This is a genomic window from Shinella sp. (genome assembly GCF_049651085.1).
In the GTDB taxonomy this organism is placed as follows: domain Bacteria; phylum Pseudomonadota; class Alphaproteobacteria; order Rhizobiales; family Rhizobiaceae; genus Shinella.
Genome location: NZ_JBASBL010000021.1, coordinates 284,295 through 339,274, shown reverse-complemented (window position 1 = coordinate 339,274; position 54,980 = coordinate 284,295). Strand labels below are relative to the sequence as shown.

General features: G+C 64.0%; 56 protein-coding genes (2 of these 56 cut by a window edge). 29 read left to right on the top strand and 27 right to left on the bottom strand.

What is annotated here, in order from left to right; translation table 11 throughout:
• From WA950_RS14155 to mgrA, 4 genes are all read left to right on the top strand, one after another.
• A protein-coding gene (locus tag WA950_RS14155) for a beta-mannosidase (RefSeq protein WP_424552332.1) crosses the window boundary here: on the top strand, positions 1-523 show its end. It extends 1,937 nt beyond the left edge of the window; 523 of the gene's 2,460 nt are visible here — the last part of the coding sequence; the start codon falls outside the window, past its left edge; its stop codon occupies positions 521-523.
• 15 nt (positions 524-538) lie between these two features.
• A complete protein-coding gene (locus WA950_RS14150; RefSeq protein WP_424552331.1) occupies positions 539-1,300 on the top strand; it encodes a sugar phosphate isomerase/epimerase family protein in 762 nt (253 codons plus the stop codon).
• A gap of 12 nt (positions 1,301-1,312) precedes the next feature.
• On the top strand, positions 1,313-2,446 hold the full coding sequence (locus WA950_RS14145) for a Gfo/Idh/MocA family protein (RefSeq protein WP_424552330.1): 1,134 nt from the start codon (positions 1,313-1,315) through the stop codon (positions 2,444-2,446).
• A gap of 81 nt (positions 2,447-2,527) precedes the next feature.
• On the top strand, positions 2,528-3,559 hold the full coding sequence (mgrA, locus tag WA950_RS14140; RefSeq protein WP_424552329.1) for an L-glyceraldehyde 3-phosphate reductase: 1,032 nt from the start codon (positions 2,528-2,530) through the stop codon (positions 3,557-3,559).
• 4 nt (positions 3,560-3,563) lie between these two features.
• On the opposite strand, the gene WA950_RS14135 is transcribed toward mgrA, so the two are convergent.
• The gene (locus tag WA950_RS14135; RefSeq protein WP_424552328.1) at positions 3,564-4,769 is read right to left on the bottom strand and encodes a GTP-binding protein; all 1,206 of its coding nucleotides are present in this window, start codon (positions 4,767-4,769) and stop codon (positions 3,564-3,566) included.
• Positions 4,770-4,859: 90 nt separating this feature from the next.
• Positions 4,860-5,897: a zinc ABC transporter substrate-binding protein ZnuA gene (znuA, locus tag WA950_RS14130; protein WP_424552327.1), complete on the bottom strand. Its 1,038-nt coding sequence runs from the start codon at positions 5,895-5,897 to the stop codon at positions 4,860-4,862.
• 102 nt (positions 5,898-5,999) lie between these two features.
• Between znuA and WA950_RS14125 the strand changes: the two genes are divergently transcribed.
• The 3 genes from WA950_RS14125 to WA950_RS14115 are packed head-to-tail and all read left to right on the top strand — an operon-like array spanning position 6,000 to position 8,171.
• Positions 6,000-6,941, top strand: a complete 942-nt coding sequence (locus WA950_RS14125; protein ID WP_424552326.1) for an ATP-binding cassette domain-containing protein — start codon at positions 6,000-6,002, stop codon at positions 6,939-6,941.
• Positions 6,934-7,764: a zinc ABC transporter permease subunit ZnuB gene (gene znuB / locus WA950_RS14120; protein ID WP_424552325.1), complete on the top strand. Its 831-nt coding sequence runs from the start codon at positions 6,934-6,936 to the stop codon at positions 7,762-7,764. Before WA950_RS14125 ends, znuB begins: the two co-directional genes overlap by 8 nt.
• On the top strand, positions 7,761-8,171 hold the full coding sequence (locus tag WA950_RS14115; RefSeq protein WP_424552324.1) for a Fur family transcriptional regulator: 411 nt from the start codon (positions 7,761-7,763) through the stop codon (positions 8,169-8,171). Before znuB ends, WA950_RS14115 begins: the two co-directional genes overlap by 4 nt.
• Positions 8,172-8,174: 3 nt before the next feature.
• On the opposite strand, the gene WA950_RS14110 is transcribed toward WA950_RS14115, so the two are convergent.
• Positions 8,175-8,705 (bottom strand): gamma carbonic anhydrase family protein, encoded by a 531-nt coding sequence (locus tag WA950_RS14110; RefSeq protein WP_424552323.1) that lies wholly within the window; start codon positions 8,703-8,705, stop codon positions 8,175-8,177.
• A gap of 110 nt (positions 8,706-8,815) precedes the next feature.
• On the opposite strand from WA950_RS14110, the gene dusA reads away from it, so the two are divergent.
• Both dusA and WA950_RS14100 read left to right on the top strand, forming a co-directional pair.
• Positions 8,816-9,889, top strand: a complete 1,074-nt coding sequence (gene dusA / locus WA950_RS14105; RefSeq protein ID WP_424552322.1) for a tRNA dihydrouridine(20/20a) synthase DusA — start codon at positions 8,816-8,818, stop codon at positions 9,887-9,889.
• Between the two features lie 223 nt (positions 9,890-10,112).
• The gene (locus WA950_RS14100) at positions 10,113-10,700 is read left to right on the top strand and encodes a J domain-containing protein (protein WP_424552412.1); all 588 of its coding nucleotides are present in this window, start codon (positions 10,113-10,115) and stop codon (positions 10,698-10,700) included.
• A gap of 109 nt (positions 10,701-10,809) precedes the next feature.
• Here WA950_RS14100 and uvrB read toward each other — a convergent pair whose 3' ends face one another.
• Entirely contained in the window at positions 10,810-13,683 is a 2,874-nt protein-coding gene (gene uvrB, locus WA950_RS14095) for an excinuclease ABC subunit UvrB (protein ID WP_424552321.1), read from the bottom strand.
• 82 nt (positions 13,684-13,765) lie between these two features.
• Positions 13,766-14,686 (bottom strand): LysR family transcriptional regulator, encoded by a 921-nt coding sequence (locus WA950_RS14090; RefSeq protein WP_424552320.1) that lies wholly within the window; start codon positions 14,684-14,686, stop codon positions 13,766-13,768.
• Between the two features lie 88 nt (positions 14,687-14,774).
• On the opposite strand from WA950_RS14090, the gene WA950_RS14085 reads away from it, so the two are divergent.
• A complete protein-coding gene (locus WA950_RS14085) occupies positions 14,775-15,362 on the top strand; it encodes an NAD(P)H-dependent oxidoreductase (RefSeq protein ID WP_424552319.1) in 588 nt (195 codons plus the stop codon).
• 151 nt (positions 15,363-15,513) lie between these two features.
• On the top strand, positions 15,514-15,867 hold the full coding sequence (locus tag WA950_RS14080) for a DMT family protein (RefSeq protein ID WP_424552318.1): 354 nt from the start codon (positions 15,514-15,516) through the stop codon (positions 15,865-15,867).
• 79 nt (positions 15,868-15,946) lie between these two features.
• Here the strand turns inward: WA950_RS14080 and WA950_RS14075 are convergent, their stop codons facing one another.
• Complete coding sequence (locus WA950_RS14075; protein ID WP_424552317.1) at positions 15,947-16,333, bottom strand: acyl-CoA thioesterase; 387 nt, start codon at positions 16,331-16,333, stop codon at positions 15,947-15,949.
• A gap of 353 nt (positions 16,334-16,686) precedes the next feature.
• Here WA950_RS14075 and WA950_RS14070 point away from each other — a divergent pair, with 353 nt between their 5' ends.
• From WA950_RS14070 to WA950_RS14055, 4 genes are all read left to right on the top strand, one after another.
• On the top strand, positions 16,687-17,895 hold the full coding sequence (locus WA950_RS14070; protein WP_424552411.1) for an extensin family protein: 1,209 nt from the start codon (positions 16,687-16,689) through the stop codon (positions 17,893-17,895).
• A 445-nt stretch (positions 17,896-18,340) separates the two neighbouring features.
• Complete coding sequence (locus tag WA950_RS14065; protein WP_424552316.1) at positions 18,341-19,267, top strand: ABC transporter ATP-binding protein; 927 nt, start codon at positions 18,341-18,343, stop codon at positions 19,265-19,267.
• Entirely contained in the window at positions 19,264-20,025 is a 762-nt protein-coding gene (locus WA950_RS14060; RefSeq protein WP_424552315.1) for an ABC transporter permease, read from the top strand. Before WA950_RS14065 ends, WA950_RS14060 begins: the two co-directional genes overlap by 4 nt.
• 140 nt (positions 20,026-20,165) lie before the next feature.
• Positions 20,166-20,543 (top strand): VOC family protein, encoded by a 378-nt coding sequence (locus tag WA950_RS14055; RefSeq protein WP_424552314.1) that lies wholly within the window; start codon positions 20,166-20,168, stop codon positions 20,541-20,543.
• Between the two features lie 114 nt (positions 20,544-20,657).
• On the opposite strand, the gene WA950_RS14050 is transcribed toward WA950_RS14055, so the two are convergent.
• The 4 genes from WA950_RS14050 to WA950_RS14035 all read right to left on the bottom strand — a co-directional run bounded on the left by WA950_RS14050 (position 20,658) and on the right by WA950_RS14035 (position 23,020).
• Positions 20,658-21,137, bottom strand: a complete 480-nt coding sequence (locus WA950_RS14050) for an SRPBCC family protein (RefSeq protein WP_424552313.1) — start codon at positions 21,135-21,137, stop codon at positions 20,658-20,660.
• A gap of 94 nt (positions 21,138-21,231) precedes the next feature.
• Entirely contained in the window at positions 21,232-21,930 is a 699-nt protein-coding gene (locus tag WA950_RS14045; RefSeq protein ID WP_424552312.1) for a retropepsin-like aspartic protease family protein, read from the bottom strand.
• Positions 21,927-22,148 (bottom strand): DUF1289 domain-containing protein, encoded by a 222-nt coding sequence (locus WA950_RS14040; protein ID WP_424552311.1) that lies wholly within the window; start codon positions 22,146-22,148, stop codon positions 21,927-21,929. The genes WA950_RS14045 and WA950_RS14040 overlap by 4 nt, the downstream gene beginning before the upstream one ends.
• Before the next feature lie 89 nt (positions 22,149-22,237).
• Positions 22,238-23,020 (bottom strand): adenosylcobinamide-GDP ribazoletransferase, encoded by a 783-nt coding sequence (locus WA950_RS14035; protein WP_424552310.1) that lies wholly within the window; start codon positions 23,018-23,020, stop codon positions 22,238-22,240.
• Positions 23,021-23,211: 191 nt separating this feature from the next.
• Between WA950_RS14035 and cobT the strand changes: the two genes are divergently transcribed.
• The gene (cobT, locus tag WA950_RS14030) at positions 23,212-24,228 is read left to right on the top strand and encodes a nicotinate-nucleotide--dimethylbenzimidazole phosphoribosyltransferase (RefSeq protein ID WP_424552309.1); all 1,017 of its coding nucleotides are present in this window, start codon (positions 23,212-23,214) and stop codon (positions 24,226-24,228) included.
• Between the two features lie 102 nt (positions 24,229-24,330).
• Positions 24,331-24,708, top strand: a complete 378-nt coding sequence (locus WA950_RS14025; protein WP_424552308.1) for a diacylglycerol kinase — start codon at positions 24,331-24,333, stop codon at positions 24,706-24,708.
• Between the two features lie 6 nt (positions 24,709-24,714).
• Here WA950_RS14025 and WA950_RS14020 read toward each other — a convergent pair whose 3' ends face one another.
• Complete coding sequence (locus tag WA950_RS14020) at positions 24,715-26,250, bottom strand: ATP-binding protein (protein WP_424552410.1); 1,536 nt, start codon at positions 26,248-26,250, stop codon at positions 24,715-24,717.
• A 169-nt stretch (positions 26,251-26,419) separates the two neighbouring features.
• Between WA950_RS14020 and WA950_RS14015 the strand changes: the two genes are divergently transcribed.
• The 3 genes from WA950_RS14015 (at position 26,420) to WA950_RS14005 (ending at position 28,191) form a co-directional block, all read left to right on the top strand.
• Complete coding sequence (locus WA950_RS14015; protein ID WP_424552307.1) at positions 26,420-26,986, top strand: thermonuclease family protein; 567 nt, start codon at positions 26,420-26,422, stop codon at positions 26,984-26,986.
• A gap of 11 nt (positions 26,987-26,997) precedes the next feature.
• Positions 26,998-27,636: a uracil-DNA glycosylase family protein gene (locus WA950_RS14010; protein ID WP_424552306.1), complete on the top strand. Its 639-nt coding sequence runs from the start codon at positions 26,998-27,000 to the stop codon at positions 27,634-27,636.
• 66 nt (positions 27,637-27,702) lie between these two features.
• Positions 27,703-28,191 carry an Lrp/AsnC family transcriptional regulator gene (locus WA950_RS14005; RefSeq protein ID WP_424552305.1) on the top strand — a complete coding sequence of 163 codons (489 nt, stop codon included), beginning with the start codon at positions 27,703-27,705 and terminating at the stop codon, positions 28,189-28,191.
• A 4-nt stretch (positions 28,192-28,195) separates the two neighbouring features.
• On the opposite strand, the gene WA950_RS14000 is transcribed toward WA950_RS14005, so the two are convergent.
• The 3 genes from WA950_RS14000 to WA950_RS13990 form a co-directional block, all read right to left on the bottom strand.
• Positions 28,196-28,570 (bottom strand): hypothetical protein, encoded by a 375-nt coding sequence (locus tag WA950_RS14000; RefSeq protein ID WP_424552304.1) that lies wholly within the window; start codon positions 28,568-28,570, stop codon positions 28,196-28,198.
• Between the two features lies 1 nt (position 28,571).
• Positions 28,572-29,444, bottom strand: coding sequence for an NAD(P)-dependent oxidoreductase (locus tag WA950_RS13995; RefSeq protein ID WP_424552303.1), 873 nt, complete (start codon positions 29,442-29,444; stop codon positions 28,572-28,574).
• A 67-nt stretch (positions 29,445-29,511) separates the two neighbouring features.
• Complete coding sequence (locus WA950_RS13990; RefSeq protein ID WP_424552302.1) at positions 29,512-30,327, bottom strand: methyltransferase domain-containing protein; 816 nt, start codon at positions 30,325-30,327, stop codon at positions 29,512-29,514.
• A gap of 126 nt (positions 30,328-30,453) precedes the next feature.
• Here WA950_RS13990 and WA950_RS13985 point away from each other — a divergent pair, with 126 nt between their 5' ends.
• Complete coding sequence (locus WA950_RS13985) at positions 30,454-31,182, top strand: DUF2270 domain-containing protein (protein WP_424552301.1); 729 nt, start codon at positions 30,454-30,456, stop codon at positions 31,180-31,182.
• A gap of 12 nt (positions 31,183-31,194) precedes the next feature.
• On the opposite strand, the gene WA950_RS13980 is transcribed toward WA950_RS13985, so the two are convergent.
• The 4 genes from WA950_RS13980 to WA950_RS13965 form a co-directional block, all read right to left on the bottom strand.
• Positions 31,195-31,461: an usg protein gene (locus tag WA950_RS13980; protein ID WP_424552300.1), complete on the bottom strand. Its 267-nt coding sequence runs from the start codon at positions 31,459-31,461 to the stop codon at positions 31,195-31,197.
• Between the two features lie 145 nt (positions 31,462-31,606).
• Complete coding sequence (locus WA950_RS13975) at positions 31,607-32,437, bottom strand: ABC transporter permease (RefSeq protein WP_424552299.1); 831 nt, start codon at positions 32,435-32,437, stop codon at positions 31,607-31,609.
• Entirely contained in the window at positions 32,434-33,237 is an 804-nt protein-coding gene (locus tag WA950_RS13970; RefSeq protein WP_424552298.1) for an ABC transporter permease, read from the bottom strand. The genes WA950_RS13975 and WA950_RS13970 overlap by 4 nt, the downstream gene beginning before the upstream one ends.
• 169 nt (positions 33,238-33,406) lie before the next feature.
• Entirely contained in the window at positions 33,407-34,189 is a 783-nt protein-coding gene (locus tag WA950_RS13965; RefSeq protein WP_424552297.1) for an ABC transporter substrate-binding protein, read from the bottom strand.
• Between the two features lie 340 nt (positions 34,190-34,529).
• Between WA950_RS13965 and WA950_RS13960 the strand changes: the two genes are divergently transcribed.
• Positions 34,530-36,713 (top strand): OmpA family protein, encoded by a 2,184-nt coding sequence (locus WA950_RS13960; RefSeq protein WP_424552296.1) that lies wholly within the window; start codon positions 34,530-34,532, stop codon positions 36,711-36,713.
• 71 nt (positions 36,714-36,784) lie between these two features.
• Here the strand turns inward: WA950_RS13960 and mobB are convergent, their stop codons facing one another.
• From mobB to WA950_RS13945, 3 genes are all read right to left on the bottom strand, one after another.
• Positions 36,785-37,303: a molybdopterin-guanine dinucleotide biosynthesis protein B gene (mobB, locus tag WA950_RS13955; protein ID WP_424552295.1), complete on the bottom strand. Its 519-nt coding sequence runs from the start codon at positions 37,301-37,303 to the stop codon at positions 36,785-36,787.
• On the bottom strand, positions 37,300-37,935 hold the full coding sequence (mobA, locus tag WA950_RS13950; RefSeq protein ID WP_424552294.1) for a molybdenum cofactor guanylyltransferase MobA: 636 nt from the start codon (positions 37,933-37,935) through the stop codon (positions 37,300-37,302). The genes mobB and mobA overlap by 4 nt, the downstream gene beginning before the upstream one ends.
• Positions 37,936-38,006: 71 nt before the next feature.
• Complete coding sequence (locus tag WA950_RS13945) at positions 38,007-38,912, bottom strand: DMT family transporter (RefSeq protein ID WP_424552293.1); 906 nt, start codon at positions 38,910-38,912, stop codon at positions 38,007-38,009.
• Positions 38,913-39,299: 387 nt separating this feature from the next.
• Between WA950_RS13945 and WA950_RS13940 the strand changes: the two genes are divergently transcribed.
• Entirely contained in the window at positions 39,300-41,843 is a 2,544-nt protein-coding gene (locus WA950_RS13940; protein WP_424552292.1) for a methyl-accepting chemotaxis protein, read from the top strand.
• Positions 41,844-41,907: 64 nt separating this feature from the next.
• Here the strand turns inward: WA950_RS13940 and WA950_RS13935 are convergent, their stop codons facing one another.
• Positions 41,908-42,855 (bottom strand): hypothetical protein, encoded by a 948-nt coding sequence (locus WA950_RS13935; RefSeq protein WP_424552291.1) that lies wholly within the window; start codon positions 42,853-42,855, stop codon positions 41,908-41,910.
• Positions 42,856-43,027: 172 nt separating this feature from the next.
• On the bottom strand, positions 43,028-44,014 hold the full coding sequence (moaA, locus tag WA950_RS13930; RefSeq protein WP_424552409.1) for a GTP 3',8-cyclase MoaA: 987 nt from the start codon (positions 44,012-44,014) through the stop codon (positions 43,028-43,030).
• Between the two features lie 201 nt (positions 44,015-44,215).
• Between moaA and WA950_RS13925 the strand changes: the two genes are divergently transcribed.
• Both WA950_RS13925 and WA950_RS13920 read left to right on the top strand, forming a co-directional pair.
• A complete protein-coding gene (locus WA950_RS13925; RefSeq protein ID WP_424552290.1) occupies positions 44,216-44,590 on the top strand; it encodes a gamma-butyrobetaine hydroxylase-like domain-containing protein in 375 nt (124 codons plus the stop codon).
• Between the two features lie 49 nt (positions 44,591-44,639).
• Complete coding sequence (locus WA950_RS13920) at positions 44,640-46,466, top strand: monovalent cation:proton antiporter-2 (CPA2) family protein (protein ID WP_424552289.1); 1,827 nt, start codon at positions 44,640-44,642, stop codon at positions 46,464-46,466.
• A 75-nt stretch (positions 46,467-46,541) separates the two neighbouring features.
• Here the strand turns inward: WA950_RS13920 and WA950_RS13915 are convergent, their stop codons facing one another.
• Positions 46,542-47,021, bottom strand: a complete 480-nt coding sequence (locus WA950_RS13915) for a MarR family winged helix-turn-helix transcriptional regulator (RefSeq protein ID WP_424552288.1) — start codon at positions 47,019-47,021, stop codon at positions 46,542-46,544.
• A gap of 48 nt (positions 47,022-47,069) precedes the next feature.
• On the opposite strand from WA950_RS13915, the gene WA950_RS13910 reads away from it, so the two are divergent.
• From WA950_RS13910 to WA950_RS13900, 3 genes are all read left to right on the top strand, one after another.
• Positions 47,070-47,978 carry an alpha/beta hydrolase gene (locus tag WA950_RS13910; protein WP_424552287.1) on the top strand — a complete coding sequence of 303 codons (909 nt, stop codon included), beginning with the start codon at positions 47,070-47,072 and terminating at the stop codon, positions 47,976-47,978.
• A gap of 182 nt (positions 47,979-48,160) precedes the next feature.
• Complete coding sequence (locus tag WA950_RS13905) at positions 48,161-48,547, top strand: hypothetical protein (RefSeq protein ID WP_424552286.1); 387 nt, start codon at positions 48,161-48,163, stop codon at positions 48,545-48,547.
• A gap of 13 nt (positions 48,548-48,560) precedes the next feature.
• Complete coding sequence (locus tag WA950_RS13900) at positions 48,561-49,331, top strand: M15 family metallopeptidase (protein WP_424552285.1); 771 nt, start codon at positions 48,561-48,563, stop codon at positions 49,329-49,331.
• A 260-nt stretch (positions 49,332-49,591) separates the two neighbouring features.
• Here WA950_RS13900 and WA950_RS13895 read toward each other — a convergent pair whose 3' ends face one another.
• Together WA950_RS13895 and fumC are read right to left on the bottom strand one after the other, a co-directional pair.
• The gene (locus WA950_RS13895) at positions 49,592-50,662 is read right to left on the bottom strand and encodes a GGDEF domain-containing protein (RefSeq protein WP_424552284.1); all 1,071 of its coding nucleotides are present in this window, start codon (positions 50,660-50,662) and stop codon (positions 49,592-49,594) included.
• 160 nt (positions 50,663-50,822) lie between these two features.
• Entirely contained in the window at positions 50,823-52,271 is a 1,449-nt protein-coding gene (fumC, locus tag WA950_RS13890) for a class II fumarate hydratase (RefSeq protein ID WP_424552283.1), read from the bottom strand.
• Positions 52,272-52,743: 472 nt separating this feature from the next.
• Between fumC and WA950_RS13885 the strand changes: the two genes are divergently transcribed.
• Complete coding sequence (locus WA950_RS13885) at positions 52,744-54,624, top strand: L,D-transpeptidase family protein (protein WP_424552282.1); 1,881 nt, start codon at positions 52,744-52,746, stop codon at positions 54,622-54,624.
• Between the two features lie 4 nt (positions 54,625-54,628).
• Here the strand turns inward: WA950_RS13885 and WA950_RS13880 are convergent, their stop codons facing one another.
• Positions 54,629-54,980: the final stretch of an APH(3'') family aminoglycoside O-phosphotransferase gene (locus WA950_RS13880; protein WP_424552408.1), read on the bottom strand. 452 nt of this gene lie beyond the right edge of the window; only the last 352 of its 804 coding nucleotides appear in the window; the start codon falls outside the window, past its right edge; its stop codon occupies positions 54,629-54,631.

Here is a 54,980-nt window from a genome sequence, read left to right as displayed (position 1 = left end):
CTCGAAGGACGGCGAGACCATCGGTTTTTCCGTGGTCAACGACACGGCGGAAGCCGTGACGGTGACGCTCGATACCTGGCTCGTCTCGCTCTCCGGCGAGCGCCGGCCCTATCGCAGCGCCGAAGGCGCGTGCGGGCCGGACAAGGCGGAGATGCTGTTCTCCGTCTTTGCCGCCGATCTGCCGGAAGACATGCTGCTCTTCTGGTCTTTCGCGGCCTCGAACGGCATGCGCGGTGAGGGGCACCACGTCTCGGTCAACTACAAGGCGCTCGATCTGGAAGCCTCCGGCCTGACGCTCGACGTCGCGCCGCGCGACGACGGCGCCTTCGCCGTGACGGCCTCCGTCACCAGCCTTGCGCTGCATGTCATGCTCGAGGCCGACGTTGCGGGCCGCTGGTCGGACAATGCCTTCGACCTGACGGCCGGCGAGCGCAGGACCGTCATCTTCACCCCGGCCACAAGTGGCGCGGTTCCCGAATTCCGCTGGCTCGACCTTCATTCGTGCCAGACGCAACCCGACTAGAACGAGGAGACATTCATGCAGACAGTCAGCTTCCAGCTCTACAGCGCCCGCAACTTCCAACCGTTTACCAAAGTGTTCCGTGTCCTTTCGGAAGCGGGATACAAGGAGGTTGAGGGGTATAGCGCGCTCTATGCCTCGCTCGACGATGCGGCCATCCGGCAGGTGAAGGCCGATCTCGACAGGAACGGCCTTTCCATGCCGACCGCCCATTTCGGCATCGACATGCTGGAGGCTGAGCCCGGCCGCGTGCTGGAGATTTGCCGCACGCTCGGCATCGAGGCGGTCTATTGCCCCTACCTGCTGCCGGAAGAGCGGCCGACGGATGCGGCCGGCTGGCATGCCCTCGGCGTGCGCCTGCAGAAGGCCGGCGAGCCGATACGCGCGGCGGGCCTGACCTTCGGCTGGCACAACCACGACTTCGAGTTCTTCACCCTGCCTGATGGCACGGTGCCGCAGGACCATATCTTCGCCGGCGGGCCGGATTTGGCCTGGGAGGCGGATATCGCCTGGATCGTTCGCGGCGGGGCCGACCCCTTCGCCTGGATCCAGAAATACGGCAGCCGCATCACCGCCGTGCACGTCAAGGACATTGCGCCGAAGGGCGAGAATGCCGACGAGGACGGCTGGGCCGATGTCGGCCACGGCACCGTTCCGTGGGCGGATCTCGCCAAGGCGCTCGCCGGAACGCCGGCCAGGCATTTCATCGTCGAGCATGACAATCCGAAGGACATCACCCGGCTTGCCACCCGCTCGATCGCCACCATCAAGGCATTTTGAGGACTGACCGTCATGAGCAAGGAATACGGAGTCGGCATCATCGGCTGCGGCAACATTTCGGGGGCCTATTTCAAGCTGATCCCGACCTTCAGGAACCTGAAGCTCGTCGCCTGCGCCGACATCAACCCCGCCGCCTCGACGGCGCGTTCGGAAGAGTTCGGCGTGCCCGCGCAGGAGATTGGCGCGCTGCTGGCCAATCCCGATGTGGATGTGGTCGTGAACCTGACGGTGCCGGAAGCGCACTATCCGGTCTCCAGGCAGGCGCTGGAGGCGGGCAAGCACGTCTATTCGGAAAAGCCCTTCGTGCTGTCGCTCGAGCAGGGCGAGGATCTGCGCCGCATCGCCGACGCAAAGGGGCTGAAGGTCGGCTCGGCGCCGGATACGTATCTTGGCGGCTCACACCAGTTCGTGCGTCATCTCATCGACAGCGGCAAGGTCGGCAAGATCATGTCGGGCACGGCGCATGTGCTCGGGCCGGGCATGGAAAGCTGGCACCCGAACCCGGACTTCTTCTTCGCGCCGGGCGGCGGGCCCATCCTCGACATGGGCCCGTACTACGTCAACAACCTCGTCAACCTCGTCGGCCCGGTAAAACGCGTCGTGGCGCTTGCCAACAGGGCGCGCGAGGAGCGCATCATCGGCAACGGCCCGCGCCTCGGCGAAACGGTGCCGGTAGTCGTTGCGACCAACATCCATGCGATCCTTGAATTCGTCAGCGGCGCGCAGGTGGCGCTGATGGCGAGCTGGGACGTATGGGCGCATCGCCACCAGAACATGGAACTCTATGGCACCGACGGCGCTGTCTTCGTGCCCGACCCGAATTTCTTCGGCGGCACGGTGGAAGTCGCGGGCAACGACCGCGAGCCGAAGGAAGTGGAGGTCTGGGACCATCCCCTGACCGCGCAAAACTATCAGTTCGACTGGGGCCGCCAGGCGAACTATCGCGGCATCGGCCTTGCCGACATGATGGAAGCGGTGACGACCGGCCGCGACTACCGCTGCTCGCTCGACCGCTCGCTGCACACGATCGACGTGCTGACGGCGGTCCTGCGCTCGGCCGAAGAGGGCAGGGCGATCGACATCGTGACCACCTGCACCCAGCCGGAAGCGCTCGGCATCGAGGAGGCGCGGGCGCTGCTGCGGTAGGCGTCAGCGCAAAGCCCCTTGTGGGGGCGGGCGAGACAGCGCTATGCAGTCTCGCCCATATATCGACAAAGGAATGTGATCATGGCCTGGCAACCGGCGGAAAACCGTTACGAGACGATGACCTACAACCGCGTGGGACGCTCCGGCCTGAAGCTGCCGGCGATCTCTCTCGGGCTCTGGCACAATTTCGGCGACGACACGCCGCATGACCGCAAGGTCGACATGTGCCGCACGGCCTTCGATCTCGGCATCACGCATTTCGACCTCGCCAACAATTACGGCCCGCCGGCAGGAACTGCGGAGACGGCCTTCGGCGAAATCCTGCGCACCGATTTCAAGCACCTGCGCGACGAGCTGATCATCTCCTCCAAGGCAGGCTATGACATGTGGCCGGGTCCCTATGGGGAATGGGGCAGCCGCAAGTACCTGATCGCCTCCTGTGACCAGAGCCTCAAGCGCATGGGGCTCGACTATGTTGACATCTTCTATTCCCACCGCTTCGATCCGGACACGCCGCTGGAGGAGACCTGCGGCGCGCTCGACCATATCGTGCGCTCCGGCCGCGCGCTCTATGTCGGCATTTCCTCCTACAATTCGCAGCGCACCCGCGAGGCCGCCGCGATCCTCAAGGAACTCGGCACGCCCTGCCTCATCCACCAGCCGAGCTACTCCATGCTCAACCGCTGGATCGAGGAGGACGGCCTCGTCGATACGCTGGAAGACCTCGGCATCGGCTCCATCGTCTTCTCGCCGCTGGCGCAGGGCATGCTGACGGCGAAATATCTCGGCGGCATTCCGGGTGACAGCCGCGCGGCGCTGAACCACTTCCTCAAGAAGGACTTCATCCGTCCGGAAATCCTCGACAATATCCGCAAGCTGAACGAGATCGCCGAGCGGCGCGGCCAGACGCTGGCGCAGATGGCGCTCGCCTGGGTTCTGCGCGGCGGGCGCATCACCTCCGCGCTGATCGGCGCGAGCCGCTCCGCGCAGGTCGTCGATTGCGTCAAGGCGCTGGAAAATCCGGATTTTTCCGCAGCCGAGCTGGCGGAGATCGACCGCTACAGCACGGGTGCGGACATCAATCTCTGGAAAAAGTCCGCCGAACTAGACTAGCGTCTCAGCCTGCCTGCCGGACCCACAGCGGGAACGGATCCGGCAGGTTCGCCCAGCGTGCCGGCTCGAAGCAGTCAGTTTCCAGCAGGCACGCATCAAGCCTCTGCCGGATGGCCGCTTCATCCATCGGGTCCGCGCCGATGAAGACCAGTTCCTGCCGCCGGTCGCCCCAGACGGGATCGGAGGCGCGGGCGATGGCGTCGAGCGCCGCCTCGTCCTGCGGCCAGTGCTGGCGCGGCACGGCGGCCCACCAGAGGCCGAGCCGGCCACTTCTGACCAGTGCGCCCGCCTGACTCATCTCGCCGACATGGTGGGGCCGGGTCGCCAGCCAGAAAAAGCCCTTGGCGCGGATCACGCCCGGCCAGCTCTCGTCGAGGAAAGCCTTGAAGCGGGCCGGGTGGAACGGCCTTTTCGCGCGATAGACGAAGGATCGGATGCCATATTCCTCCGTCTCCGGCACGTGATCCTTGAAGCCGTGCAACTCCTTGAACCAAAGCGGATGCTCGCTCGCCCTGCCAAAATCGAAGCGGCCGGTGCCGAGGATGTCGGAAAGTTCGACGCGGCAGAAATCGGTCTCTATGACGCGAGCCGACGAATTAAGCCCGCCGACGATCTGGCGGGCGGCGCGCAGGTCGTCGGGGCTTGCCGCGCCCGTCTTGTTGAGCACGACCACGTCGGCGAACTCGATCTGCTCGACCAGTAGTTCCACCAGCGTGCGCGCGTCGCCTTCGCCGGTGGTCTCGCCGCGTTCAGCCAGGAAATCCCGCGAGCCGTAATCCTTCAGCAGGTTTGCGGCATCGACCACCGTGACCATCGTGTCGAGCCGGGCGAGATCCGACAGGCTCCAGCCGTTCTCATCACGAAAATCGAAGGTCGTGGCGACGGGTAGCGGCTCGGAAATGCCGCTCGATTCGATCAGCAGGTAGTCGAAGCGGTTCAGCTCCGCGAGGCGGCGCACTTCCGCGAGCAGGTCGTCGCGCAGCGTGCAGCAGATGCAGCCGTTGGTCATCTCGACGAGTTGCTCGCCCGTGCGCGACAGATCGGCTCCGCCCTCGCGGATGAGGGCGGCGTCGATGTTGACCTCGCTCATGTCGTTGACGATGACGGCGACCCGCAGGCCGTTACGGTTGTTCAGTGTGTGGTTCAGTAGCGTCGTCTTGCCGGCGCCTAGGAAGCCGGACAGCACGGTGACGGGAAGGCGATTGTCCATGGATTTTGCCTATTATGTTATATCATTACATACAAGTGGCTGAAAAAGGCGGGTGATCCCGCCTTTTCGCTGGTTCGGTGGCGGCGTTTTTCAGCCCGCCCGTCCAAGGCAATCGCGAAGCGAGGTGGCGATGCTCTTCATCAGCGTGAAATAGAGGTCCGGGCCGGGCTCCAGCGTCGCGGCTTCCGGGTCGAGCGTGCCGGACGTCGCCGGCGTGCCCTCGATCACGACATTGACCAGCTTCGGCTCGAACTGCGGTTCGGCGAAGACGCAAGTCGCGCCAAGCGTCTTCACCTTGTCGCGGATCTGCGTCAGGCGCTCTGCGCCGGGCAGGGTTTCCGGGCTGACGGTGATGGAACCGGCGGTGTGCACGCCGTAATGGTGCTCGAAATACTGGTAGGCGTCGTGGAAGACGACAAAGGGCTTGTCCTTCACGGGTGCGACGGTCTCGGCAATCTCCTTGTCGAGTGCGGCGAGCTTTTCCGTCAGCGTGGCAAGGTTCCTGTTATAGGCCTCGGCATTGGCGGGGTCGTTTTCGGCCAGGACTCTTGCGGTTTCCACCGCGATGGCGCGAGCATTGTCCGGGCTGAGCCAGAGATGCATGTCGAAATCGCCGTGGTCGTGGTCCTCGTGGCCTGTTTCCTCGCCATGGGCATGGCCTTCGTCTTCTGCCTTGGCATGGTCGTGACCATCCTTGTCATGGGAATGGCCTTCATGGGCGTGGTCATGTCCATCCTCACCCTCGTGTTCATGCGCCTCGAAGGGACCGCCCTCGCGGAAGCGCAGCTTCTCAAGGCCCGGCGCGTCCTCCAGTTCAACCACTGTCGCCTTGCCACTGAGTGCCTCCAGCGGCTTTTCCAGGAAGGCTTCCAGCCCGTGGCCGACCCAGAAGACGACGTCCGCATCCTGCAGGGCTGCCGCATTGGAGGGTTTCAGCGAATAGGTGTGCGGCGAGGCGCCGCCCTCCACGATCAGGCCCGGCTCTCCGACGCCCTGCATGATGGCGGAAACAAGCGAGTGGATCGGCTTGATCGAGACGACCACGCTCGGCGTTTCGGCCCGCGCGGCAATGGTGCCGGCGGCAAGAAGCGCTGTGGAGAGGAGAAGAGTGCGAACGGCCTTTTGCATGGGGATCTCCGGCTTGAATATGAATGTAATGTTATTACATCAATTGTGTTATGCTATAACGTGTGCCATAGCTGGTGACAACAGGCCTTCGGAAAAATATCGATGCTGCAAACCAATATCAGGACCGACAACCCGCTCGTCGCGCTTTCGGGGGTCGGGGTGCGCCGTCAGGGCCGTTGGCTCGTGCGCGGCGTGGAATTTTCCATCGCGCCGGGTGAGATCGTCACGCTGATCGGACCCAACGGCTCGGGCAAGTCGACAACCGCCAAGACCGCGATCGGCGTGCTGAAGGCCGACGAGGGCAGGGTGGAGCGCAAGGCCGGCCTGAAGGTCGGCTATGTGCCGCAGAAGCTGGCCATCGACTGGACCATGCCGCTCACCGTCGAGCGGCTGATGACGCTGACGTCCTCGCTGAAGGGCGCGGAAATCGACGCGGCGCTGGAGGCAACCGGCATCCGCCACCTCGCCCGCGCCGAGGTGCAGCACCTTTCCGGCGGCGAATTCCAGCGCGCGCTGCTGGCCCGCGCCATTGCCCGCAAGCCCGACCTTCTCGTGCTCGACGAGCCGGTGCAGGGCGTCGACTTTTCCGGCGAGATCGCGCTCTACGATCTCATCAAGACGATCCGCAACACCACCGGCTGCGGCATATTGCTGATCTCGCACGACCTGCATGTCGTCATGGCGGAAACGGATACCGTCATCTGCCTCAACGGTCATGTCTGCTGCCGCGGCACGCCGGAAATCGTCAGCCAGAGCCCGGAATACCTGCGCCTGTTCGGCGCGCGTGCCAGCCAGACGCTGGCCTTCTACAACCACAATCACGACCACACGCACCTGCCGGATGGCCGCGTGCAGCATGCGGACGGCTCGATCACCGACGATTGCCGGCCGGATGACGGTCACCACGTCGAAATGCTGCCGACCGGCGGCCGGGCGGGCCCGATGCGCATCGTGCACACGCATGGGCCGGACTGTGGTTGCGGTCATGACCACGGCCCGGCGCCTGACGCGGGCAACGTCAACGGGGAGCGCCGCGATGCTTGACGATTTCTTCATGCGCGCGCTCGTCGCCGGGGTGGGGCTCGCCGTCACCGCCGGCCCGCTTGGCTGTTTCGTCGTGTGGCGGCGCATGGCCTATTTCGGCGATACGATGGCCCATTCGGCGCTGCTCGGCGTCGCGCTGTCGCTTCTTCTGGATTTCAATCTGCTGATTAGTGTCTTCATCGTCGCGGCGACCGTATCGCTGCTGCTGCTGCTGCTGCAAAAGCGCGGCACGCTTTCCACCGATGCGCTGCTTGGCATTCTCTCGCATGCGACGCTGGCCATCGGCCTCGTCATGGTCTCCTTCATGACCTGGGTGCGCATCGACCTCGTCGGCTTCCTGTTCGGCGATATCCTCGCCGTGACGCGTGCCGACGTGGATCTTGTCTGGGGCGGCGGCATCCTCGTCCTCTTCGCCCTCGTGTGGATGTGGCGGCCGCTGATCGCCTCGACGGTCAACCCGGACATCGCCGAGGCAGAAGGCATGCAGCCGGAAAAGACGCGCCTTGCCTTCATGCTGCTGATGGCGCTCGTCATCGCCATCGCCATGAAGATCGTCGGCATCCTGCTGATCACCTCGCTGCTGATCATCCCCGCTGCCACCGCGCGGCGCTTTTCGACCAGCCCGGAGATCATGGCGGTTCTGGCCTCGCTCATCGGGGCGCTCGCTGTCATCGGCGGGCTCTTCGGCTCCCTGAAATTCGACACGCCGTCCGGTCCCTCGATCGTGGTTGCAGCACTTGGCCTGTTCATTCTAAGCCTGCTGACAAAGCCGAGGACGACCGGAACGGATCATTCGGCGGCAAGCCAGAGAGGCCCGGCATGACGGAAAATCCCGCGACCACGCAGCAACTGACCCGCAACCAGGGCCTGGTTTTCGATGTGCTCTCGCATTCGGAAAACCCGCTCAGCGCCTATACGATCCTCGACAAGCTGCGCGACAGCGGCTTTCGCGCGCCCTTGCAGGTCTATCGGGCGCTCGACAAGCTGCTGGAATTCGGCCTCGTGCACCGGCTGGAAAGCATCAACGCCTTCGTCGCATGCGCCCATCCCGATGAGGGCTGTCACGCGCACGGCATTACGGCGTTCACGATCTGCGAGACCTGCGGCAAGGTCACCGAGTTCCACGATCATGTGATCGAGGACCGGCTGAAGGGCTTTGCCAGGGACCGCAACTTCAAGACCGGCAGGACGACGATCGAGATTCGCGGCACCTGTGCCGGCTGCGCCTGAGCGTCAGCCGACCGGCTTCAATCCCATCCTGAAGCGCTGCCAGTTGCGCACATAGCTCTCGGCGGACAGCTTCAGGCCCTCGATCGCCGCGTCGTCCAGTTCGCGAAGGGCCTTGGCGGGCGATCCGACGATCAGCGAATTGTCCGGATAGACCTTGCCTTCCGTGACCAGCGCATTGGCGCCGACGAGGCAATTCTTGCCGATGACCGCGCCGTTCAGCACCGTCGCGCCCATGCCGATCAGCGAATTGTCGCCGATTGTGCAGCCGTGAATGATCGCGCCGTGGCCGATCGTGCAGCCTTCGCCGATAGTGACCGGCTTGCCGGGATCGGTATGGACGACCACGCCCTCCTGGATATTGGAGCGGGCACCGACGATGATCGCTTCGTTGTCGCCGCGCAGCGTCGCGCCGAACCAGATGCCGACATCCTCGCCGAGAGTGACCTTGCCGATGACGTTGGCGTCCGGCGCCACCCAGTAGCGATCCCCGGCGGGAAGCGTGGGCGTCCGGTCGTCAAGGGCGTAGAGCGGCATGGTATCCTCCGGCGGTTCTGATTCCTTGCCGGCACTCTAGCACCGGCCGGGCGGGGCGGGGAAAGAGCCGAGGGTGGTTTTTCCGCCGCCGATGGAGTATGAGCCCGGCCATGACGAATGCAGGCACATTTTACCAGCGGGCCGTAGAGACGGGGACGAAGATTTTCGCCACCGCGCCGATGATCGACTGGTCCGACCGGGCGTATCGCGTGTTCGCGCGGCAGCTGACGAAGAACGCGCTGCTGTTTACCGAGATGATCGTTGCCGATGCGGTCCTGCGCGGCAATCGCGACCGGCTGCTCGGCTTCGATGCGGTGGAGCAGCCCGTGGCGCTCCAGCTTGGCGGCAACAATCCGCAGAAGCTGGCGGAGGCGGCGCGGATCGGCGAAGGCTTCGGCTATGCCGAGATCAATCTCAATGTCGGCTGTCCTTCCGACCGGGTGCAATCCGGCACCTTCGGCGCCTGCCTGATGCGTGAGCCCGATCTGGTGGCCGATTGCGTGGCGGCGATGAAGGCGGCGGTTTCCATCCCCGTCACCGTGAAATGCCGCATCGGGGTCGACGACCAGGACCCGGAAGTGGCGCTGCGCGATCTTGTCTCCCGCATTGCGGCCGCCGGCACGGACGCCGTCTGGGTCCATGCGCGAAAGGCCTGGCTGCAGGGTCTGTCGCCGAAGGAGAACCGCGACATCCCGCCGCTCGACTACGGCCTCGTGCGCCGGCTGAAGGCAGAAAACCGGAATCTTTTCATCGGCCTCAATGGCGGGCTTCACACATTGGGTCAGGCGGTCGAGGAGATGGAAGGCCTCGATGGCGTGATGCTCGGACGCGCTGCCTATCAGGATAGCGGCGTTCTGACGGGCGTGGATGGGCTTTTTGCGCATCCGCTTCATCCGGCAGGCGTACCGTCTGGCGTCCTCACCAGCCCGCATGACCTTGCCGTCGATGATTGGGAGGCGGTGCGCGACGCCATGATGGCCTATGCGGCCGAGGTGATGGCGCGCGGCGGACGGGTGGCGCATGTGACGCGGCATATGGTCGGGCTGTTCCAGGGCTTTCCCGGCGTGCGGCGCTACCGGCAGATCCTGTCGACGGACGCGACGAAGCCGGGAGCGGGGCCGGAGGTCATCGCGGCGGCTTTCGCGGCGGTGCTGTCGGCCCGCCTGCAGGCGGCGGCGGAGTAGCGCTTTCTGTGCATCGCCGCGCCGCGACCACAATTTCGTCCCCTCGGGGTTGGAGACTTTGCTAAGCAATTCCAGCAGAAGTGCGTAGCGGTTCTGCGTCCGGAATTGCGTGAAGAGAAATAGATTGAGTGTTTTCGCGATTCGGAGAAAAGCGGAAATGCGCTAGACCAGACGGTGCAATGCAGGAAACGCTACAGGTGGCTGCGTGATCGATCCCTACGCCATGCTCGGAATAGAGCGCGATGCCGACGACAACGCGGTGAAGACCGCCTACCGCAAGACCGCCAAGGGCATGCATCCCGATTCAGGCGGCGATGCGGAGCAGTTCGCGCGCCTGCAGACCTGCTACGACCTGCTGCGCGATCCCGTGCGCCGCAAGGTCTTCGACGATACCGGCTTCGACCCGCAGCTTGCCGACCCGCGCGATCTCAAGGGCCTGATCCTGCTCGAGCCGCTGGTCAACGACGTCATCCTCGACGAGCGCGAGCCCGGCAGCTTCGATCCGCTCGCCGCCATGCGCCGCAAGCTCTCCGACGACATCGTCAAGAGTCGCTTCCACATCCTTGAACTGGAACGCCACCGCAATCGCGTGCGCCAGCATATCGACCGCCTCGGCCGCAAGGCCGGCACCGACTTTCTCGGCTCCATGCTGCGCGCCCGCTCGCAGTCGATCGCAGAAGCGATCCGCAATGCGGAGGGCCAGATCGTCGCCATCGAGCAGGCCTATGCCATGCTGGAAGGCTATTCCTACGAACTGGCCACCGCGCTGGAACCCGCCGCCCTTGCGGTCAAGGGTGAGGCGGCGGAGTAGGGCGGATCGCCCGTTTCACTATTGGGTAGCGGTTTGATGTGCGACCGTGGAGGCCTCGACGCGTGCTGCACAGGTGCGCCCGGCGCGCGGGACATGAGGCGTATGGTTTTTACTGTCCCGGCCGCCCCGTTTTTCCTTTCGTGCGCCCCTTGCGCTTGGCCTCATCCGGGTCCTCATAGCTCCCCACACCGATCTTGCCCCGATTGACCGGCTTGGCGTCGTCCGCGCCGGTCGCGCGGTCCGGCTGGCCCTCGGCCAACGGTGACGTGCGCTTCTTGCTGGAGAGGGTTTCTTCGGGGCGTTGGGGGAGGTCGCCGGTAACCGGTTTTTCGGTGCGGCCGACGGTCATTTCGTCGAGGCTGTTCTTGCGGAACAGGGATTTGCCCGCCGGGGTGGCGACGGTGCTGCCCATTTTCCCCGGTTCCGGCTTCGCCGAGCTTTTGCCCTTTCCGCCACCTTCCTGCGATCTCGCTTCCTCCCGCGCCATCGGGTCGTCCATGACGGCGAGTTCGGCGGCCTTGAGGCGCTTGATCTCGTCGCGGATGCGGGCGGCCTTCTCGAAGTCGAGATCGGCGGCGGCGTCGCGCATGGCTTTTTCCAGCGCGTTGAGATGGGCCTGGAGGTTGTTGCCGACGAGGTTGCCGCCATCCGCAAAGCCCTTGCCGGAGACGCCGGAAATGTCGGCGCGAACATGGTCGCGCTCGTAGACCGAGTCGAGGATGTCGGAAATCTTCGCCTTCACCGATTCCGGGGTGATGCCGTGCGCCTCGTTATAGGCGACCTGCTTTTCGCGGCGGCGGGTCGTCTCGTCCATGGCGCGCTGCATGGAGCCGGTGATCTGGTCGGCATAGAGGATGACCTTGCCGTCGACGTTTCGCGCCGCGCGGCCGATGGTCTGCACCAGCGACGTCTCCGAGCGGAGAAAACCTTCCTTGTCGGCGTCGAGAATGGCGACGAAGCCGCATTCGGGAATGTCGAGGCCTTCGCGCAGCAGGTTGATCCCGACCAGTACGTCGAAAGCGCCGAGGCGCAGGTCGCGGATGATCTCGATGCGCTCCAGCGTGTCGATGTCCGAGTGCATGTAGCGCACGCGAACCCCCTGTTCGTGCAGGTATTCGGTGAGGTCCTCGGCCATGCGCTTGGTGAGCACGGTGACGAGCGTGCGGTAGCCGGCCTGCGCGGTCTCGCGGATCTCGCCCAGGACGTCGTCCACCTGGCTTTTCGCCGGGCGCACCTCGACCGGCGGGTCGATGAGGCCGGTCGGGCGGATGACCTGCTCGGCGAAGACGCCGCCGGACTGCTCCATCTCCCAGCCGCCGGGCGTCGCCGAGACGGCAATCGTGTCCGGGCGCATGGCGTCCCATTCCTCGAATCGCAGCGGGCGGTTGTCCATGCAGGAGGGCAGGCGGAAGCCGTATTCGGCCAGCGTCGCCTTGCGGCGAAAGTCGCCCCGGTACATCGCGCCGATCTGCGGGATCGTGACGTGGCTTTCGTCGATGAAGATCAGCGCATTGTCCGGCACATATTCGAAGAGCGTCGGCGGGGGCTCGCCGGGCTTGCGGCCCGTCAGGTAGCGTGAATAGTTCTCGATGCCGGCGCAGGAGCCGGTGGCCTCCAGCATCTCGACATCGTAGCGCGTGCGCTGCTCGAGGCGCTGGGCCTCCAGCAGGCGGCCGGCCTTTTCCAGCTCGACGAGGCGGTGCTTCAGCTCCTCCTTGATCGCCTTGATGGCACCGTTCAGCGTCGGGCGCGGCGTGACGTAGTGGCTGTTGGCGTAGATCTTGACTGATTTCAGGTCGCCGGTCTTCTGGCCGGTCAAGGGGTCGAATTCGGTGATCGCGTCGATCTCGTCGCCGAACATGGAGATGCGCCAGGCGGCATCCTCAAGGTGGGCGGGGAAGATTTCGATCGTGTCGCCGCGCACGCGGAAGGAGCCGCGCTGAAAATCCATCTCACGGCGCTTGTATTGCTGGGCGACGAGGTCGGCCAGCAGCTGGCGCTGGTCGAGCCGTTCGCCGACCTGCATCTGGAAGGTCATGGCCGTATAGGTCTCGACCGAGCCGATACCGTAGATGCAGGAGACCGAGGCGACGATGATGCAATCGTCACGCTCGATCAGCGAGCGGGTGGCCGAGTGGCGCATGCGGTCGATCTGCTCGTTGATCGAGGATTCCTTCTCGATGAACGTATCGGAGCGCGGCACATAGGCTTCCGGCTGGTAATAATCGTAGTAGGAGACGAAATATTCGACCGCGTTCTCCGGGAAGAAGTTCTTGAATTCCGAATAGAGCTGCGCGGCGAGCGTCTTGTTCGGCGCGAGGATGACGGCGGGGCGCTGTGTCTCCTCGATCACCTTGGCCATGGTGAAGGTCTTGCCCGAGCCGGTGACGCCGAGCAGCACCTGGCTGCGCTCGCCGGAGGAAAGGCCCTCGACGAGGTCCTTGATGGCGGTGGGCTGGTCGCCGGCAGGCTGGTACTCGCTGATCATGCGGATGGGGATGCCGCCCTCCGACTTTTCCGGCCGGGCCGGGCGGTGCGGCGTCCACAGCTTGCCGTCCTTGAACAGCGGATTGCCGCTCTCGATGAGGGCCGAGAGCGCCTCCACCGTCGCCGTGACGGCCGTGCCGGCATTGAGCGAGACGGCGTCCTCCAGCGAGGTATCCATGCCGGAGACCGGGTTGAGGCCGGCGGCGGCGCGGGTCTTCGGATCGGACGAGCCGCCGATCGACACGCCGCGCGAGGTCTTGGAGGCCGTCACCTGCTCGGTATGGCGACGCGCGGCGTTTTCCACGGTCTTGCGGTGCTTGCCCGCCTTGGAGGCGACCTCGCGGCGGCTTTCGACACTCGCGGCCTCCGCCTCTGCCTCGAGCTGCTTCACCCAGTCGGAGACGCTGCCGCTGAGCGGTGCGCCTTCGAAGTCGGACTGCGGGGCTTCCTCGAAACCGGGCTTCGAGGACGAGGGGTTTTTCGGTGATCTGGCCATGCGGGGAATATGGCGAGAGTCATCCGGAAAGAAAAGGGCCTATGAGTACAAAAGGGAAACGAATTTGCCGCAGTCCACGCCGTCAGGCGTACGGTGCGCCGGGACCGGCGAAGACGGCGCGCAGGCGGTTCGCCACATGCTGCACCGCGCGGTCCCTGTCGCGGCGGCGGTGCCAGGCGAGGTGGAGCGGGAAGCCGGGCACGGGGATTGGCGGCGGAACGATGTGGAAGCGTCCGGCCGCATCCGGCGGCAGGGTATGGGCCGGCATCATGGCGATGAGGTCGCTGTCTTCCAGCAGCGGCGGCACCATCAGGAAGCTCGGCACGACGATGCCGACACGGCGGGATTTACCGAGGGCCGAGAGCTGATCGTCGAAGCCGCTGCGCGTATCGCCGCGGCCGGAGACGAGGATATGCGGAAAATCGAGCCAGCGATCCAGGCTGAAGCCGGCGAGGGCGGCGGGATGGTCCTGCCGCATGGCGACGACATATTGCTCCTCCAGCAGCGTCTCGCAGTGTAAGGCGGCTTCATCGATGCTCGGGAATACGGAGACGGCGATGTCGCTGGCGCCGCGGGCGAGCGAATCGAGCGCGGCCGGCGCGCCGTGCCACGGCTGGATGACGAGATCGATGCCGGGGGCGGAGCGGGCAAGGGCGTGGTGCAGCGGGCCGGCGATGACGATGCCGGGGTGGTCGGCGGTGGTGATGCGCACCGTCTGGCGGATTTCGGACAGCGGCTCTTCCGGCGCATCCACCACGGCAGCGATGCCGACAAGCAGGTTCTTCAGCGGCTCGCGCAGGGCTTCCGCCTTCGGGGTCAGCCGCATGCCGCCCTTGCCGCGCTCCAGCAGCGGATCGCCGAACAGGTGGCGGCAGCGGTCGAGCGCGCTGGAGGTGGCGGGCTGGGAGAGGTTCAGCCGGGCGGCGGCGCGCGAGACATGCGCCTCGTCGAGCAGTGCGTCGAGGACGACGAGGAGGTTGAGGTCGATCGATCTTAAATTCATGAAATGGATAACATCATATATAAATCATCCATTGGAGTGATTTTAGAGGTTGCGGCACTCTCAGGGCGTCAACACAGGAGACGATGCCATGAGCAAGACCTTGATCCTTCTCTTCCATCCCGACCTCGGCCGCTCGCGGGCCAATGCGGCCCTTGCCGCCGCCGCCGCCCGCCTGCCGGGCGTGGAGGTCATCGATATCTATGCGCTCTATCCGGACGGCAGGATCGATGCCGATCGGGAGGTGGCCCGGCTGCTTTCGGCGGATCGCATCGTGCTGCAGTTCCCGATCCAGTGGTATTCCACGCCACCGCTGCTGAAAGCCTGGCAGGACGCGGTGCTGACCCGCATGTACTACATCACCTACAAGACCGAAGGCTGCCTGCTGGAAGGCAGGCCGTTGCTGGTGGCCGCCACGGCGGGCAATGTGCCGGAAGCCTATGCGCATGACGGGGCCAACAAGTTCACAATGGCCGAGCTGCTGCGTCCGCTGGAGGCTACCGCGCACCGTTGCGTCCTGCCGTGGCAGACGCCGTTCCTCCTCTATCGGGCGGACAAGCTCGACGACCTGTCGCTGCACGGCGCGGCGAGGGACTATGCGGCGATTCTGGGGGAGTGGCGCGACGCCACAGCGCCGCATGAGGATACCAGCCGCTATCTTGTGGAAGCATGGGGGTAGGCGCGACAGGTTCATGCGGCGAGGGCGACGCCTTCAGCCGGTCGGGCCGGCCGGAGCGCCGCATCATGGCGCGCGAACCCGCGAGACGCAGGCTTGACGGCGGCAGCCTGTCGGCTATGCCGATGGTCAATTCTCTTTTCAGGATTCGCCTATGCCCTTCAGCCTCACCCCCGCGGCCGTCTGGCCGATCGTGCTGCTTTGCCTGTCCAACGTCTTCATGACTTTTGCCTGGTATGGGCATCTCAAGTTCAAGTCCGCGCCGCTCTTCGTGGCGATCCTGGCGAGCTGGGGCATCGCCTTCTTCGAGTATTGCCTGGCGGTGCCGGCCAATCGCATCGGCCATGGGGTCTATTCGGCGGCGCAGCTGAAGACCATCCAGGAAGTCATCACCCTTCTGGTCTTTGCCGGCTTCTCGGTGTTCTGGTTGAAGGAAAGCCTCACCTGGAACCATGCCGTCGGCTTCCTTCTGATTGCGGCCGGCGCGGCCTTCGTCTTCAAGGGCTGAAGCGTTTCCCGTCGGAGCGGCAAACAAAACCATGGAGCAATTGCAGCGATCCGGTTTTCACCGGAATTGCTCCAGGTTGCTATTCGACGGGCACGGGAGTGGGGTGGCCGTTCTGGTCGAGCGCGACCATGACGAAGGTGCCGGCGGTCACCTTTTCCAGCGTGGTCGTCAGGTAGCGCTGCGCCCAGGCCTCGACGATGAGCGTGATCGAAGTGCGGCCGACGCGGGCGATATCGGTGTAGATGCTGAGCGTATCGCCGATCTTGACCGGCAGCTGGAAGGCCATTTCCTTGACCGCCGCCGTGACGACGCGGCCGTGGGCGCGCTCGGCGGCACGGATGCCCGAGGCAAGGTCCATCTGCGCCATGACCCAGCCGCCGAAAATATCGCCTGCGGCATTGGCATCGCCCGGCATGGCGAGCGTGCGAAGGGTGAGTTGGCCGTTCGGCATTGTGGTCTCGGTCATGCGGGTCCTCTCCATCGTTCCTTCCGGTCTAGCCGAATGCGAGGGATGGAGAAAGAGGGGGCGTCGATCCCCGCGATGGCATTTCTGAGCCTCCGACATTCCGGGCAATCTTGCCTGGTTGCCGCGGGTTCCGGGGCTTTTCATTTTTCCGGTGAGGCGGCTGGGAACGTTTCCTTTACCCTGTTGCGACAAAATATTCTGGAATTGCAGGCATGTCGGCCTGCGCTCCGGGATTTGAGGCAGGGCCGTCCGATTGAGGACAAATGCGGCCTGCACCATCGACGGACAGGAATGCGCGCAAACGGGACTTCGCATCGGGCGGAGGCGGGCGCCAGACGGAAATGACAATGGGTATCGCGTTTGTATCTTGTCTGCGCCGGTCGCTCGGGCTGCTTCTGATCCCGGCGATGCTGGCTGCCTGCTCCGGCGGCATGATCCCGCCCGACGACATAGACGGCGCCGGCGTCAGCGCCATCCGGCCGGCTGCCGACATGGGCGACACGGGCGGCGACCTTACCACCTATACCGCCGATGAGCCCATCGGCCGGGTCGGTGCGGCAGATACGGCGATGGCCGTGCCAGCCGCTGAAAACAAGCGCCTGCCGAAGATCGACAGCGACGAGGCGATGGGCATCGACCAGCCTGTGCAGACCTCGTCCGGCGTGCTCACCGTGCCGGAGGGCGGCGTCAACATGGATGAGGGCCTTGGCGTCGGCCGCGTCGAGGGCCTTGCGGAAACGCAGTCCAACGAGATTGCCGAAGGCAACGCCTCGCAGGTCGTGGTCGCCGGCATCGGCACCGATACGCCGCGCGAGATCGGCGAGCGCGATGTCGTCCCGATGTCCGGAGCGGACATGGAGCTCGGCACGCCGGCGGAAAGCGACGGATATCTGCGCGTGCCTGACAAGGCGACGACCCGCCGCCGGCAGGCGGTGGAGGGAGAACAGGTCGCCTTCCTGCCGCGCCTCACCAATCCGATGCAGACGCCCGAAACCATGGGCGGCATGCCGGCCGCGGAAAAGGCCTGCCGCCAGCGGCTGCAGAAGCTCGGCGTGAAATTCCGCGATGTGCCGCGGGTCTCCCGCGGCCGCTCCTGCGGCATCGAATGGCCGGTCGAGCTTTCCGGTCTTTCCGGCGGCATCCAGATCAAGCCGGCGGCGCAGGTGAACTGCCAGATCACCGAGGCCTTCGCGCGCTGGGTGAAGCAGGAACTCGTGCCCTCCAGCCGCATGCGCTACCTCTCCGGCGTTTCGGCGATCCACCAGATGTCGTCCTATTCCTGCCGCACCATGAATTCGCGGAAGGGCGCGGCCATGTCGGAACATGCAAGGGGCAATGCCATCGACGTCGGAAAGATCGTGCTGAAGAACGGCAAGGCCATCTCCATCGAGAAGAAGGGTTTCTTCTCCTTCCGCGAAAAGGGCCTGCTCAAGGCGGTGCGCGGCGATAGCTGCAAATATTTCTCCACCGTGCTCGGCCCCGGCAGCGACCGTTATCACAAGGACCATTTCCACTTCGACCTGCGCGCGCGCAAATCCGGCTATCGCCATTGCAGTCTGTGAGAAACTGAACTGCGGACAAAAAAAGACCGGCGGGGGGCCGGTCGAAAGGGGCGGCAGCTCGCGTGCGAGAGGCTGCCTGAATGTCACATTCCGTCACCCGCGCCGGGGCGTCCGGCGAAGATGCATGCAGGCTTCCACTGGGGAAGCAGGCGGATGGGGCCGCCGATGGCTCCCTCAGGGTCGGGAGCAAGGCCGTTGCCAGAAGGCACAGGACGCAAACCGTTCCAGTCGACCTCGCTGAGAGGATGGTTGAAATCGGTCACGGTTTGATGACAGTTGGTCACCAGTTCGCGTTAAATTTTCGCGCGCCATCCGACGATCCGCCGTCTTCCTGTCCTCGTGGCGCTGCTGCGCGATTTTTTTCTGCAACCCGGGTGAAAATTGACAAGGGACACGCCATATAGGGTGTCCTTCCGCATGATTTTCCCTCTCTCTGGAGCCCTGCATGGCGCCCATAGTTTCCATTCGCAATCTCACCAAGAGTTACGCGTCGGGTTTCCAGGCGCTGAAAGGTGTCGATCTCGACATCGAGGAGGGCGAGATTCTCGCGTTGCTCGGGCCGAACGGCGCGGGCAAGACGACGATGATCTCGATCATCTGCGGCATCGTCACGCCGAGCGGCGGAACCGTCACCGTCGGCGGTCACGACATCCAGCGTGACTTCCGCCAGACCCGCTCCATCATCGGCCTCGTGCCGCAGGAGCTGACGCTGGACGCCTTCGAGACGGTGTGGAACACGGTCGCCTTCTCGCGCGGCCTGCATGGCTGCAAGTCGGACCCGGCGCTGATCGAGCGCATCCTCAAGGAGCTTTCGCTCTACGACAAGAAGGACACGATGCTGCGCCAGCTTTCGGGCGGCATGCGCCGGCGCGTGCTGATCGCCAAGGCGCTCTCCTATGAGCCGAAGGTGCTGTTCCTCGACGAGCCGACGGCTGGCGTTGACGTCAGCCTGCGCAAGGACATGTGGCAGCTCGTCGAGCGCCTGCGCGCGGCCGGCGTCACGATCATCCTGACGACGCATTACATCGAGGAGGCGGAGGAAATCGCCGACCGCATCGGCGTGATCAACAACGGGCAGATCCTGCTGGTGGAGGAAAAGAAGGCGCTGATGGCCAAGCTCGGCCGCAAGGAAATGACCGTCGAGCTGGCGGAGCCCATCGGCACGATCCCCGACACGCTGTCGCCTTTCGGGCTGACGCTGGGAGAAGCCGGCACGCGGCTTACCTATGAATTCAATTCGTCCGGCGAGCGCACCGGTATTTCATCGCTGCTCTCCGCGCTGTCGCAAGCGGGCCTTCGGGTCAAGGACATCTCCACCGAGCAGAGTTCGCTGGAAGACATTTTCGTGGAGCTGGTGGGGGCAGGCAAATGAATTTCGAGGCGATCAAGTCCATCTATGCGTTCGAAATGGCGCGCACGCGCCGCACGCTGCTCCAGAGCATCGTTTCGCCCGTCATCACCACGTCGCTCTATTTCATCGTGTTCGGCGCGGCTATCGGCTCGCGCATACAGGAAGTGCAGGGCGTGCCCTACGGCGCCTTCATCGCGCCCGGCCTCATCATGCTGACGCTCCTCAACCAGTGCATCGGCAACGGGTCCTTCGGCATCTATTTCCCGAAATTCACCGGCACGATCTATGAAATTCTGTCTTCGCCCATTTCGATGATCGAGATCGTCATCGGCTATGTCGGGGCAGCGGCGACCAAGGGACTGATCGTCGGCACCATCATTCTCCTCACCGCCTCGCTCTTCGTCGACATATCGATCAAGCATCCGCTGGTGATGATCCTGTTCTTCGTGCTGACCGCCGTCAGCTTCAGCCTGTTCGGCTTCATGATCGGCATCTGGGCGAAGGATTTCGAGCAGCTCAACCTCTTCCCGATGCTCGTCGTGCCACCGCTCGTCTTTCTCGGCGGCAGCTTCTATTCCATCGAGATGCTGCCGCCCTTCTGGCAGACTGTCAGCCACTTCAACCCGGTACTCTACCTCGTTTCCGGTTTCCGATGGAGTTTCTACGAGATCGCCGACGTGAACCCCGTCGTCAGCCTGCTGACCGTGCTGGGCTTCCTTCTGGTGTGCCTGTCGATCACTGCGTGGATCTTCAAGACCGGCTACAAGCTGAAGAACTGAGGAGCCCGGTTTCCTTGCGATGCCAACCGCGCTAGGCTCTACCTCGTAGGCACCGTCCTGCTGATCTGAACAACGACGGGCTCACTTTCGGCCGGCACCGCCCGGCGTTGTGCTGCACCGTTGCAAACGGAGGTTCTGCGATGAACGTCATCGCCGATCACGGTGTCCGATTCGGACGAATTGCGGCCATGCTGCCGGTCAGGGACATGGCCAGAGCCCATGACTTCTACACGCGCGTCTTCGGCTTTTCGAAAGTCTTCGAGAATGGAAGTCCCGTCGGCTTCATGATCCTGAAGCGCGACGAGGGGGAGCTGCACCTCACGCTGCAGCCGTCGCACGAGGCTGCGAACTTCAACGTCGCCCATCTCATGGTGGACGATGCCGGTGCGCTGTATGCGGCATGCCAGCGTCATGGCGTGAGGATCATCAAGCGCCTTCAGGACAAGGATTACGGCCTCAGGGCGTTCGTGTTCGAGGATCCGGACGGCAACCGCATCGATGTGGGGCAGCGGATCTAAGGCGAGCCGATGGAACGGGGTGGCGTCGTCTGCCTCGTTCTCCTCTGCCGCGAAATGTCAGTCCCTCAGCCGCAGTTCGTCGCGTTGCCTCGTGACCGCGACACATCCGGGCGGTCACGCGCCGTCCAGGTAGTACGCTTTCTGCGACGGGTAATAATCCGCGAATGACGGCAGCGTCTTGCCTTCGCGTGTGGCGACCAGCATGTCGAGGTAATATTCCCAGCCCGGTCCGACATCGCCCGCAAGCTGTCGGTCGCTCAGGCGCTGCACGAAGCGCAGCTCGGTCGTGTCGTCCGTCTGCGTCAACGTCAGCTCGATGCGCCAGTCGCCGTATTCGTCCTTCATCGTGATGACCAGGCGGCGCGGCGCTTCGCATTCTTCGATCATCACATTCGACCACGGCTGGTCCTTCTCGTGGGTGAGTTGCAGCCGCACGATCTTGCCAGGTCCGGCGTCCCCCTCCCAACGGCCGAACCAGAGCGCGGTGCGATCGGATTTCGTCACGCTCATCCAGACATCGTCGATGGGCGCTCGGAACGTGCGCGTGAGGATGAGGTCATTGCCAAGAACGTGGCCGGTTGGCTTCGGGCTCATGCCGTCTCCTTTTCCGTGTCGTCCGCGTGCCGTCGTGACTCGGGTATATGCTAACGCCTTCTGCGAAGCGCCCGCAACCGGCAGGGGCGAGGGCTCAGTCCTTCAGCCGTAGCTCGTCGCGCGTGATCTCGATGGAGCCGAGGGTTTCCAGGAAACTCATGCCGAGAAGGCTCTGGTCGAGCCGACCCTGTTCGGTGACCATGCCGCGGATGGTACCGCGCAGGATGGGGCCGATGGCGACCTCGCGCAGCGTGACGGGTGCGGCGCGCGCCCGGCCGTTGGCGGTGGAGACGTCGATCGAGAAGACGAGGTTGTCCGGGTCTATGCCGAGCCGCATGGCATCCTCGTAGGACAGCACGACGGAACTGGCGCCGGTATCGACCAGCATGCGTAGCGTCGTGCCGTCGATCGTCACATTGGTTTCGAAGTGACCGGAGACGCCCTTGTGGATGACGAGGATCTGCTCGCCGCCCGCGCCGGTCGTCACGACGGCGTGGCCGGGAATGAGCCCGGCGGTCAGGCGGTTGCCGACCTGCTGCAGGTCGAAGCGGTAGAGATAGACGGTGGCAAGCGCCAGGATGAGCAGCAGCCATATGGCGGCCTGGCGCAGGCTTTCGCCCCATTGGCGGCGGCTGGCCAGCATGCCGGCGGCGATCATCGCGCCGATGGCGGACAGCGACACGAGCTGGCCGAAATCGTCATTGGCGATGCCGAGCGTGCGGCCCCCGTCATGATTGATGATAAGAAGCACCAGGCCGGCGGCAAGAATGCCAAGAAGGATATAGAGCTTCATGCCTCGCCGCGCTCCCGCGCCATGCGCGTGCGGCGGGTCTCGCGCCGCGGCTTGCGCTCGACGGTCGCAAGGCGCGCCGGAAGCTCCGCCATGATCGTGCGGCGTTCGTCCGAGCTGTAGAGCGTCCAGGCGCCGATTTCGTCGCGCGTGCGGCCGCAACCGAAACAGTAGCCGGTCACCATGTCGATCGAACAGACGAGAATGCAGGGCGATTCCATTGGGTCTCCGGGCGATGCCTCTTTGGTCTTCCGCGATCCCGGCTGGAAACCGCGACGGGCTTTGCCGGGACCTCACTTATATCGGCGGCTCAGAGCGCCAAGGCAAGGGCGAAGAGCACTGACATTTCCGCAAGCTGCTGCGTTGCGCCGATCGTGTCGCCGGTATGGCCGCCGATCTTGCGCAGCGCCATTCGGTTGAAGGCGAGCACGGCGATGACCGCTGCCGCAAGGGCGAGGACGAGGGCGATCATCGTGCCGTGCGGCAGAATCAGCAGCGTGGCCATGAGGATGCCGCTCGTCAGCGCGAAGACGGTCGCCCCGCGTTCCGGCTCGCCGACCGAGGCGGCGACGCCGTCGCGTCGGGCGGGTGGCAGCAGCGACCAGTGCCAGACCATGGCGGTGCGGCTCGCCGCGGCGACGGCGAGCAGGGCCATGCCCAGGCCGGAGGGGGGCAGCGCGGTCGCAAGCGCCGCGATCGCGGTGGCGCGCAGGCCGAAGGAAAGGATGAGCGCAACGACGCCGTAGGAGCCGACCCGGCTGTCCTTCATGATGGCGAGTGCTCTTTCCCGGTCCCGCCCGCCGCCGATGCCGTCGGCGCTGTCGGAAAGCCCGTCCTCATGCAGCGCGCCCGTGAGCAGCACCTGGAGGCCGAGCGTTGCGAAGGCGAGCAGGAGAGGCGGGGCGTGCAGGGCGGAGAGGATGGCGGCGAGCGCTGCGGGAGGCAGCAGGACCAGCACGCCGGCCAGCGGAAAGGCCCTGACGGCGCGCGACAACCGTCCATCGTGACCGGCAAAGTGCCGCTGCGGCACCGGCACGCGCGAGAGGAAGGCGATCGAACGCGCGGTGTCGTCGATGAAATCCCTGATATCCACGTCGAAGAGCCCCTCCCGGCGACAGGGCGACGCATGCCGCCGCAAATGCGGTTGTCGGATTCGCCCACGGCCTCTATTAGAGCAGTTCCAGCAAAAGTGCGCAGCGGTTTTGCGTTCGGATCTGCGTAAAACTGACTGTTGAGAAGACACAACACCCGCCTTTGAAAGCCCCAAGCAAGGAATTCCCCAAGATGAGTGCCAGCGGCCTGCCGTTCGATGATTTTCGTGAATTGCTGCGTAACCTGCCCGGTCCGGATTCGGCCGCGCTGGTGGCTGCGCGCGAACGCGACTCGCAGCTGACCAAACCGCCGGGCGCACTCGGCCGGCTGGAGGAAATCGCTTTCTGGCTCGCGGCCTGGACCGGCCGTCCGCCGGCCGTCACGCGCCCGCTGGTTGCGATCTTTGCCGGTAACCATGGCGTCACCAAGCAGGGAATCACGCCCTTTCCGTCCTCCGTCACGGCGCAGATGGTCGAGAATTTTGCCGCTGGCGGCGCGGCGATCAACCAGATCTGCATCACGCATGACCTCGGCCTGAAGGTCTTCGACCTCGCGCTCGACTACCCGACTGCCGACATCACGGAAGAGCCGGCGCTTTCCGAGCGTGACTGCGCCGCCACGATGGCCTTCGGCATGGAAGCGGTTGCCGGCGGCACGGACCTGATCTGCATCGGCGAGATGGGCATCGGCAACACGACCATTGCCGCAGCGATCAACCTGGCGCTCTATGGCGGCACGGCGGAAGAGTGGGTCGGCCCCGGCACCGGTTCGGAAGGCGAGGTCCTGCAGCGCAAGATCGCCGCCGTCCAGAAGGCCGTCGACCTCCACCGCGCCCATCTGTCCGATCCGCTCGAAGTGCTGCGCCGTCTCGGCGGACGCGAGATCGCGGCGATGGCCGGTGCTATCCTCGCGGCCCGCATGCAGAAGATTCCCGTCATCATCGACGGTTACGTCGCGACGGCGGCGGGTGCGATCCTGCGCGCCGCCAACCCGTCCGCCCTCGACCATTGCCTGATCGGCCATGTCTCGGCCGAGCCGGGGCACCTGAAGTCGATCGAGAAGCTCGGCAAGACGCCGCTGCTGGCGCTCGGCATGCGGCTTGGCGAAGGCACGGGCGCGGCGCTTGCCGCCGGTATCGTCAAGGCGGCAGCCGCCTGCCATTCCGGCATGGCGACCTTCGTTCAGGCGGGTGTCAGCAACCGCACCTAGCAGCACGGTCGGGAAAAAGCCCGAATTGCATGGATTGAGACCCATGGAGCCTTCCCGTCGTACGGGCATGCTTCATGGGCGCGGCAAGAGCAGGATTATGGAATGGGTCAGGCACCAATCGAGAAAAAGACCGGCTTCAGCCACCTGTTCGCGGCTGCGACTTATTCGGCGGGCGGTGCGCGCCGGCTGCTTGGCGAAGCAGCCTTCCGGCACGAACTGATCGCCTTCGGCGCCGCCATGGTGATTTTCACCGTGGTCGGCGCGTCGTTCTTTCAATATGTCGCGATGGCGATCCTGTTCCTGCTGATGGTCGCTTTCGAGGCGCTCAACACGGCGATCGAGGAGATCGTCGACCGGGTGTCGCCGGAGATTTCCGATATGGGTAAGCACTCGAAGGATCTCGGCTCCTTCGCCGTCTTCTGCCTGATCATCGCCAATGCCGTCTATGCCGGCTACGTGGTGATTTCCCGGTTCATCTGAGAGGTTTCAGGCAAAACTCTTGCGGCGCGGTGAGACGGCCCGGGTTTCGCTGACGGCGGGCAGGCTCTGGAGCACGCGCTTGGCCGGCAGGATGGCGATGGCCTCGGTGCCTTCGCGCAGCTTGGATTTCAGTATGAATTCGCCATTGTGCTTGGCAAGGATGGCCTGAACGATTGGCAGGCCGAGGCCGGTGCCCTGTTCGGCGCTCTTGATGGCGATCGAGCCCTGGCCGAAGGCGGAAAGCACGACGGGGATTTCCTCTTCCGGAATGCCGGGGCCGTTGTCCCTGATGGAGACATACTGGCCGCCGCCGGCGGTCCAGCCGGCCTTGACGACGACCTCGCCCCCCTGCGGCGTGAATTTCACGGCATTCGACAGCAGGTTCAGGATGACCTGACGTAGCGCCTTCTCGTCCGCCCACACCGCCGGCATGCCGCTTTCGACCTGCTCGGAAATGGTGATGTTCTTGGCCCGGGCGCGCAGCTGCACCATGCCGATGCAATCTTCGGCGATATCCACGAGATGGACCGAATCCTCAGACAGGTCGTATTTGCCGGCCTCGATGCGCGAGAGGTCGAGGATCTCGTTGATGAGGTTCAGGAGATGCTGGCCGGAATGGTGGATATCCGAGGTATATTCCTTGTAGACCGGGTTGTTGAGCGGTCCGAGGACTTCCGTCGACATGACTTCGGAAAAGCCGAGGATGGCGTTCAGCGGCGTGCGCAATTCATGCGACATGGAGGCGAGGAAGCGGGATTTGGCAAGGTTTGCCTCTTCCGCCCGGCGCCGCGCCTCGTCCGACATGGATTTGGCCACTTCCAGTTCGGCGATCAGGTCGTCCTTTTCCGACTGGGAAGAGAGCAGCTGCGCGCTCGTATGGCGCAGGCGATGGGTCATGAAAACGAGGAAGACGAGCGCCGCGGAGATGATCGTCGCCATGGCGAGGGTCGCGGGTACGGGGCTCACGAGAGCCGAGCCGGCAAGCGCGGCGACAGTGGGTGTGAAGGCGTAGAGGATCGCGTGCCGCAGCATCAGCGTGCTCATCGCCGTCACGGCGAGCGCGACGAGCAGCGCGGAGCCCTTGTAGAAGTCGAAGGTGACGCCGGTGCATGGGCCGCAGTTTTGCAGCGCGAATGCGGCCCAGGCAAACCCCATGAGGACCTGGGAAATCAGGAACCGGCGGTGCCAGCGGCGCACATTCTCGCCGGTAATGCCATGCTTGCGCGCGCGGCGCGCGACGAGCATGCCGATCGCGTGCATGCTGAGCGCCAGCACGGCCCAGGCCACAAGGCCGACTTCCTGCGTGAGATAGATGCCGCCGGCGGCAATCAGCACGACGACCATGGGAACGGCGAGTGCGCCCTGTGCGACTGAATCGATATGGAGCTGCATCATTTCGCGCTCGAAGCCGGGCGAAATGCCGGTCGCCGTCTGCAGCCGCTCGCGGGTCGCGCGGACGGTCCGCGTGACAGCCTTGTTTCGGAGGCTGCGCGACTTATCGACGATGATCTTGTCGGTCGAGGTACTGACGCCGGTACTCATCATGGTTGCAACTGTTGCGGACAGCGTTGCAGTCTAGGGAGGAAACCTTAAGAAGATGCTGCCGCGCATAAACCATTTACGAACCATTCCGAGATTTTTCGTAGCGTGATCTCGATGGCGTTTCGGATATGACCATGCGTCAAGAATCACCAGCAAGGAACAGAGCTCCATGGGCTTTACCAGGCAGGCGCGCGATGTCGGCGTGGCGGTTGCGATCCTGGCGCTGACGGCGCTGGTCGTGGCGCGTATCGGCGGCGAAAGCGGCGAGACCATCGTCGGCACCGCGCGGGCGGCCGATGGCGATACGCTGACGCTCGATGGCCACCGCATTCGCCTTGTCGGCATCGATACGCCGGAAATGACGCAGGTCTGCAAGCGGGACGGAGCCGACTGGCACTGCGGCGCGGCTGCGCGCTCGCGACTGGCGGAGTTGTTGCGGGCGGGGCCTCTGACCTGCCGCACTAAGGGAACGGACAAGTACGACCGATGGCTGGCGCGCTGCGAAACGGCGGACGGCGATCTCGGCCAGCGCATGGTACGGGAGGGCCTTGCGGTCGCCTATGGCGGATATGAGAACGAGGAGCAGTTCGCCCGGGCCGAACGCAAGGGGCTGTGGGGCTCGGAATTCGACATGCCGCAGCAATGGCGCCGGATGAACGGCCGGCCGCAGGAGGTGGTCCATGAGGCGGAAGCCGGCATGATCGGCAGCGTTCTGGAAGCATTGGGACTGAATTGACGGACGGCGCGATGAACGAGGGAAAATCTGCCGGCGACATGGCTGCCCTTCGCGCGCAGATCGCGGCGTGTCGGATCTGCCGCGATCTGCCTGCGCGGGCAGGGGATTTCCTGCCGCATGAGCCCCGGCCGGTCGCCGTCATCTCCGGCACTGCCCGGATCCTCATCGCCGGGCAGGCGCCGGGCCTGCGGGTGCATGAAAGCGGACTGCCGTTCAACGACGCTTCGGGCGACCGGCTGCGCAACTGGCTCGGCGTGACGCGCGAGCAATTCTACGACCCGCAAAGTTTCGCCATCGTGCCGATGGGCTTCTGTTTTCCCGGTTATGACACCCATGGCAGCGACCTGCCGCCGAGGCGGGAGTGCGCGCCGCTCTGGCGTGCCCGCGTACTTGCCGCCATGCCGCAGGTCGAACTGGTGCTGGCGATCGGGCAGTATGCGCAGGCCTGGCATCTGGGCAAGACGAGGGCCGCGAGCATGACCGAGACCGTGCGCGACTGGCGCCGGCATCTCGGACGAAACGAGGGGCCTGCCGTGCTGCCGCTGCCCCACCCTAGCTGGCGCAATACGGCCTGGTTGAAGCGCAATCCGTGGTTTGAGGACGAGGTTCTGCCGGAATTGCGAAAGCGGGTAACAATCCTGGCTCTGTGAAATATAATTCTTCCAATTTACCAAGAATTGGGTATATGAGGGAATTAAATTTCTTAGGGGAGTTCAATGGATCGTCTGGACCGCAAAATCCTGCGCCTTTTGCAGGAAGATTCCACTCTGGCAGTGGCGGATCTTGCCAAGAAGGTCGGGCTTTCGACCACACCCTGCTGGCGGCGCATCCAGAAGATGGAAGAAGATGGTGTGATCCGCAAGCGCGTCGCGCTGCTCGATCCGGTGAAGATCAACACCAAGGTGACGGTTTTCGTCTCGATCCGCACCAATGCGCATTCCACGGAATGGCTGAAGCGCTTTTCCGAGGTGATCGTCGAGTTCCCGGAAGTCGTCGAATTCTACCGCATGAGCGGCGATGTGGATTATCTGCTGCGCGTCGTCGTGCCCGATATCGCCGCCTATGATGCATTCTACAAGCGCATGATCGCCCGCATCGAGATCCGCGACGTGTCCTCGGCCTTCGCGATGGAGCAGATCAAGTACACGACCGAGCTGCCACTCGACTACATGGCCGTGGACAACCAGAAGAGCGGCGAAGACTAGGCGCTCATTCTTCCGGCCGCTTGAACGTCACCGCGACGCTCTTCCAGGCCTTGTAGGGTGCAAGTTGCGCAAGACCGGTGAACGGCGCGCAACGCACCACGGCGCGTATGGCGCTTGCGGCGAAGGCTTTCGTCGCCGGATCGCCGCCGACCGGGCCTTCGATCGCCGGCGAGCCGTCGAGTTCGCCGGCCTGCGTCAGCGCAAATTTCACCCGAACAGCTTTGACATGGGCGGGCAGGTCCGACGGTACGGCCCAGCATTGCGCGATCTTGTGGTGCAGCGCCGTTGCCAGCGCCGGCCGGCCCGCCTCGTCGGCGTTGGCCGAAGCGGCAACGACGACGAAAGCGGCCGGGATGGCGACGGCGCGGCGCAGCCGCATCCTATTTCCGTTCGAGCCGGGCGAGCAGCGAGGACGTATCCCAGCGGTTGCCGCCCATCTCCTGCACGTCGCCGTAAAACTGGTCGACGAGTGCGGTGACAGGCAGTTTCGCGCCGTTGCGGCGGGCTTCCGAGAGCACGATGTCAAGGTCCTTGCGCATCCAGTCGATGGCGAAGCCGAAATCGTACTTGCCGGCATTCATCGTCTTGTAGCGGTTTTCCATCTGCCAGGAGCCGGCCGCGCCCTTGGAGATGACCTCGATGACCGCCTCGATGTCGAGGCCGGCCTTCTTGCCGAAATGGATGCCTTCGGCAAGGCCCTGGACGAGGCCCGCGATGCAGATCTGGTTGACCATCTTGGTGAGCTGGCCTGCGCCGGCCGGGCCCATCAGGCCGACCATGCGGGCATAGGCGTCGATGACGGGCCGCGCCTTTTCGAAGGTGGCAGCCTCGCCGCCGCACATGACGGTGAGCACGCCGTTTTCCGCGCCGGCCTGGCCACCGGAAACCGGAGCGTCGATGAAGTGGCAGCCCTTCGCGCGCGCGGCGGCGTCGAGTTCGCGGGCGACCTCGGCCGAGGCGGTGGTGTTGTCGATGAGGATCGCGCCGGCCTTCATGCCGTCGAACACGCCGTCCTTGGCAACCGTAACCGAGCGCAGGTCGTCGTCATTGCCGACGCAGGTGAAGACGAAGTCGGCGTCCTTCACGGCTTCCGCCGGGGTGCGGAACGCCTTGCCGCCGAATTCTGCGGCCCACTTTTCCGCCTTGGCGAAGGTGCGGTTGTAAACCGCCACTTCGTGGCCACCCTTGACCTTCAGATGGCCAGCCATGGGATAGCCCATGACGCCGAGACCGATGAACGCAACCTTTGCCATGCCGTAACCTCCTGCAATGCTGGCAGGTGGTGTAGCGGATGATCGTTAGTGGCGAAAGTGTTTCTCTTTATCCGCGATATTTCGCCAGAACGAGATGGCCGGGGATCGGCTCGCCTTCTTCCATGCGCACGGTGATGTCCGTGATCTCGACGAGGTCGAAGCCGGTCGCATCGAGGCGCTGGCGGACATAGTCGGCCGCATGGGCGAAACGCTGGTGCGGCCCGACCATGAAGGGGCGGTCCGCAAAGGTTTCCGCCGGAAGCGTCTCCGAGGAGAAGATGAGGTGGCCGCCGGGCACGAGATTGTCGGCGACGCCGAAGAACAGCGGTTCGAGGGCGCCGAGATAGGGCAGGACGTCCGTCGCGGTGATGAGATCGAAGGGCTCGTCCTCGTTGTCGTCGAGGAAATCGACGGCTTCGGCAACGTAGAGCGTCTCGTATAGATCCTTGTCATGGGCGATCTCGACCATGTTTTCGGAAAGATCGATGCCGGTAATGTCGTCGGCCATGTCGCGCAGCGCGCCGCCGGTCAGGCCGGTGCCGCAGCCAAGGTCGAGCACGCGCTTGAACGAGGTCATCCCGAGGGCCTGGAAACGCTGGCGCACGAGCAGCGGCACGCAATAGCCGAGCTGGTCGACGAGCACGTTGTCGAAGACTTCGGCGTGCTGGTCGAAGAGGGTGGTGACATAGGCGTCCGGCGCCTTTTCCGGCGTCTCGCCGCGGCCCATCGAGGCAAGGCGCACGGCCGCGCCGCCATGATCCTCGGGATCGAGCGCCAGCACCTGCGCATAGGCTTTGGCGGCAGCATCGAAATCGCCGGCTTTTTCCAGCGAAAGGGCGCGGTTGTAGGCGTCCGCGAGCGCGTCTTCGTCGATCTTATTCATGGCGGTCTCTTACGGTCCGCGCCCGGCTTTGGCAATCCGGCGCATCGCTGCAAATAGCCGTTTATCAATCGGTCAAAGAGGCGCATGATCCTCCTCAAGAGCAAAAAGACCATATGGAGGAATGACATGCCTGCCGATATGTCCCCATTGTCGCTCTCCCCGGAAAGCAGGCGCACGGGCAGTCCCGCGCTGCCGGCAACGCCGATGGAGACGATCAACACGATGGTGCACTACTATCGTGGCGAACTCGGCCGCATGGCCGGCTGGCGCGACCGGATCGACCGCACCTCGAACTGGGCGATCACGGTCGTGGCGGCGCTGCTGTCCGTCTCGCTGTCGACGCCGACCTCGCATCATGGCGTGCTGCTCTTCGCCATGCTGCTGGTGACGCTGCTTTTGATCATCGAGGCGCGGCGCTATCGCTTCTTCGACGTCTACCGGGCGCGGGTGCGCCAGCTCGAGCGGGTCTATTTCGCCGAGATCCTCAATCCTCGCGGCCAGCTCGATCCGGACTGGGCGGCGCCGATCGCCAAGAGTCTGCGCAAGCCCGAATTCCTGATCAGCTACCGCGACGCGGCGTGCCGGCGGCTAAGGCGCAACTATTGCTGGCTCTATCTCATCCTGCTTCTGGCCTGGGCGCTGAAGATCTCGTCCTCGACCATGCAGCGGCCGGCGACGGCGGGCAGGGACATGACGCTCGCGCTGGAGCATGTGGTGGCCAATGCGGCGCTGGGCCCGGTGCCGGGCGTCGTGGTGATCGGCCTCGTGGCGGTTTTCTACGTCGCCATCGTCTACTATTCGCTCAAGGTCGATATGTCCGACACCGAGCTGGCGCATGGTTCGGTTCACGTCTGACGGCTGCGCGCCTCAGTTGAGAATGAACTCGCCCTTCAGCGCCCGCCATTCCGTCGCCGAGATCAGGCGGCGGTGGACGTAGCGGACCGAATGCAGGGGACCGTCCAGCTTCTCTTCCCAGAATTTCAGAAAGCGCTTCATCTCCGGGAAATCCGGGGCGAGATCGTAGTGCTGCCAGATATAGGTTTGCAGGAACTGCTGGTGATCCGGCATGCGGTAGAGGATCTGGGCCGTCGTCATGCCGTAGCCCTTGAGCTGCATTGCCATGTCGTTCGTCATAGTGACCTCCCTCGCGTGAGGAATGATGGTCCCTATTATTGAGCGCCTGCAGGGTAAATGAAATGTTTATTTTTCATCTTCTGTAGGAATATTTCTTTTAAATCAGGACGTTGGCAGCGCTCGACTTCGAGTGCTGCCTGCACTGTCAGCGCTTCAGGTGGCGCGTCAGGCGCTGCTCCAGCCAGGCCCAGAGATTGCGCAGCAGCTCCACGATCAGCAGGTAGATCAGCGCCGCCCAGAGATAGGCCTGATAGTCGAAGGTGCGCGAGAAGGCCCGGCGGGTCTCGCCCATCAGGTCGAGCACCGTGACGATGGCGACGATGGCCGAGCCCTTGATCATCAGGATGATCTCGTTGCCGTAGGGGCGCAGCGCCACGATGAGCGCCTGCGGCAGGATGATCTTGAAGAAGGCGACCTTCTTGGGCAGGCCGAGGGCGGCGGCGCCCTCATGCTGGCCGCGCGACACGCTCTCGATGGCACCGCGCAGGATTTCGGCCTGATAGGCGGCGGTGTTCAGCGTGAAGGTCAGCAGCGCGCAGTTCCACGCGTCGCGGAAGAACCACCACAGGCCCCAGGCCTTCAATTCGGCGGAAAAACTGCCGAGGCCGTAGTAGACGAGGAAGAGCTGCGTCAGGAGCGGCGTGCCGCGGAAGAAATAGACGTAGCCGTAGGCGAACCACGAGAAGACCGGGTTCTTCGACATGCGTGCGAAGGCGAGCGGCAGCGAGATGAGGCCGCCGAGCACGATGGACAAGGTGACGAGCAGGAGCGTCACGCCAAGGCCGGAAAGGTAGCTCGGCCCGTATTTCGTGAATTTTTCCGGATCCCAGCCACCGACGATCATCAGGAAGATGCCGATGGTGAGCGCTAGCCAGACGCCCATGAAGATATTGCCGAAGAAGCGGCTGGCGGTGAAGGCCTTGGGCGGCGCCGGGGGCGGGGCCTGCGGCGGGATGAGGGTCGAAACGTGGCTCATCGCGAGGCCTCCGAACGCTTGGCCCAGCTTTCGATGCTGGAAAAGATCAGCGACGACAGGAAGGCGAGAATGAGGAAGAGCAGGCAGGCGATGGCGTAGAACTCGAATGCTTCCTTGGTGACGCGGGCCGCCACGCTCGTCTGGCGCAGGATATCCGGCAGGCCGATGACCGAGACGAGGGCGGTGTCCTTGAGCAGCGCCATCCACAGATTGCCGAGGCCGGGCAGGGCGACGCGGATGAGCTGCGGCAGGATGATGCGCTGCATCGTGCGGCCGTGATGCAGGCCGAGCGCGTAGCCTGCTTCATACTGGCCGCGCGGGATGGCCTTGAAGGCCGACAGCAGGACTTCCGAACAATAGGCGGAGAAGACCATGCCAAGCGCGATCATCCCGGCAAAGAAGGCGTTGATCTCGACCGTGCCTTCGTAGCCGATGGCGGTCGCAACGTTCTGCACGAGGATCTGCAGGCCGTAATAGATGATGAAGAGCGTCAGCAGTTCCGGCAGGCCTCGGAACAGCGTGGTGTAGATATTGGCGGAAAGCCGCAGGGAGCGTTCTTCCGACTGCTTGGCCAGCGCGATGAAGAAGCCCGCGACAAGGCCGACGGGCAGCGTCGCAATCGCGAGGCTTGCCGTAACGAGGAAGCCGAAGGCGATCTCGTCGCCCCAGCCGGCATCGCCGCATGCCAGGAGCGTGTTGCCCGCGAAAAGATTGAAGATGCCGATCGGTCCGCAGAGGGGATCGATGATCCCGAGAAATGCGGATACCGCCTCGACGATGGCGGTGAAAAACCCGCTCATGCCAGAAGAACCCCCGTGCGCTTTGCGCTTCTTGTTAAGGCGCGTTTGCGCCCGCCTTTTTTCTTATCTTCAAGTTCTCAAACAAAAGAAGCGGGAGAGCAAGCCCTCCCGCCGGTGCATTCTGGTGATGGGGTCAGAAAAAACCCGCATGATGCAGATACGCTGTCGATCAGTCGCCGTAGACGTCGAAGGGGAAGTACTTGGCGTTGATTTCCTGGTACTTGCCGCTGGCGCGGATCGCCGCGATCGCCGCGGTGAGCTTGTCGGCGAGCGGGTCGCCCTTGCGCACCGCGATGCCGGCGCCTTCGCCGTTGATGACCGGGTCGACCGGCAGCGTGCCGAGCAGCTTGCAGCAGGCGCCGTCATTGGTCTTCAGCCATTCCGAAAGCACCACGACGTCGTCGATGACGGCGTCGATGCGGCCGTTGGCGATGTCGAGCTTGTACTCGTCAGCCGTCGGATACATCTTGATGTCGGAATCCTTCATATGCGCTTCGGCATAGTTGGCATGCGTCGTGGAGCCCTGCGCGCCGAGCGACTTGCCGGCAAGCGCTTCCGGCGTGGCTTCGGCAATGTCGGAATCCTTCGGCACGACAATGGCCGGCGGGGTGTTGTAGTACTTCTTGGAGAAGTCGACCTGCTGCTTGCGCTCCGCGGTGATCGACATGGAGGCGACGATGGCGTCGAACTTCTTGGCGATCAGGCCCGGAATGATGCCGTCCCAGTCCTGCGTGACGAAGGTGCATTCGGCCTTCATCTGCTCGCACAGCGCCTTGGCGATGTCGACGTCGAAGCCGGTGAGCGTGCCGTCCGATTCGAGGTTGTTGAAGGGCGGGTAGGCGCCTTCCGTGCCGATCACGATCTTCTCGCCGTCCGCCATTGCAGCCGATGAGGCAAACAGGGCGATGACCGCAGCCGAGGCTGCAAGCGTGAAACGTTTGGAAATACGCATTTTGTTCCTCTCAGTTGAAAGGCTCTCCGGTTCTTCTTGTTGTCCGGGCCTTTTTGGGAAGCGGGCAGGGCTGCCCGCTTGGGTTGGATAATCGACTTGTTCCTGCTAAAAAATCAACTGCTTTTCCGCCGTCATTCTGCCCCGATTGCCCGACACCTTCCCGGCCGCCTCTGGCCATGGCCGGAGCGTGACCTATCTCGTCGGTCAGCAGGGGGCGTTCAGCCGGTGTTCAGCCGCATCTGGCTACGCCTTTGAAGGAAGACGAATGTTTTGCCAACCGGACGCAAGCGCTGGAAGGCAACTCTCGATGCAACAGACGGGACACCGTGAGGACAGAACGATGACTTTCCGCTCAAAACTTTTTGCAACCGTGGCGTTCCCGGTGCTTTCGGCCACCCTGGTCGCAACGCCGTCGCTCGCCGATGCCCTGATGAAGCCGTTCGAGGTTGCGCAGGAAAGCTCAGATCAGGGCCAGCCGAGCGAAGAAGAACTGCTTCTGCAACAGCAGCAGCAGGAGCAGCAGCGCGCGGCTGAGGAAGAAGCCCAGCGCGCGGCCGAAGAGCAGCAGCGTGCGGCCGAGGAAGAAGCCCAGCGCGCGGCCGAAGAGCAGCAGCGCGCGGCTGAAGAAGAGGCCCAGCGTGCCGCTGAAGAACAGCAGCGCGCGGCCGAGGAAGAAGCCCAGCGCGCCGCCGCAGAGCAGCAGCGTGCGGCTGAGGAAGAAGCCCAGCGCGCGGCCGAAGAGCAGCAGCGTGCGGCTGAGGAAGAAGCCCAGCGCGCCGCTGAAGAACAGCAGAAGGCTGCCGAGGAAGAGGCGCAGCGCGCCGCCGCAGAGCAGCAGAAGGCCGCTGAGGAAGAGGCGCAACGCGCCGCTGAAGAACAGCAGAAGGCTGCGGACGAAGAGGCGCAGCGCGCCGCCGAAGAGCAGCAGAAGGCCGCCGAAGACGAAGCCCAGCGCGCTGCGCAGGAGCAGAAGGCTGCCGAGGAACAGCAGCAGACCGAAGAGCAGCAACAGCAGCCGGCTGAAGAGCAGCAGGCCGAACAGCCGGTCGAGGGTGAAGCCGAGCAGCCGGCCGTAGCCGGCGAGGAGACGCCAGCCGAGACCGGAACGGAACAGCCGTCCACCGCCGAAACGGGGACGGATCAGCCTGCGACGACCGAGACGGGAACCGAACAGCAGCCCTCGACCGCTGAAACCGGCGAAACGCCGGTAACCGAGCCGGTGCCGGAAGTCGTCGATACGCTGACGGAAGAGCAGAAGCAGGAAATCGCCGAGGATCCGGGCCAGACCGACGAGACGGTCGTCCTGCCGGTTGAAAACGGTGCCGCCGTGCTCGACAGCGACAAGGACGCCGACAATTCCGGTGGCCAGACGAGCCGTGACGAGCGCCGCAAGAAGCGCGAGGAGCTGCGCGCCGAGGAAGAGGCTGCCCCGCTGCCGGAAACGGACGATTCGGCCCAGGCTGCGATTTCCGAAGAGGTGCGCGCGGCGGTGCCGCAGAAGATCGAGGCCGCGATCAAGGAGGAGGGCGAGCGTCTTGATGCCGCTCCTGTCTTCGAGGTGCCGCAGACGACCAACATCGTCAACAACACCATCGTGAACAATACGATCATCAACAACAATACCGTCAACAACAACAACACGACGATCGACAACAGCGTCACGCAGGTGAACGTTGTCGAGCAGATCGACAACCGCACGGTAATCGAAGTCGGCAACCAGCTGGTGGTTCGCGGCGACGACCGCCCGCGTCTGCGCCGCGATTCGGAAGAGGTCTACTACGACAACCTCGCCCGCGGCCGCGTGCGCGAGACGATCGTGCGTCCCGGCGGCGTCCAGATCGTGACGATCTACAACCGCTACGGCGATATCATCCAGCGCTCGCGCGTTGGCCGGGACGGGCGTGAACACATCCTCGTCTATGCGCCGGAACGCGGCGACGATTCGCCCCGTCCGGACTTCGTCGATGTCGGCTACGAGCTGCCGCCGATGCGCCTGCGCATTCCGGTACGCGACTACATCATCGACACGTCGAGCGATCCGGACCGCGACTATTACGACTTCCTCGCCGAGCCGCCGGTCGAGCGCGTCGAGCGCGTCTACACGATCGACGAGGTGAAGCACTCCGCCCGTCTGCGCGACAAGGTGCGCCGCATCGACCTCGATACGGTGACTTTCGCGACCGGCAGCGCCGAGGTGCCGATGTCGCAGGCCCGCACCCTGCGCAAGGTCGCCGATGCAATGGAGAAGGTTCTCGACAAGGATCCGGGTGAAACCTTCCTGATCGAAGGCCATACGGATGCCGTCGGTTCCGACAAGTCCAATCTCGTCCTGTCCGACCAGCGCGCCGAGTCCGTCGCAAGCCTGCTCACCGAGGTCTACGGCATCCCGCCGGAAAACCTGCAGACGCAGGGCTATGGCGAGCGTTTCCTGAAGGTTCGTACCGAGACCGCCGAACAGCAGAACCGCCGCGTCACCATCCGCCGCGTGACGACGCTGGTTCGCCCGGTCGCCCGCGCGAACTGATCTTCAGGCCATGAAATGCAGAAGGCCGCGGGAGAAATCCCGCGGCCTTCTTCCGTCTTGCCGTTTCTAGATCAGGCCGGTTTTGCCAGGCCGGTGACCGTGACGACGAAATCGGCGATGGTCTTCGTGTCGTCGAGGTCGAAGACGGGGAGCCTCGTGTCCGGCACCGCATGGTCGGCGGCGATGGCGGTGATGTAGGGGTCGTCGGGGGCGAGTGGCGTGCGGTTGGCCGCTTCCAGCCTGCGGGCTTCGATCTTCGGGATCGGCTCGCGCTTGTAGCCCTCGATCAGCACGAGATCGCAGGGGGCCAGTCGTGCGAGGATTTCCTCGAAGGAAGGTTCGGGTGCGCCGCGCAGCTCGTGCATGATGGCATAGCGCGTGCCGGAGACGATGGTGACCTCATTTGCGCCCGCCTGCCGGTGGCGGTAGCTGTCGGCGCCGACCTTGTCGATGTCGAAATCGTGGTGGGCGTGCTTGATGGTCGAGACGCGGTAGCCGCGGGCCACGAGTTCCGTAACGAGGCGGACGGCAAGGCCGGTCTTGCCGGAATTCTTCCAGCCGGCAATGCCGATGATTTTCGGTCGCGTCATCGTTCGAGCACCCAGAGCCAGTTCTCCGCCGTATCGAGATCGTCCGGCGTGTTGATGTTGAAGAAGGGATCGAACGCGCCGCGCGGGGTCTCGATCGTCGGGAAGAGGACCTCGCGCGCCTGCCGGCGCTCGAGATAACTGCGCACGCGCAGCGCTCCACCGCTGGCAAGCCAGGCGGAAAGGTCGTCGATGAGCGCAACGGGCCAGAGTGCGAAAACCGGATGCGGCCCGCTGGCCGATCGCGCAGCCACGATGCGCTCCTGCGTATCGACCGCGCGCGAAAGCCGCGCCACGAGATCGGTCGGGAAGAACGGGCTGTCCGTCGGCACGGTCGCGACGTGGCTCGCCTCGGGGTGGTTGCGTTTCACATGGTCGAGAGCCGCGAGCACGCCGCCGAGCGGACCGGACCGGGAGGCGTCGAGATCGGCGAAGACCGGCAGTTCCTCGCCGGGTTCCAGGAGGATGGGGCCATTGGTGTTGATGGCGAGCGACGAGACCTGCGGGCGCAGTCGCCGCGCGGCCCGATCGATGAGGGATGCGCCGCCGAGCCGGATGCGCGCCTTGTCCTGCCCCATGCGCGAAGACAGGCCGCCCGCCAGGATCACGCCCGGTATCGCCTGCGTCAGTGTCATCTCGCTCTCCCGGCAAACTCTCCCATAACGGGTCTATTCGGTGCGGCTTGCGTCGGCAAGCGCTGACTATGTCATGGGGATTCCGGTTTCGATCTTTGTGCGACAGCCTCCGTGCTGCGGCGGTTCTCGCGATAGAAGGTGTAGAGACCCGAGGCGACGATGATGACGAGGCCAACCGTCATCCAGAAATCGGGCATTTCACCGAAGAACAGAACGCCGATGGCGATGGCCCAGAGAAGGCTCGTATAGCGAAACGGCGCGATGAAGGAGATTTCGCCGAAACGCATGGCATTGACGATCGTCTGGTAGCCGACGAGCAGCAGAACGCTTGCGCCCGCCAGCCGGCCCAGCACGTCCAGCGGCATCGGTTGCCAGCCGCCCATCGGTACGATGAGGGCGCCGCCGACCACGGTGATGGTGATCGCCGTGACGGCGCTGATGAAGATGGAGGGAATGTCGCTATGGATCTTGCGGGTGGCCAGATCGCGCGCCGCTGCGCCGACGACCGAGGCGATGACATAGAACGCCGCCAGGGAGAAGCCGTCCGGCCCCGGGCGGATGACGATGAGCACGCCGGCAAACCCCGCGGTGATGGCCAGCCAGCGCCGCCAGCCGACCGTTTCACCAAGGAAGAGCGCGGCCCCGAGCGTTACGGCGAGCGGCAGCGCCTGCAGGATCGCCGAGGTATTGGCAAGCGGCATGGCGCCGAGTGCCGAGACATAGGCAAGCGAAGCGAAGATTTCCGACACCAGGCGCAGCGCCACGGCCGGCTGCAGGATGACCCGCCAGGAACCGAGCGCACCCATCCAGCTGGCGATGACGAGGACGAGGATACTCGTCATCAGGCCGCGCACGAACAGGATCTGCCCGGTGTTCATTGCATGGGTGACGGATTTGACGAGGGCGTCGTTGCAGGTGAAGGCCATCATGGCGATGACCATGAAAAGCGCGCCCCTGGCATTTCCGAATGGTTTCATGCCGGTGATTCCAAGCGTGTCGTCCTCCCTCATAGGACCAATACGAGTGGCTTGCCATCACCAGATTGTCCGGAACAACCAGGGCGAGTGGCAAAACCGTGGGCAAGTGGCGCATTTTTCGGCGGAAAAGCATGATGATTTCGCCGCAACAGCCTGGATTACTGCCGCTTATGCGAAGGCTTTCATTAAGCTTCGCCGCATATCGTAGCGTTACCCCAATGAACGATCGCATGATGCGACGGGTGAGGGCACGCCGCCTGGTGGAAGATCGGCCGAAGCCCCGACAGCAAACAACGGCCGCGCTCGTCCTGCGAGCCTGAGCGGCCGCTTCGGCTTTGAGAGACACCCGCGGGGATCTTGGTCGCCAAAAGAACCGTCGGGGAACCCATGTCTTTCATTGACCGCCTGCTCCAGCAGCGCCGCATCGTTACGAAGGTGCTGCTCTTCGTCATTCCTCTCGTCGCGTTGATCGCGGGCATCGGCCTCGTCGGATATTTCACCGCGAGCACGCTGAACGGCCACATGACGGTCACACGAGAGACGATCAACAGCCTGTCGCACTTCCAGAATTTGCGCAGCGGGTTGCAGGATTTCATCGACAGGCCGGGCCAGGAGAGCCGCGATGCGCTGAGCGCGCGGATCGACGAGCAGGAGGCCGGTATCCGGGATCTCGATGCCCTGCTGCCTGATGCGGCGGAAAAGGCGAAGATCGTCTCCGTCGTCGCGCTCGCCACGACCATGCGCGGCCAGACCGACACGCTCTGGTCCATCGACCAGGAGCGCAACGCCGTCACCGCCGATCTCGAAGGCGCCTTGGCCGCGATGGCCAGGGACGGCGAATTTGCCGAAAAGCAGATCGACGTCATCCGCAGCGAATCGGGCGAGAAGGAAGCCTTTGCCAAGGCGCTGCTCTTCGATGCCGCCGCCTATCAGGGCCTTGCCGAGCGGATCGGCAAGTTCCGCAAGCCCGTCGCGCTGGCGATGAAGCCCGATGACAAGGTGAAGGCGGCCGCAACTTACCTGCCGCAACTTCTCAAGCAGCTCGACGAATCCAGGGCGATCGCCTCGCCGAAGGCGCTTGAGCAGATCAAGCTGTTCGAAGCGGAAATCGCGACCGTGAAGGAAATCCTCGCCGGCAGCGACGATGCGGAGGCCAAGAAGACGAAGTTCGCGCCGGTGCTGGGCAAGCTGACGAAGTTCGATGCCGACTTCCTCAAGGAAGCGGGCAAGAATTCGGATACGGCCGCCAAGCGCTTTGTGGGTATGGATGCCGAGATCGCGCTGCTGAAGACGCTGATCACGCTGATGGGCGATACGTTCAAGGGCATCGACGAAACCCGTCTCCATATCAGCGAACTGCACCGCAAGCTCGATCAGGGCAGCCGCGACGCCGTGCTGGCGGATGTGAAGGCCGTTTCGGCAAGCGCCGACGAGCTGGCCAAGCTCGGTGCGAAGAATGCGGCGCTGCGCGACCTTTCGCAAAAGCTCGCGCCCTCGCTCGCCAGGATCGAGAAGGGGACGCAGGATCTCATCGCCGTGGGCGAGAAATGGCAGGCGGCGCGCGTCGCGGCGGGCGCCTCGGTCGCCGATGCCAGCCAGACGCTCGAACAGTTCGTTTCCAGCGCCCAGGAAGCCGGCAAGAAGGACAGCCAGCGCTCGGCGAACGTCTCCATCATCGCGATGGTGGCCGGAACGCTGCTTGCGATCATCGGCGGCCTGATGCTGGTCGAGACGCTGCGCGGACCGCTGAAGCGCGTCACCGAAGCCATGTCGCGGCTTGCAAGCGGCGATCTCGACATCAGTATCGACGGGCGCAACCGCGGCGACGAGATCGGCGACATGGTGCGCTCGGTCGCCGTGTTCCGCGATGCCGCCCGCGAAAACGTCCGGCTGGAGCAGGAGGCGCAGGTCCAGCGCCAGCTGTCGGCCGATGAGCAGGCGCGCCGCACCAGCGAGCGGGAGCGTATCGAGGCCGAGCAGACCGAAGCGCTCACCGCGCTGTCCGACGTGCTCGGCCAGCTCGCCGCCGGCAATCTCGAAGAGAGCATGACGGAGGCGCTCGCCGCCGAATATGTCGCCATGGCCCGCACCTACAACAACGCGGTCGAGGCGTTGCGCGCGACCCTTTCGGACGTGCGCGCCACGACGATGGAAATCAACGGCGGCGCCAGCAACCTTGCCGCTTCCGCCGACGACCTTGCCCGCCGCACCGAGCAGCAGGCTTCGGCGCTGGAGGAAAGCTCCCGGGCGCTTCGCCAGTTGACGGAGATCGTCCGCTCGACGGCGGAAAGTGCGCAGAAGACGGCTGTTTCCGTCGATGAAACGCAAAACTATGCCCGCCGCTCGGGCGAGGTCGTGGCGAAGGCCGTCGATGCGATGGGCGAGATCAACCGCTCCTCGGAAAAGATCGGCACGATCATCGGCGTCATCGACGAGATCGCTTTCCAGACCAACCTCCTGGCGCTGAATGCCGGCGTCGAGGCTGCGCGAGCCGGCGAGGCGGGGCGCGGCTTTGCGGTCGTCGCCCAGGAAGTGCGCGAACTTGCCCAGCGCTGCGCGGGCGCGGCGCGCGAGATCAAGGGCCTGATTTCGGAAAGTTCATCGCAGGTCCGCAACGGCGTCGGGCTCGTCAAGGAGACCGGCGAGGCATTGACGGTCATCAACGAGCACATCTCGTCGATCCATACGCTGGTCGGCAAGATCGAGGCGGCAGCCGCCGCCCAGTATGAGGGCATCAACGAGGTGAACCAGGCTGTGCATCAGGTGGAACTCATCACGCAGCAGAATGCCACGATGGTCGAGGAGAATACCGCCGAAATCCACGGCCTGCGCCGGCGCGTGCAGAACCTCAACGAGAAGATCGACCACTTCAAGACGCGCGACCTCGGTGAGCGGCCTGAAAGCGCCTATGGCGGACACTACGCGGCTTGAGCGACGGGTTCGTTTGAACGAAGCGGCCGGGTGAAAGCCCGGCCGTCTTGTCTCCGTAAGGCTCCTATTGAATGTCCCGCAGGAAATCCTGGAGGGGCGTGATCTTCTCAAGCTGTTTCTGATCTTTGAGTGTCTTGAGAACACCCGTAGACGGCTTGATCTCGACCGGTTTCTTTGCCCCCGCGATCACGGCTTGTTGGGACTCCAACTGCAAGGCGATAGTCACCTTGTGCTTGTCGGTCCGCTTCACGGTATTCGTCATGGAGGCGTCCGCGATGCCGAGGCCGTGTTTGACGGGCAACAACTCGATCTTGGGATTGACCCTTCCCGAGAGAATAGTCTGAAATTCGATGGTGTCCGTGAAAGTCGTGGTCTTGTCGCCCAGGCCCTTGCGCTCTATCCCGGCCATATCGTTGAGTTCGAGGAAGGTGCCGACGACTTCCTCCAGGCCGATCTTGCCTGTGAGCGGGTAGAGCGAGTTGTCAGCCTCGAGATTGGCGCAAGGATTTTCACCGTCCTTTTCCGCCGAAAGCTGTGCGAGTTCGGCGAATGTATCGACGATCTGGAAGCTTCGAGCTCCCTGGTTCTGACGCGTGATGCCTGCGCCTATGTCGAAGGTTCTCTTCCCGTTGCTGAAGGGGTTGAAAAGGTTGATTCCCAAGCTGTTGTCTTTGTGGACGGTGATGTCGAAACTGAAATCGTATCCGATGGCGCCTCCAGAATAGGTGTCCAGATATTTTCTCAGATCGCTGCTCAGCCGGGGCGGGTCCTTTTCGTCAAGGAGCGATGAAAGCTGTGCTTCCGCTACAAATGCCTTGTCGGTCCCGGTTCCCTTCTTCATGAGCGCGTCCCGCAGTCCGGCCAATACGGCGTCCCGCGCTTCGCACCGTATTTTCTGTACGATGGCCACGGTATTGCTTGTAACGTCGTCGGGAAGAGGGTGCACGGTGCAGCCGGCAAGCAGAAAAGCGGCGAGTATGACGGCAGCATTGCGTTCGTGGCTTTTCCGCATCGTGCGTTCCCCCGGTAATGTCCCCGTTCAGAGGATATTTGAGGGCGCGCGTTATGCAACTCTGCATGTTTGTTATCAACCGCTAAATTCCCGTTTTGGGGGAATTCGGTGCCGTGATGGCACGCAGGACGGCCAGGTCGGAAAACCTCGACAAGGCCGCTTTTCGACAGGGTCAGCCGCCGGTGACGCTCATGTGGCGGGCGACGGCGGGGCGGTTGCGGCGGTCGATGATGAAGTCGTGGCCCTTCGGCTTGCGGCCGATCGCCTCGTCGATCGCCTGCGAGAGCAGTGTGTCGTCTTCCGATGCGCGCAGCGGCAGGCGCAGGTCCGCCGCATCGTTCTGGCCGAGGCACATATAGAGCGTGCCGGTGCAGGTGAGGCGGACGCGATTGCAGCTTTCGCAGAAATTATGCGTCATCGGCGTGATGAGGCCAAGACGGCCGCCGGTTTCCGCGACCGTGACGTAACGCGCCGGGCCGCCGGTGCGATAGGCGTTTTCCGTGAGGGTGAACTCCTCGGCAAGCCGCGCGCGCATTTCCGACAGCGGCAGGTAGCGGTCGGTACGGTCTTCCTCGATCTCGCCCATCGGCATGGTTTCGATGAGGGTGAGGTCCATGCCGCGGCCGTGCGCCCAGCGCATCAGCTCGGGGATTTCGCGGTCGTTGAAGTCCTTCAACGCAACGGCGTTGATCTTGACCTTGAGGCCAGCGGCCTGCGCGGCGTCGATACCCTCGATGACCTTTGAGAGTTCGCCCCAGCGGGTGATGGTCTTGAATTTCTGCGTGTCGAGCGTGTCGAGCGAGACGTTGATCCGGCGCACGCCGCAATCGGCAAGCTCGGCGGCATGTTTTGCAAGCTGCGAGCCGTTGGTCGTCAGCGTCAGTTCGTCGAGGCGCCCGTCGTGCACCTGCTGGCCGAGTTCGCGCACGAGATGCATGATGTTCTTGCGCACGAGCGGTTCGCCGCCGGTAAGGCGCAGCTTGCGCACGCCCTTGGCGATGAAGGCGGAACAGAGCCGGTTCAGCTCTTCCAGCGTGAGCAGATCCTTCTTCGGCAGGAAGGTCATGTTCTCCGCCATGCAGTAGGTACAGCGGAAATCGCACCGGTCCGTGACCGACACGCGCAGATAGGTGACCGCCCGGCCGAAAGGATCGATCATCGGCGTGTCGGACTGTGAAAGCGCATTGGCGCCGGCTACGGGTCCTGCATACGAATTCAAAACACACCCTCCATTACCGACATGTCGTGCCTCCGGTGCGCAGCGTCAAGCCGATGCGGCGATTATGACAGCATTTTCAGCCTTGCACATCCCCAACATGCGGCATAGTCCTTCGCGAAATCGAATGGGAAAGGGAATGGCATGAGCGATCTCTGGCCGACTGAACTGCGCGTCTCCAAGGACCGTCAGCGCCTCGTCATCACCTTCAACGACGGCGCGAGCTTCGACCTCTCCGCCGAGCTCCTGCGTGTTTTTTCCCCCTCCGCCGAGGTACAGGGCCATGGCCCGGGGCAGAAGGTGACGGTGCCGGGCAAGCGCAACGTCGCGATCATCTCCATGACGCCGACGGGCAACTACGCCGTGCGCATCGGCTTCGACGACTTTCACGATACCGGCATCTACACGTGGACTTATCTCCGGGAGCTTGGGGAAAAAGGCGCCGATCTCTTCGAGGGATATGAGCGCGAGCTTGCGGAGAAGGGCATGAGCCGCGATATTTCGGAAAAGCCGCGATAGACCCTGGACGAGCTGCCGAAGGTATCGTCCACCCAGCAACGAACGGGAGATGCTCTTGGCCGCAGAAGCGAACGCAAACGATCTCACCCAGGTTGTCGTGCTGCTGGCGGCAGGGGTGGCAGCCGTGCCGGTGTTCAAGAAGATCGGGCTCGGCTCGGTGCTCGGGTATCTGGCGGCCGGTCTTGCGATCGGCCCCTTCGGCCTCGGCTTCTTCGCCGATCCGCAAGCGATCATTCACGTCGCGGAACTCGGCGTAGTGATGTTCCTCTTCATTATCGGCCTAGAAATGCAGCCTTCCAAGCTGTGGGGGATGCGCAAGGACATTTTCGGGCTGGGTGCGATCCAGGTGCTGGGCGCGATGGCCGCGTTGACGGGTATCGGTCTGTCCTTCGGGTTTCCGCTCATTCCTTCCTTCGTCGCCGGCACCGGTTTCGTGATGACGTCCACCGCCATCGTCATGCAGATGCTGCAGGAGCGCGGAACGATGTCGACGCTGAAGGGCCAGCGGATCATCGCCATCCTGCTCTTCGAGGATCTCGCCATCGTGCCGCTGCTTGCCATCGTCGCGCTGCTCGGCACGGGCGCGGCGGCGACGGATGCCTCCGACCGCTGGGTTTCGATCGGCATCGCAATCGGCGCCATCGTGGCGCTGGTGCTGGCGGGGCGCTACCTGCTCAACCCGCTCTTCCGCGTGCTTGCCGCATCCGGCGCGCGCGAGGTGATGACGGCGGCGGCGCTGCTCGTGGTGCTGGGCTCGGCGCTCGCCATGCAGGTCTCGGGCCTGTCGATGGCGATGGGCGCGTTCCTTGCCGGCGTGCTGCTTTCCGAATCGTCCTTCCGCCACCAGCTGGAGGCGGATATCGAGCCGTTCCGCGGCATCCTGCTCGGCCTGTTCTTCCTCGGCGTCGGCATGGCGATCGACCTGACGGTGATTGCCGCCAACTGGCAGCTCGTGGTGGCGAGCGTCGTTGGCTACATGGTGGCGAAGACCTTGCTGATCTATGTCGTCGCGCGGCTGCTCGGCGCCTGCCACGGCGAGGGGCTCGAGCGTGCCGTACTGATGGCGCAGGGCGGCGAGTTCGCCTTTGTGCTCTACGCGGCAGCGGTCGCCGCAGGCATCCTCAACGGCGAGGAGAATGCCATCCTCACGGCGACGATCATCATTTCGATGATCCTGACGCCGCTTTTCGTCATCCTGCACGACCGGCTGGTGCCGAAGCAGCAAGCGTCCATCGAGGGGCTGGCGCTGCCGGAGAATGTCGAGGGCACGGTGCTAATGATCGGCTTCGGCCGCTTCGGCCAGATCGTCAGCCAGCCGCTGCTGGCGCGCGGCTACACGCTTTCGCTGATCGACAAGGACGCGGAATTCGTGCGAGACGCCTCCGAGTTCGGCTTCAAGGTCTATTACGGCGACGGTTCGCGCATCGACATCCTGCATGCCGCGGGCGCGGCGACCGCCAGGGCGATCCTCATCTGCGTCGACGACAGGGAGGCGGCCGTGAAGATCGCCGAACTGGTGCACGAGGAGTTTCCGCTGGTGCCGCTTCTGGCGCGTGCCTATGATCGCGGCCACGCCATCGACCTCGTGCATGCGGGCGTCGATTTCCAGATCCGCGAAACCTTCGAATCCGCCATGATCTTCAGCCGCGAGACGCTGAAGGCGCTCGGCGAGGACGAGGAGATCGCCGCCGACGTGGTGGAGGAGTTCCGCGATACCGACAGGGAGCGCCTTGCGCTCGAAACCGTCGGCGGCATCTATGCCGGCCGCCAGCTGATCCGCGGCAATGCGCAGCCCGCCGACATCATCGCGGCGCGCACCGCGCGCGAACGTGCGGCGGCGGAGCGGCTGCACCACATGCAGGAAGAGACGGATTGACGCCCTGCAATCCGCTTTCACACCGCTGGAACCCCCTTCGCTGAAATCGAGGCAGGCGGACGCCGTGGCGGCGGTTCACGCTTCTTCCGGGTCGTCCGTCGTCTCCATCGACAGGAGGATGTGGATGATGTCCTCCATCGATTCAGCCACCTGAAGGCAGCGGTCGGCCGGCGTTTGCGACATGATGCGCTCGATCATGCCGGTCTGGATGGCCATGGCCTGCATGGTCAGGTCATGGCCGGCTTGCGTCAGCGAAAGGCGCAGCACGCGCTTGTCCTTGATGTCGGGCTTGCGCTCGATCAGCCCGCGCTTTTCGAGCTGCGGCAGCAGCATGCTCATGTTCGAGCGGCCGACGAGCAGTTTCCGCGCCAGCTCCTGCTGGGATATGCCATCGAACCGGTAGAGATTGATGAGAATGTCGAGATGCGGCGTCTTGATGTCGAGCCCGGCGATTGCCCTTGTCATCGCCTGCTGCATGAGCTGGCAGGCGCGCGCCACGCCGATCCAGCTGCGAAAGCGCGGGTGATCCCACGGAAAGGCTTGATTTTCGTTCATCGTTGTACTTTATTGTTCAGCATTGAACATTATTTACGGATTCCCACTATGGCATCCTTTGGCTTGAAGGTCATCCGGCTCGCACTTTCGGGCGTCGCCAGGATCTCTCCCGATGCGGCCGGCCGAGCCGCTTTCCGTCTCTTCGCGACGACACCCGGCCGCCGGCCGAAGACGTCGAAGGAGAAGGAGCTTTTCGCGCGCTCGCTCGGCTGGATGCGGCAGGCGCAGCGCGTCGAATTGCGCTTTGCCGGCGGCACGGCGGTGGCGCATCGCTTTGCGGCGCGCCCATGTGAAAATTTCGCCGGCCGCGTGCTTGTCGTGCATGGCTGGGGTTCGCGCGCCGCCTATCTGACGGCGCTGACGGAAGGGCTGGTCGCCGCCGGGCACGAGGTGGTGGCGCTCGACCTGCCTGGGCACGGTTCCTCGCGCGGGCGCACATTGACCCTGCCGATGGCGGTGCGGGCGATCGACGCGGCCTGGCAACGGTTCGGCGGCTTCGACTTTTTCTGTGGCCATTCCTTCGGCGGCGCCTCGCTTGCCTGCGCGGCAAGCGGCCTCGTGCCCTCGGTGCCGGCGCATCGGCCGCGCCGGCTCGTCACCATCGGCTCGCCGAGCGAGATGACCTGGCTGTTCAAGGATCTCGGGCGCATCCTGAAGCTTGGCGCGAAAGCGCAAGATGCGCTGGAAGGCCATGTGGAGCGCATTGCCGGCGCGCCGCTCTCGGCTTTCGATGCGGCAAGCGGGGCAGGCCGGCTCGAAACCCCGATGCTCGTCATCCATGCAGAGGACGACAAGGAAGTGTCGGCGACGCATGCCCGCCGCTATGCCGAATCCGGGCAGAACGTCACGCTCGAATGGGCCAACGGCCTCGGCCATCGTCGCATTGTCTCGGCCGAGCCGGTGATCGGCCGCATCGTCGACTTCTTCGCCGAGGACGCGCGGCGCATTGCCGCCTGACGGCTTTTCGCCGGCGCTGCGCGCGGGCCTCTGGAACCCTGGAAAATTTCGCGATACCTCCCCGTTGCCGAGGGGGGACACGGCCTTGGCTGGAAGGGTTTTGACAGCAGGCGAATATCCTGCCGCGCAAATCCGTCTTGTCATTGATTGTGAACGGCTTTGGCCGGATTTTGGAGTAGGAAATGCGGACAGGAATTTTTGCGGCGGCATGCGCGGCAGTGATCATGGCTTCCACCGGCGCGGCGCAGGCCGACGAGCTGCTTGAAAGCTACGGTGCCTATATCGGCCAGGACGATCTCTACAATTCCAGCAACGAGCGCCTGACCCAGCCCTGGCAGGTCATCCGTCAGGACCGCGCCAATGTGCACCGCTTCGGCGTCCGCCAGCCCGGCGACGACATCGACGGCTTCTTCGCCTCCGCCCGCAACCGCGAGCTTGCCGAACGCATGATCCGCGATGGTGAGATCGGGGGCAGTGCGGCCCGCAAGCTGCTCGACGGCGATGTGCGCATCCATGTGGATATCTGGCGCGGCGCAGGAGGCGACTATATCAACGTCTCGGTGGACTAGGCGCGGTATCGCCATGGGTATCGCGCTGGTGGCGGGCATACCCGCTGCCGGCGCGGCTGAACCCGATCTTGCCACCCGCCTCAAGCTGCTGGTGGAAGCCTATCCGGAAAGCCTTTCCGGTGTGGAGGGCAATAGGCTTGTCCTGCGCAATGGCGGGCCGCCGCTCCAGATCGACGACGGCACGGTCAAGGACCATCAGGCGGCGCTCACTACCGGCGATATCGAGGACAGCCTCCGGCAACTCTATCCGCTCGGCGCTTGTGACGTGAAGCCGACGGTCGATGCCGATCCCGGCCGCATCCGCAGCGATGCGCTGATGATGCGGCTCTACGGCCAGTCGGCAAAGGCGGTGGAGGCCGATCTGGTGCCGGTCAGTTGGTTTGGCGCGACCCTTCGCGTGACGAAGCGGCAGGGTGCGGCATCGGCGCTGGAAAAGGTGCGGGACGAGCTTGCGGAAAAGCCGGAGCTGAAACGCTACCTCGCACCGTCCGCCGGCACGTTCAACTGGCGCAAGGTTTCCGGTGCCAGCAACATGTCGGTGCACAGTTTCGGCGCGGCCATCGACCTCAACACGAAGTTTGCGGACTACTGGATCTGGTCCGGCGGCAAGCCGGGCAAGGTGCCGGATCATGCCAACAGGTATCCGCTGGAGATCGTCGAGATTTTCGAGCGGCACGGCTATATCTGGGGCGGCCGCTGGTATCACTACGACACCATGCATTTCGAGTATCGTCCCGAACTGATTGCCATCGCAAGAGCGGCGGATGCTTCCGCCTGCCGCTGAGAAGAACCGTAAGGTTCGTTGCGCTTGCGATGCTCCGGCGGGAATGGAGCGTCAGAACGGCCCGATCCAGACGAGACTGCTCAGCATCAGGACGGCGATCATCGACATTTCGAGAAATCCGGTTTGCATGGTGCGCTCCTCCTTGCCGTGAAAACGCGAGAGGCCCGCCACGGTTCCGCCGGATTTTACGCGGGAAGAAAGTTTCCTTGCCGGAATGTAAAACGGCGCCGCTGGGGCGCCGTTTCGGGACAGGTGAGGGGCTATTTCCGGTAAATCAGCCAGCTCTTGGCGAAATCCTTCTTCATGCCGTCCTCGAAGGCCATGGTGCGGTTGCGGCCGCCGTTTTTGGCGCAATAGAGGGCGATGTCGGCCTTGGAGTAGAGTTCGCCGGGGCCTTCCGCCCATGAAGCCATGCAGAAGCCAAGCGAGATGGTGATCGGGCCGTAGTTGACGCCCGTCTTGGAATTCTTGAAGGGCGTGTGTTCCAGCGCGATGCGGATGCGCTCGGAAATCGCGACCACCTCTTCCTCGGTATTGCCTTCCACGATCATCGCGAACTCCTCGCCGCCGGTGCGGGCGACAAGAATATCCTTGCGCACATTGGCGCGGATCAGGCTGCCGACGGAGGCGAGGATCTTGTCGCCGACCGGATGGCCGTAGGTATCGTTGATCTTCTTGAAATGGTCGATATCGGCGAGGATCAGCGCGGTGACATTGTGTGCCATCGACGAGTTGTAGATCGCGGAAAGCCTGTCGTCGAAGGCGCGGCGGTTGGAAAGCTGCGTCAGGGAATCGGTGTTGGCGATGCGCTTGTACTCGTCGAGTTCCTTGCGGACATCCTCCATCTCGCGCGATTTCTGCGTGACGTTCTCCACCATCTCCTTGCCCTGGGAGATGCTGTCGCCGGTCGCTTCCGTCAGCACGCCGATGACGCTCCTGATGATATCGACGCTGGTGGCGTTCTTGCCGGTGATGCGTCCGAAGGTCTCGCCGAGCAGCCGGTTGTAGCTTTCGAGAGAGGACTGCTCCTGCTTCAGGAGGCGCAGCAGGCCCTCCAGTTCGCCGACGATCTTCGAGTGCGCGCCATCGATGGACGCCGCGCCGTGGTGATGGCTGAAATACTGTGCGCCGATCTCGTCAAGCTCCTCCTGCGAGGCCTTGCTGCCGAGGGATGCGAGTTCGCGGGTCAGTTTGGGATTGGAGCCGATATAGGCTTCGTAAAACAGCTCGTAGTTTCGCGGGATGGGAGCGACGCCCATTATGCGCATCGCGTAGGTCACCTGCGCCGCGATATCCGGCACCTGAACCTTCTGCGCAACTGCCGTGCTCATATCGGCTGCTCCTGATTTTCCTGGGGGTATCAATCCCCTAAAATACCATGGAAATGCTTTGGGAATGATTAACGGTTGTGTGTTCCTTGGCGGAAGGCAGGAACCAGAAAGGCCGCAAATCCAAAGATCTGCGGCCTTTCTTGTGGGATTTCGAGATGCCTCAGCCGGGCATGATCATGTTCTCGGGACGTACGACCGCGTCGAATTCCTCGTTTGTGACATAGCCACCGCCGACGGCCTCTTCACGCAGCGTCGTGCCGTTCTTGTGTGCGGTCTTGGCGATCTTGGCAGCGTTGTCGTAGCCGATCTTCGGGGCGAGCGCGGTGACGAGCATCAGCGAGCGGTCAAGCGCGGCCTTGATGTTGTCTTCGCGTGCCTCGATGCCCACGACGCAATTGTCGGTGAAGGAGATCGCGGCGTCCGAGAGGAGCTGGACGGACTGCAGGAAGTTGTAGGCCATCAGCGGATTGTAGACGTTCAGTTCGAAATGGCCCTGGCTGCCGGCGAAGGTCAGCGAAGCGTGGTTGCCGAAGACCTGCGCGCAGACCTGGGTGAGAGCTTCGCACTGGGTCGGGTTCACCTTGCCCGGCATGATCGAGGAGCCGGGTTCGTTTTCCGGCAGCGACAGTTCGCCAAGGCCGGAGCGGGGTCCGGAACCGAGGAAGCGGATGTCGTTGGCGATCTTGAAGAGGGCGGCGGCGGCCGCATTGATCGCGCCGTGCGAGAAGACCATCGAATCGTGCGCGGCGAGCGCCTCGAACTTGTTCGGCGCCGTCTTGAAGTCGATGCCGGTGATGGCCGCGATGTGCTCGGCGACCTTTTCGGCAAAACCGACCGGCGCATTGAGGCCGGTGCCGACGGCGGTGCCGCCCTGGGCGAGTTCGCAAAGGCCCGGCAACGTCAGTTCGATGCGCTTGATCGAGGAGGCCACCTGCGCGGCATAGCCGGAGAATTCCTGGCCGAGGGTAAGGGGCGTTGCGTCCTGCGTGTGCGTGCGGCCGATCTTGATGATGTGATCGAAGGCCTTGACCTTGGCTTCGAGGGCGGCGTGCAAGTGCTTCAGCGCCGGCAGCAGGTCGTGCACGATGCGCTCGGCGCAGGCGATGTGCATGGCGGTCGGATAGGTGTCGTTCGACGACTGGCTCATGTTGACGTGGTCGTTCGGATGCACCGGCTTCTTGGAGCCCATGACGCCGCCGAGCATTTCGATCGCCCGGTTGGAGATCACTTCATTCGCGTTCATGTTGGACTGGGTGCCCGAGCCGGTCTGCCAGACGACGAGCGGGAAGTGGTCGTTGAGCTTGCCGTCGATGACTTCCTGCGCGGCCTCGGTGATCACCTTGGCGATTGCCGGATCGAGGCGGCCGAGTTCCATGTTGGCGCGGGCGGTGGCCTGCTTGACGATGCCGAGCGCGCGCACGACCGAAAGCGGCTGCTTTTCCCAGCCGATCTTGAAGTTGCCGAGCGAGCGCTGGGCCTGCGCGCCCCAGTAGCGGCTGTTGTCCACTTCGATGGGGCCGAATGTATCCGTTTCCGTGCGCGTCGATGTCATTGTGCTTCCCGCTATAAAGCCCATGCCTTCGTCCTGCCGCCGGCGATGCCGCCGCATGGGACGCGGCAAGCCGGGCGAGTGCGGGCATTTTGGGGAGGCCCGCGCTGGCGCGAAATCGCGCAAATCTCTGGCCCATCTGCGACCCGGTTGCAAGCGCGGAATGCCCGCCGCCGCCAAGACTTTCGGTTAAAATCGATTAGGCAGCGGATGCATTGCGAATCGCTTTGCGGACCGCCTTTCGGCGCTGTGCCTTTTCCGTCACTGCCGCTGGCGGATTTTTTTCGTTTTTTTGGCAGCGCCGGCCGGAGAGCCCGGCCCGGCACGAAAAATCCGCGTCTATTCAAATTTTTACGGGGCGTCATCCGTCTTGCCTGACAGGCTCCAGAACAACGGTCTCGCGCGGTTTAGGAGGGGTGGCGGGCAGGGGCGTTTTCTTTTCATTCACCATCCTTTCCTATAACTTACCGGCCTGCTGGTTCGGGCGCCGCCAGAGACCGCGATGTGCGGTTCATTCGGGAATGGAATATATATGAAGCTGACAAAGACTGCCGTGCTGGCCGCCGCGCTGGCTGTTTCCTGCGCCACCATCACGTTCCACGCTTCGCCCGCAAGCGCCCTGACGTTGATGGACATCATTCGCGGCGGCAAGAAGAGGGAGCCGGTGCGCGAGGAGCTTCCCGGCGTCCAGACCGGTGCGGCGCTGCCGGGTGTCTCGACGAAGCAGGAGGCAAAGCCCCTGCCGCGCGTCACGGGCCCGCGCTACTATACCTACAAGGCAGACGCCCTGAAGCGCGTTGCGGTCGACAAACTGGCCGACCCGGTCGTGACCAGTTCGATTTCCGCCGATGTAGCCCCGGCCGGTGACACGGCTGTGCGGGCCGCTTTCGCGGGCGTGAATGTCCGCACGACGCCGGATGCCGCCAAGGCGGTCGAGACCTTCTACGGCTCCCAGAAGACGTTCGTCTGGGTCGACGGAAATGGCATCAACGACAAGGCGAAGACGGCCATCGCGGTGCTCGCCGATGCCGCGACCGTCGGCCTCGATCCGTGGGACTATGCGGTAAAGATTCCGTCGGACAGCTTCGACAGCGCCGACATGAGCGCGCGCTATGGCGAGCTTGCGACCTTCGAGGTCGCGCTATCCTCGGCCGTGGCGACCTATGTGCAGGACGCCGTGCGCGGACGCATCGATCCCAACCGTATTTCCGGCTACCACGACTTCAAGCGCAAGGACGTCAATCTCGTTGCGGCGCTGAAGAACGTGGCGCTCAGCGGCAACGTCAAAGCCTATCTGGAAAGCCGCTCGCCGGCGAGTTCCGATTTCCAGGCGTTGAAGGCCGAGCTTGCCAAACTCAAGGCCGAGACCGGGGGCGACGACCGCGTCGTGATCGCCGAGGGCACGCTGGTGAAGCCCGGCCAGAGCAATCCGGAGCTTGCCAATATCGTCAAGGGGATCGTCAAGCACGGCTCCGACGCGCTGAAGACCGATCATTCGGTGACGATCGCTACCTATACGGGGACACCGGACTATACGCCGGAACTCGTTTCGCTCGTCGAAGCCTTCCAGAAGGAAAACGGCCTGAAGCCGGACGGCGTCGTCGGCAAGGCCTCGATCCGCAAGCTCACGGGCGGCGATTCCGTCGCCGACAAGGTCGCCAAGCTCGAAGTCGCGCTGGAGCAGGCCCGCTGGCTGCCGGTCGATCTCGGCGCGCGCCACGTCTTCATCAACCAGCCGGCCTTCATGGTCTATTACCACGAGGACGGCGCGGAAAAGTTCTCCATGCGCACGGTCATCGGCTCGAAGGCGAACCAGACCTATTTCTTTCAGGATCGCCTGCAGACCGTCGAGGTCAATCCGTACTGGGGCGTTCCGCAGTCGATCATCATCAACGAGATGCTGCCGAAGCTGCGCAACGATCCGTCCTATCTCGACCGCATGGGCTACGAAGTGGCCGTCGGCGGGCGCGCCGTGCCGTCTTCGTCGGTCAACTGGTACGGTTCGACCGCCGGCGTCTCCGTGCGCCAGCCGCCGAGCAGCGACAATGCGCTGGGCGAGCTGAAGATCCTCTTCCCGAACAGCCACGCCATCTACATGCATGACACGCCGTCGAAGAGCTTCTTCAAGAAGGACATGCGGGCGCTGAGCCATGGCTGTGTGCGCCTTGCCGAACCGCGCAAGATGGCGGCCGCGGTGCTGGGCGTGACGGAGGAGGATGTCGGCAAGGAGATCGGCGCCGGCCGCAACAAGGCGCTGAGCGTCAAGGCGGACATCCCGATCTACATCGCCTACTTCACCGCCTGGCCGAACAAGGACGGCGCGGTCGAATATTTCGACGACGCCTATGGTCGCGACGACTATGTGCGCAAGGCGTTCACGGCGACGCGTGCCGCCCGCCAGGTACAGGGCTGACCGCTCAGCCCCAGGTCAGCGGATCCAGCCTGAGATAAAAGGCGAGGCGCTCCCGGTCGGGCGCCTCGATCTTCAAGGTGGAAAAGAGGATGTCGAAGGCTTCTTTCGTCTCGTTCTCGTTCTCGTTCTCGTTCGACCAGCTTTCCCCGGCATTGGCCAGCATCAGCGCGAGATCCGAATAGCGATCCGCCACGCCGATGCGGCCGAGATCGATCAGGCCCGTGCAGCGCAGCGTGGCGGGATCGACCATGAAATTCGGCATGCAGGGATCGCCATGGCAGACGACGAGGCTGGCTGCCTCCTGCGCCAGCCGCAAGGGCAGTTCCGCTTCAACGCGTGCCAGCAAATCCTGCCCC

What these genes read in the sequence shown, in the direction of transcription:
- WA950_RS14150 (WP_424552331.1), top strand. Translation starts at nt 539, where the DNA reads ATGCAGACAGTCAGCTTCCAGCTCTACAGCGCCCGCAACTTCCAACCG.
- WA950_RS14145 (WP_424552330.1), top strand. Translation starts at nt 1,313, where the DNA reads ATGAGCAAGGAATACGGAGTCGGCATCATCGGCTGCGGCAACATTTCG.
- mgrA (WP_424552329.1), top strand. Translation starts at nt 2,528, where the DNA reads ATGGCCTGGCAACCGGCGGAAAACCGTTACGAGACGATGACCTACAAC.
- WA950_RS14135 (WP_424552328.1), bottom strand. Translation starts at nt 4,769, where the DNA reads ATGGACAATCGCCTTCCCGTCACCGTGCTGTCCGGCTTCCTAGGCGCC.
- znuA (WP_424552327.1), bottom strand. Translation starts at nt 5,897, where the DNA reads ATGCAAAAGGCCGTTCGCACTCTTCTCCTCTCCACAGCGCTTCTTGCC.
- WA950_RS14125 (WP_424552326.1), top strand. Translation starts at nt 6,000, where the DNA reads ATGCTGCAAACCAATATCAGGACCGACAACCCGCTCGTCGCGCTTTCG.
- znuB (WP_424552325.1), top strand. Translation starts at nt 6,934, where the DNA reads ATGCTTGACGATTTCTTCATGCGCGCGCTCGTCGCCGGGGTGGGGCTC.
- WA950_RS14115 (WP_424552324.1), top strand. Translation starts at nt 7,761, where the DNA reads ATGACGGAAAATCCCGCGACCACGCAGCAACTGACCCGCAACCAGGGC.
- WA950_RS14110 (WP_424552323.1), bottom strand. Translation starts at nt 8,705, where the DNA reads ATGCCGCTCTACGCCCTTGACGACCGGACGCCCACGCTTCCCGCCGGG.
- dusA (WP_424552322.1), top strand. Translation starts at nt 8,816, where the DNA reads ATGACGAATGCAGGCACATTTTACCAGCGGGCCGTAGAGACGGGGACG.
- WA950_RS14100 (WP_424552412.1), top strand. Translation starts at nt 10,113, where the DNA reads ATGCTCGGAATAGAGCGCGATGCCGACGACAACGCGGTGAAGACCGCC.
- uvrB (WP_424552321.1), bottom strand. Translation starts at nt 13,683, where the DNA reads ATGGCCAGATCACCGAAAAACCCCTCGTCCTCGAAGCCCGGTTTCGAG.
- WA950_RS14090 (WP_424552320.1), bottom strand. Translation starts at nt 14,686, where the DNA reads ATGAATTTAAGATCGATCGACCTCAACCTCCTCGTCGTCCTCGACGCA.
- WA950_RS14085 (WP_424552319.1), top strand. Translation starts at nt 14,775, where the DNA reads ATGAGCAAGACCTTGATCCTTCTCTTCCATCCCGACCTCGGCCGCTCG.
- WA950_RS14080 (WP_424552318.1), top strand. Translation starts at nt 15,514, where the DNA reads ATGCCCTTCAGCCTCACCCCCGCGGCCGTCTGGCCGATCGTGCTGCTT.
- WA950_RS14075 (WP_424552317.1), bottom strand. Translation starts at nt 16,333, where the DNA reads ATGACCGAGACCACAATGCCGAACGGCCAACTCACCCTTCGCACGCTC.
- WA950_RS14065 (WP_424552316.1), top strand. Translation starts at nt 18,341, where the DNA reads ATGGCGCCCATAGTTTCCATTCGCAATCTCACCAAGAGTTACGCGTCG.
- WA950_RS14060 (WP_424552315.1), top strand. Translation starts at nt 19,264, where the DNA reads ATGAATTTCGAGGCGATCAAGTCCATCTATGCGTTCGAAATGGCGCGC.
- WA950_RS14055 (WP_424552314.1), top strand. Translation starts at nt 20,166, where the DNA reads ATGAACGTCATCGCCGATCACGGTGTCCGATTCGGACGAATTGCGGCC.
- WA950_RS14050 (WP_424552313.1), bottom strand. Translation starts at nt 21,137, where the DNA reads ATGAGCCCGAAGCCAACCGGCCACGTTCTTGGCAATGACCTCATCCTC.
- WA950_RS14045 (WP_424552312.1), bottom strand. Translation starts at nt 21,930, where the DNA reads ATGAAGCTCTATATCCTTCTTGGCATTCTTGCCGCCGGCCTGGTGCTT.
- WA950_RS14040 (WP_424552311.1), bottom strand. Translation starts at nt 22,148, where the DNA reads ATGGAATCGCCCTGCATTCTCGTCTGTTCGATCGACATGGTGACCGGC.
- cobT (WP_424552309.1), top strand. Translation starts at nt 23,212, where the DNA reads ATGAGTGCCAGCGGCCTGCCGTTCGATGATTTTCGTGAATTGCTGCGT.
- WA950_RS14025 (WP_424552308.1), top strand. Translation starts at nt 24,331, where the DNA reads ATGGGTCAGGCACCAATCGAGAAAAAGACCGGCTTCAGCCACCTGTTC.
- WA950_RS14020 (WP_424552410.1), bottom strand. Translation starts at nt 26,250, where the DNA reads ATGAGTACCGGCGTCAGTACCTCGACCGACAAGATCATCGTCGATAAG.
- WA950_RS14015 (WP_424552307.1), top strand. Translation starts at nt 26,420, where the DNA reads ATGGGCTTTACCAGGCAGGCGCGCGATGTCGGCGTGGCGGTTGCGATC.
- WA950_RS14010 (WP_424552306.1), top strand. Translation starts at nt 26,998, where the DNA reads ATGAACGAGGGAAAATCTGCCGGCGACATGGCTGCCCTTCGCGCGCAG.
- WA950_RS14005 (WP_424552305.1), top strand. Translation starts at nt 27,703, where the DNA reads ATGGATCGTCTGGACCGCAAAATCCTGCGCCTTTTGCAGGAAGATTCC.
- WA950_RS14000 (WP_424552304.1), bottom strand. Translation starts at nt 28,570, where the DNA reads ATGCGGCTGCGCCGCGCCGTCGCCATCCCGGCCGCTTTCGTCGTCGTT.
- WA950_RS13995 (WP_424552303.1), bottom strand. Translation starts at nt 29,444, where the DNA reads ATGGCAAAGGTTGCGTTCATCGGTCTCGGCGTCATGGGCTATCCCATG.
- WA950_RS13990 (WP_424552302.1), bottom strand. Translation starts at nt 30,327, where the DNA reads ATGAATAAGATCGACGAAGACGCGCTCGCGGACGCCTACAACCGCGCC.
- WA950_RS13985 (WP_424552301.1), top strand. Translation starts at nt 30,454, where the DNA reads ATGCCTGCCGATATGTCCCCATTGTCGCTCTCCCCGGAAAGCAGGCGC.
- WA950_RS13980 (WP_424552300.1), bottom strand. Translation starts at nt 31,461, where the DNA reads ATGACGAACGACATGGCAATGCAGCTCAAGGGCTACGGCATGACGACG.
- WA950_RS13975 (WP_424552299.1), bottom strand. Translation starts at nt 32,437, where the DNA reads ATGAGCCACGTTTCGACCCTCATCCCGCCGCAGGCCCCGCCCCCGGCG.
- WA950_RS13970 (WP_424552298.1), bottom strand. Translation starts at nt 33,237, where the DNA reads ATGAGCGGGTTTTTCACCGCCATCGTCGAGGCGGTATCCGCATTTCTC.
- WA950_RS13965 (WP_424552297.1), bottom strand. Translation starts at nt 34,189, where the DNA reads ATGCGTATTTCCAAACGTTTCACGCTTGCAGCCTCGGCTGCGGTCATC.
- WA950_RS13960 (WP_424552296.1), top strand. Translation starts at nt 34,530, where the DNA reads ATGACTTTCCGCTCAAAACTTTTTGCAACCGTGGCGTTCCCGGTGCTT.
- mobB (WP_424552295.1), bottom strand. Translation starts at nt 37,303, where the DNA reads ATGACGCGACCGAAAATCATCGGCATTGCCGGCTGGAAGAATTCCGGC.
- mobA (WP_424552294.1), bottom strand. Translation starts at nt 37,935, where the DNA reads ATGACACTGACGCAGGCGATACCGGGCGTGATCCTGGCGGGCGGCCTG.
- WA950_RS13945 (WP_424552293.1), bottom strand. Translation starts at nt 38,912, where the DNA reads ATGAAACCATTCGGAAATGCCAGGGGCGCGCTTTTCATGGTCATCGCC.
- WA950_RS13940 (WP_424552292.1), top strand. Translation starts at nt 39,300, where the DNA reads ATGTCTTTCATTGACCGCCTGCTCCAGCAGCGCCGCATCGTTACGAAG.
- WA950_RS13935 (WP_424552291.1), bottom strand. Translation starts at nt 42,855, where the DNA reads ATGCGGAAAAGCCACGAACGCAATGCTGCCGTCATACTCGCCGCTTTT.
- moaA (WP_424552409.1), bottom strand. Translation starts at nt 44,014, where the DNA reads ATGATCGATCCTTTCGGCCGGGCGGTCACCTATCTGCGCGTGTCGGTC.
- WA950_RS13925 (WP_424552290.1), top strand. Translation starts at nt 44,216, where the DNA reads ATGAGCGATCTCTGGCCGACTGAACTGCGCGTCTCCAAGGACCGTCAG.
- WA950_RS13920 (WP_424552289.1), top strand. Translation starts at nt 44,640, where the DNA reads ATGCTCTTGGCCGCAGAAGCGAACGCAAACGATCTCACCCAGGTTGTC.
- WA950_RS13915 (WP_424552288.1), bottom strand. Translation starts at nt 47,021, where the DNA reads ATGAACGAAAATCAAGCCTTTCCGTGGGATCACCCGCGCTTTCGCAGC.
- WA950_RS13910 (WP_424552287.1), top strand. Translation starts at nt 47,070, where the DNA reads ATGGCATCCTTTGGCTTGAAGGTCATCCGGCTCGCACTTTCGGGCGTC.
- WA950_RS13905 (WP_424552286.1), top strand. Translation starts at nt 48,161, where the DNA reads ATGCGGACAGGAATTTTTGCGGCGGCATGCGCGGCAGTGATCATGGCT.
- WA950_RS13900 (WP_424552285.1), top strand. Translation starts at nt 48,561, where the DNA reads ATGGGTATCGCGCTGGTGGCGGGCATACCCGCTGCCGGCGCGGCTGAA.
- WA950_RS13895 (WP_424552284.1), bottom strand. Translation starts at nt 50,662, where the DNA reads ATGAGCACGGCAGTTGCGCAGAAGGTTCAGGTGCCGGATATCGCGGCG.
- fumC (WP_424552283.1), bottom strand. Translation starts at nt 52,271, where the DNA reads ATGCGGCGGCATCGCCGGCGGCAGGACGAAGGCATGGGCTTTATAGCG.
- WA950_RS13885 (WP_424552282.1), top strand. Translation starts at nt 52,744, where the DNA reads ATGAAGCTGACAAAGACTGCCGTGCTGGCCGCCGCGCTGGCTGTTTCC.